The sequence below is a fragment of the Catellatospora paridis genome (assembly GCF_009720365.1).
GTDB lineage: Bacteria > Actinomycetota > Actinomycetes > Mycobacteriales > Micromonosporaceae > Catellatospora > Catellatospora paridis.
In genome coordinates, this window is the sequence record NZ_ML769316.1 from 338228 (window position 1) to 394843 (window position 56616).

General features: G+C 69.7%; 55 protein-coding genes. 29 read left to right on the forward strand and 26 right to left on the reverse strand.

The genetic code is table 11. The features are described 5' to 3' along the window. Window positions 1-89: 89 nt before the first annotated feature. Entirely contained in the window at window positions 90-887 is a 798-nt protein-coding gene (modA, locus tag F9C41_RS17090) for a molybdate ABC transporter substrate-binding protein (RefSeq protein WP_155387792.1), read from the reverse strand. 151 nt (window positions 888-1038) lie between these two features. On the opposite strand from modA, the gene F9C41_RS17095 reads away from it, so the two are divergent. After that, on the forward strand, window positions 1039-2139 hold the full coding sequence (locus tag F9C41_RS17095) for a class I SAM-dependent methyltransferase (RefSeq protein ID WP_155387793.1): 1101 nt from the start codon (window positions 1039-1041) through the stop codon (window positions 2137-2139). Between the two features lie 20 nt (window positions 2140-2159). On the opposite strand, the gene F9C41_RS41800 is transcribed toward F9C41_RS17095, so the two are convergent. Both F9C41_RS41800 and F9C41_RS17105 read right to left on the reverse strand, forming a co-directional pair. Further along, window positions 2160-2285: a hypothetical protein gene (locus tag F9C41_RS41800; RefSeq protein ID WP_269058926.1), complete on the reverse strand. Its 126-nt coding sequence runs from the start codon at window positions 2283-2285 to the stop codon at window positions 2160-2162. After that, complete coding sequence (locus F9C41_RS17105; protein ID WP_155387794.1) at window positions 2282-2530, reverse strand: hypothetical protein; 249 nt, start codon at window positions 2528-2530, stop codon at window positions 2282-2284. The genes F9C41_RS41800 and F9C41_RS17105 overlap by 4 nt, the downstream gene beginning before the upstream one ends. A gap of 72 nt (window positions 2531-2602) precedes the next feature. On the opposite strand from F9C41_RS17105, the gene F9C41_RS17110 reads away from it, so the two are divergent. Next, entirely contained in the window at window positions 2603-3235 is a 633-nt protein-coding gene (locus tag F9C41_RS17110) for a TetR/AcrR family transcriptional regulator C-terminal domain-containing protein (RefSeq protein ID WP_155387795.1), read from the forward strand. A 217-nt stretch (window positions 3236-3452) separates the two neighbouring features. After that, window positions 3453-4139 carry a DUF899 domain-containing protein gene (locus F9C41_RS17115; RefSeq protein ID WP_230689678.1) on the forward strand — a complete coding sequence of 229 codons (687 nt, stop codon included), beginning with the start codon at window positions 3453-3455 and terminating at the stop codon, window positions 4137-4139. A 96-nt stretch (window positions 4140-4235) separates the two neighbouring features. Here the strand turns inward: F9C41_RS17115 and F9C41_RS17120 are convergent, their stop codons facing one another. Then, window positions 4236-4916: a hypothetical protein gene (locus F9C41_RS17120; protein WP_196279813.1), complete on the reverse strand. Its 681-nt coding sequence runs from the start codon at window positions 4914-4916 to the stop codon at window positions 4236-4238. Window positions 4917-5060: 144 nt separating this feature from the next. On the opposite strand from F9C41_RS17120, the gene F9C41_RS17125 reads away from it, so the two are divergent. The 4 genes from F9C41_RS17125 (at window position 5061) to F9C41_RS17140 (ending at window position 9033) form a co-directional block, all read left to right on the forward strand. Next, window positions 5061-5786: an HAD family hydrolase gene (locus F9C41_RS17125; protein ID WP_155387798.1), complete on the forward strand. Its 726-nt coding sequence runs from the start codon at window positions 5061-5063 to the stop codon at window positions 5784-5786. A 459-nt stretch (window positions 5787-6245) separates the two neighbouring features. Further along, window positions 6246-6644, forward strand: a complete 399-nt coding sequence (locus F9C41_RS17130) for an organic hydroperoxide resistance protein (protein ID WP_456236816.1) — start codon at window positions 6246-6248, stop codon at window positions 6642-6644. A gap of 77 nt (window positions 6645-6721) precedes the next feature. Next, complete coding sequence (locus F9C41_RS17135; RefSeq protein ID WP_230689680.1) at window positions 6722-8401, forward strand: MFS transporter; 1680 nt, start codon at window positions 6722-6724, stop codon at window positions 8399-8401. Window positions 8402-8493: 92 nt separating this feature from the next. After that, on the forward strand, window positions 8494-9033 hold the full coding sequence (locus tag F9C41_RS17140; protein ID WP_155387801.1) for a HutD/Ves family protein: 540 nt from the start codon (window positions 8494-8496) through the stop codon (window positions 9031-9033). Window positions 9034-9143: 110 nt separating this feature from the next. Here F9C41_RS17140 and F9C41_RS17145 read toward each other — a convergent pair whose 3' ends face one another. Next, the gene (locus tag F9C41_RS17145) at window positions 9144-10310 is read right to left on the reverse strand and encodes a glycoside hydrolase family 26 protein (protein ID WP_155387802.1); all 1167 of its coding nucleotides are present in this window, start codon (window positions 10308-10310) and stop codon (window positions 9144-9146) included. Window positions 10311-10525: 215 nt separating this feature from the next. Continuing rightward, the gene (locus F9C41_RS17150; protein ID WP_155387803.1) at window positions 10526-11476 is read right to left on the reverse strand and encodes a hypothetical protein; all 951 of its coding nucleotides are present in this window, start codon (window positions 11474-11476) and stop codon (window positions 10526-10528) included. 170 nt (window positions 11477-11646) lie between these two features. On the opposite strand from F9C41_RS17150, the gene F9C41_RS17155 reads away from it, so the two are divergent. The 3 genes from F9C41_RS17155 (at window position 11647) to F9C41_RS17165 (ending at window position 15755) form a co-directional block, all read left to right on the forward strand. Beyond that, complete coding sequence (locus F9C41_RS17155; protein ID WP_155387804.1) at window positions 11647-12585, forward strand: GlxA family transcriptional regulator; 939 nt, start codon at window positions 11647-11649, stop codon at window positions 12583-12585. A 143-nt stretch (window positions 12586-12728) separates the two neighbouring features. Next, window positions 12729-15308, forward strand: coding sequence for a rhamnogalacturonan lyase (locus F9C41_RS42020; RefSeq protein ID WP_155387805.1), 2580 nt, complete (start codon window positions 12729-12731; stop codon window positions 15306-15308). Window positions 15309-15422: 114 nt separating this feature from the next. After that, the gene (locus F9C41_RS17165; RefSeq protein ID WP_155387806.1) at window positions 15423-15755 is read left to right on the forward strand and encodes an L-rhamnose mutarotase; all 333 of its coding nucleotides are present in this window, start codon (window positions 15423-15425) and stop codon (window positions 15753-15755) included. Window positions 15756-15773: 18 nt separating this feature from the next. On the opposite strand, the gene F9C41_RS17170 is transcribed toward F9C41_RS17165, so the two are convergent. From F9C41_RS17170 to F9C41_RS17195, 6 genes are all read right to left on the reverse strand, one after another. Beyond that, window positions 15774-16346: a hypothetical protein gene (locus F9C41_RS17170; RefSeq protein WP_155387807.1), complete on the reverse strand. Its 573-nt coding sequence runs from the start codon at window positions 16344-16346 to the stop codon at window positions 15774-15776. Then, window positions 16343-17266: a carbohydrate ABC transporter permease gene (locus F9C41_RS17175; protein WP_230689681.1), complete on the reverse strand. Its 924-nt coding sequence runs from the start codon at window positions 17264-17266 to the stop codon at window positions 16343-16345. Before F9C41_RS17175 ends, F9C41_RS17170 begins: the two co-directional genes overlap by 4 nt. Further along, entirely contained in the window at window positions 17263-18069 is an 807-nt protein-coding gene (locus F9C41_RS17180) for a carbohydrate ABC transporter permease (protein ID WP_230689682.1), read from the reverse strand. Before F9C41_RS17180 ends, F9C41_RS17175 begins: the two co-directional genes overlap by 4 nt. Before the next feature lie 264 nt (window positions 18070-18333). Then, entirely contained in the window at window positions 18334-19623 is a 1290-nt protein-coding gene (locus F9C41_RS17185; RefSeq protein WP_155387809.1) for an extracellular solute-binding protein, read from the reverse strand. 241 nt (window positions 19624-19864) lie between these two features. Further along, complete coding sequence (locus F9C41_RS17190) at window positions 19865-20362, reverse strand: DUF1990 family protein (protein WP_155387810.1); 498 nt, start codon at window positions 20360-20362, stop codon at window positions 19865-19867. Next, on the reverse strand, window positions 20359-21174 hold the full coding sequence (locus F9C41_RS17195) for a YndJ family protein (RefSeq protein ID WP_155387811.1): 816 nt from the start codon (window positions 21172-21174) through the stop codon (window positions 20359-20361). Before F9C41_RS17195 ends, F9C41_RS17190 begins: the two co-directional genes overlap by 4 nt. A 337-nt stretch (window positions 21175-21511) precedes the next feature. Here F9C41_RS17195 and F9C41_RS17200 point away from each other — a divergent pair, with 337 nt between their 5' ends. Both F9C41_RS17200 and F9C41_RS17205 read left to right on the forward strand, forming a co-directional pair. Continuing rightward, the gene (locus F9C41_RS17200; protein WP_155387812.1) at window positions 21512-21982 is read left to right on the forward strand and encodes a VOC family protein; all 471 of its coding nucleotides are present in this window, start codon (window positions 21512-21514) and stop codon (window positions 21980-21982) included. 62 nt (window positions 21983-22044) lie between these two features. Continuing rightward, window positions 22045-23475, forward strand: a complete 1431-nt coding sequence (locus F9C41_RS17205; protein WP_155387813.1) for a dihydrolipoyl dehydrogenase family protein — start codon at window positions 22045-22047, stop codon at window positions 23473-23475. A gap of 30 nt (window positions 23476-23505) precedes the next feature. Here the strand turns inward: F9C41_RS17205 and F9C41_RS17210 are convergent, their stop codons facing one another. Beyond that, on the reverse strand, window positions 23506-23862 hold the full coding sequence (locus F9C41_RS17210; protein ID WP_155387814.1) for a MerR family transcriptional regulator: 357 nt from the start codon (window positions 23860-23862) through the stop codon (window positions 23506-23508). 107 nt (window positions 23863-23969) lie between these two features. On the opposite strand from F9C41_RS17210, the gene F9C41_RS17215 reads away from it, so the two are divergent. After that, complete coding sequence (locus F9C41_RS17215) at window positions 23970-24656, forward strand: SDR family oxidoreductase (RefSeq protein WP_155387991.1); 687 nt, start codon at window positions 23970-23972, stop codon at window positions 24654-24656. Window positions 24657-24807: 151 nt separating this feature from the next. Further along, entirely contained in the window at window positions 24808-25269 is a 462-nt protein-coding gene (locus tag F9C41_RS17220) for an iron chaperone (RefSeq protein WP_155387815.1), read from the forward strand. A gap of 89 nt (window positions 25270-25358) precedes the next feature. On the opposite strand, the gene F9C41_RS17225 is transcribed toward F9C41_RS17220, so the two are convergent. The 3 genes from F9C41_RS17225 to F9C41_RS17235 all read right to left on the reverse strand — a co-directional run bounded on the left by F9C41_RS17225 (window position 25359) and on the right by F9C41_RS17235 (window position 28759). After that, window positions 25359-26324, reverse strand: coding sequence for an NAD(P)-dependent alcohol dehydrogenase (locus F9C41_RS17225; protein WP_155387816.1), 966 nt, complete (start codon window positions 26322-26324; stop codon window positions 25359-25361). A gap of 75 nt (window positions 26325-26399) precedes the next feature. Beyond that, window positions 26400-27266: a M15 family metallopeptidase gene (locus F9C41_RS17230; protein ID WP_230689683.1), complete on the reverse strand. Its 867-nt coding sequence runs from the start codon at window positions 27264-27266 to the stop codon at window positions 26400-26402. Between the two features lie 140 nt (window positions 27267-27406). Next, the gene (locus tag F9C41_RS17235; RefSeq protein ID WP_155387817.1) at window positions 27407-28759 is read right to left on the reverse strand and encodes an MFS transporter; all 1353 of its coding nucleotides are present in this window, start codon (window positions 28757-28759) and stop codon (window positions 27407-27409) included. A gap of 128 nt (window positions 28760-28887) precedes the next feature. Between F9C41_RS17235 and F9C41_RS17240 the strand changes: the two genes are divergently transcribed. From F9C41_RS17240 to F9C41_RS17250, 3 genes are read left to right on the forward strand one after another with little or no spacing between them, the layout of a single operon-like run. After that, window positions 28888-29217 carry a hypothetical protein gene (locus F9C41_RS17240; protein ID WP_155387818.1) on the forward strand — a complete coding sequence of 110 codons (330 nt, stop codon included), beginning with the start codon at window positions 28888-28890 and terminating at the stop codon, window positions 29215-29217. A 16-nt stretch (window positions 29218-29233) separates the two neighbouring features. Continuing rightward, window positions 29234-31045: a M91 family zinc metallopeptidase gene (locus F9C41_RS17245; protein WP_155387819.1), complete on the forward strand. Its 1812-nt coding sequence runs from the start codon at window positions 29234-29236 to the stop codon at window positions 31043-31045. After that, window positions 31042-31614 carry a hypothetical protein gene (locus tag F9C41_RS17250; protein ID WP_155387820.1) on the forward strand — a complete coding sequence of 191 codons (573 nt, stop codon included), beginning with the start codon at window positions 31042-31044 and terminating at the stop codon, window positions 31612-31614. Before F9C41_RS17245 ends, F9C41_RS17250 begins: the two co-directional genes overlap by 4 nt. Before the next feature lie 57 nt (window positions 31615-31671). On the opposite strand, the gene F9C41_RS17255 is transcribed toward F9C41_RS17250, so the two are convergent. Then, entirely contained in the window at window positions 31672-32319 is a 648-nt protein-coding gene (locus tag F9C41_RS17255) for a TetR/AcrR family transcriptional regulator (protein ID WP_230689684.1), read from the reverse strand. Window positions 32320-32417: 98 nt separating this feature from the next. Between F9C41_RS17255 and F9C41_RS17260 the strand changes: the two genes are divergently transcribed. After that, the gene (locus F9C41_RS17260) at window positions 32418-33584 is read left to right on the forward strand and encodes an FAD-dependent monooxygenase (RefSeq protein WP_155387821.1); all 1167 of its coding nucleotides are present in this window, start codon (window positions 32418-32420) and stop codon (window positions 33582-33584) included. A gap of 152 nt (window positions 33585-33736) precedes the next feature. Here the strand turns inward: F9C41_RS17260 and F9C41_RS17265 are convergent, their stop codons facing one another. From F9C41_RS17265 to F9C41_RS17280, 4 genes are all read right to left on the reverse strand, one after another. Beyond that, window positions 33737-34381, reverse strand: coding sequence for a hypothetical protein (locus F9C41_RS17265; RefSeq protein ID WP_155387822.1), 645 nt, complete (start codon window positions 34379-34381; stop codon window positions 33737-33739). A 450-nt stretch (window positions 34382-34831) separates the two neighbouring features. Continuing rightward, window positions 34832-35152, reverse strand: a complete 321-nt coding sequence (locus tag F9C41_RS17270) for a PadR family transcriptional regulator (RefSeq protein WP_155387823.1) — start codon at window positions 35150-35152, stop codon at window positions 34832-34834. A 33-nt stretch (window positions 35153-35185) separates the two neighbouring features. Next, window positions 35186-35965 (reverse strand): DUF6000 family protein, encoded by a 780-nt coding sequence (locus F9C41_RS17275; RefSeq protein WP_230689711.1) that lies wholly within the window; start codon window positions 35963-35965, stop codon window positions 35186-35188. Window positions 35966-36565: 600 nt separating this feature from the next. Then, entirely contained in the window at window positions 36566-37351 is a 786-nt protein-coding gene (locus tag F9C41_RS17280; protein ID WP_155387825.1) for a maleylpyruvate isomerase N-terminal domain-containing protein, read from the reverse strand. 234 nt (window positions 37352-37585) lie between these two features. Between F9C41_RS17280 and F9C41_RS40715 the strand changes: the two genes are divergently transcribed. Next, window positions 37586-38137 carry an EF-hand domain-containing protein gene (locus tag F9C41_RS40715; RefSeq protein ID WP_196279814.1) on the forward strand — a complete coding sequence of 184 codons (552 nt, stop codon included), beginning with the start codon at window positions 37586-37588 and terminating at the stop codon, window positions 38135-38137. A 62-nt stretch (window positions 38138-38199) separates the two neighbouring features. Here F9C41_RS40715 and F9C41_RS17290 read toward each other — a convergent pair whose 3' ends face one another. Beyond that, window positions 38200-38679, reverse strand: a complete 480-nt coding sequence (locus F9C41_RS17290; RefSeq protein ID WP_155387827.1) for an SPW repeat protein — start codon at window positions 38677-38679, stop codon at window positions 38200-38202. Between the two features lie 303 nt (window positions 38680-38982). Here F9C41_RS17290 and F9C41_RS17295 point away from each other — a divergent pair, with 303 nt between their 5' ends. After that, on the forward strand, window positions 38983-39504 hold the full coding sequence (locus tag F9C41_RS17295) for an FBP domain-containing protein (RefSeq protein ID WP_155387828.1): 522 nt from the start codon (window positions 38983-38985) through the stop codon (window positions 39502-39504). A 74-nt stretch (window positions 39505-39578) separates the two neighbouring features. Here F9C41_RS17295 and F9C41_RS17300 read toward each other — a convergent pair whose 3' ends face one another. Beyond that, the gene (locus F9C41_RS17300; RefSeq protein WP_155387829.1) at window positions 39579-43460 is read right to left on the reverse strand and encodes a ThuA domain-containing protein; all 3882 of its coding nucleotides are present in this window, start codon (window positions 43458-43460) and stop codon (window positions 39579-39581) included. A gap of 695 nt (window positions 43461-44155) precedes the next feature. Here F9C41_RS17300 and F9C41_RS17305 point away from each other — a divergent pair. The 3 genes from F9C41_RS17305 to F9C41_RS17315 are packed head-to-tail and all read left to right on the forward strand — an operon-like array spanning window position 44156 to window position 46159. Beyond that, window positions 44156-44503, forward strand: coding sequence for a PadR family transcriptional regulator (locus F9C41_RS17305; RefSeq protein WP_230689685.1), 348 nt, complete (start codon window positions 44156-44158; stop codon window positions 44501-44503). Next, window positions 44500-45504, forward strand: coding sequence for an HD domain-containing protein (locus F9C41_RS17310; RefSeq protein ID WP_155387830.1), 1005 nt, complete (start codon window positions 44500-44502; stop codon window positions 45502-45504). The genes F9C41_RS17305 and F9C41_RS17310 overlap by 4 nt, the downstream gene beginning before the upstream one ends. A 34-nt stretch (window positions 45505-45538) precedes the next feature. Continuing rightward, complete coding sequence (locus tag F9C41_RS17315) at window positions 45539-46159, forward strand: hypothetical protein (protein ID WP_230689686.1); 621 nt, start codon at window positions 45539-45541, stop codon at window positions 46157-46159. Between the two features lie 112 nt (window positions 46160-46271). Here the strand turns inward: F9C41_RS17315 and F9C41_RS17320 are convergent, their stop codons facing one another. Continuing rightward, window positions 46272-47741 carry a PepSY-associated TM helix domain-containing protein gene (locus F9C41_RS17320; protein WP_155387831.1) on the reverse strand — a complete coding sequence of 490 codons (1470 nt, stop codon included), beginning with the start codon at window positions 47739-47741 and terminating at the stop codon, window positions 46272-46274. 281 nt (window positions 47742-48022) lie between these two features. Here F9C41_RS17320 and F9C41_RS17325 point away from each other — a divergent pair, with 281 nt between their 5' ends. Further along, the gene (locus F9C41_RS17325) at window positions 48023-48913 is read left to right on the forward strand and encodes a hypothetical protein (RefSeq protein ID WP_155387832.1); all 891 of its coding nucleotides are present in this window, start codon (window positions 48023-48025) and stop codon (window positions 48911-48913) included. A gap of 269 nt (window positions 48914-49182) precedes the next feature. Beyond that, window positions 49183-49554: a hypothetical protein gene (locus F9C41_RS17330; protein ID WP_155387833.1), complete on the forward strand. Its 372-nt coding sequence runs from the start codon at window positions 49183-49185 to the stop codon at window positions 49552-49554. 66 nt (window positions 49555-49620) lie between these two features. Here F9C41_RS17330 and F9C41_RS17335 read toward each other — a convergent pair whose 3' ends face one another. Beyond that, window positions 49621-50007 (reverse strand): hypothetical protein, encoded by a 387-nt coding sequence (locus tag F9C41_RS17335; protein WP_155387834.1) that lies wholly within the window; start codon window positions 50005-50007, stop codon window positions 49621-49623. 200 nt (window positions 50008-50207) lie between these two features. Here F9C41_RS17335 and F9C41_RS17340 point away from each other — a divergent pair, with 200 nt between their 5' ends. Together F9C41_RS17340 and F9C41_RS17345 are read left to right on the forward strand one after the other, a co-directional pair. Then, window positions 50208-51206, forward strand: coding sequence for an ATP-binding cassette domain-containing protein (locus tag F9C41_RS17340; RefSeq protein ID WP_155387835.1), 999 nt, complete (start codon window positions 50208-50210; stop codon window positions 51204-51206). Beyond that, window positions 51203-52057: an ABC transporter permease gene (locus F9C41_RS17345; protein WP_155387836.1), complete on the forward strand. Its 855-nt coding sequence runs from the start codon at window positions 51203-51205 to the stop codon at window positions 52055-52057. The genes F9C41_RS17340 and F9C41_RS17345 overlap by 4 nt, the downstream gene beginning before the upstream one ends. Window positions 52058-52060: 3 nt before the next feature. Here the strand turns inward: F9C41_RS17345 and F9C41_RS17350 are convergent, their stop codons facing one another. Then, window positions 52061-55210, reverse strand: coding sequence for an ATP-binding protein (locus F9C41_RS17350; protein ID WP_155387837.1), 3150 nt, complete (start codon window positions 55208-55210; stop codon window positions 52061-52063). A 172-nt stretch (window positions 55211-55382) separates the two neighbouring features. Between F9C41_RS17350 and F9C41_RS17355 the strand changes: the two genes are divergently transcribed. Together F9C41_RS17355 and F9C41_RS17360 are read left to right on the forward strand one after the other, a co-directional pair. Then, on the forward strand, window positions 55383-55973 hold the full coding sequence (locus tag F9C41_RS17355; protein ID WP_155387838.1) for a VanZ family protein: 591 nt from the start codon (window positions 55383-55385) through the stop codon (window positions 55971-55973). An 82-nt stretch (window positions 55974-56055) separates the two neighbouring features. Continuing rightward, window positions 56056-56607: a snapalysin family zinc-dependent metalloprotease gene (locus F9C41_RS17360; protein WP_155387839.1), complete on the forward strand. Its 552-nt coding sequence runs from the start codon at window positions 56056-56058 to the stop codon at window positions 56605-56607. Window positions 56608-56616: the final 9 nt, after the last annotated feature.

Consider the following 56616-nt stretch of genomic DNA (forward strand, 5'->3'; position numbering starts at 1 on the left):
CCGCGCCCCCGCGGCGGCTCTGGCGGCGGGGGCGGCGCGGCGGGGCCCGGGGGGGGGCCCCCCCGCGACTCGGGTCGGGGCGTCACAGGTCAAGGGGCTTGGAAGCCCGCCTCGCCGAGCACGGCCTTGCCGCGGTCGGAGGTGACGAAGGTCAGGAACGCCTGTCCTGCGGTCTTGTTCGGGGCTTCCTTGAGCAGCACGATCGGGTAGTCGTTGATCACCTGGGCGGACTCGGGGAACTCGACGCCGTCGACGTCGGCGGCGGCGGCCTTGGCGTCGGTGCGGTACACCAGCGCCGCGTCGACCTCACCGAGCTTCACCTTCTGCAGCGCCGCCTTGACGTCCTGCTCCAGCGTCACCGGGGTGACCTTCACCCCAGCTGCGTCCAGGGCCTTCTTCGCCGCGGCACCGCACGGGACCTGCTCGGCGCACAGCGCGACCTTCAGGTCGGGCTTGGACAGGTTCTCCAGCGTGTTGATGCCCTTCGGGTTGCCCTTGGGCACCGCGATGACGAGCTGGTTCTTCACGAACACGGTCGGGGTGCCGTCGGCGTCGCCGGCGTCGACGACGGTCTTCATCGTCGCGGGGCTGGCCGCGGCGAAGACGTCCGCGGGCGCGCCCTGAGTGATCTGGGTGGCCAGCGCGGAGCTGCCGGCGAAGTTGAAGATCACCTTCGTGCCGGGGTTGGCCACCTCGAACTCCTTGCCGAGCTTGGTGAACGACTCGGTCAGCGACGCTGCGGCGAACACGGTCACGTCACCGCTGACGCCGTTGCCCGAGACGCCGGCCCCCGGCTGGGCGGTCCCGTCGCCACCGCACGCGGCCGTGGTCAAAGCCCCGGCCATCACCAGGCCCGCCAGCGCCGATCGGATCAATCTGCTGTACATGAATCGTTCCTCCCCTGCCCGAAGGCGTATCCGATCCGGTAGGACGTCACCGGCCAAGCCTAACCTCGCAACTGCGATCCTTATCAGTCTGCCTGATGGTTCGTTGCGGAACCGATGGCGTTCTCAACATCGCAACTGCATGATGGAGAGCATGACCGGTTCCGGCTCCCCTTCGCCGCGGCCCACCTCGGCGCAGCAGCGCCGCTGGGACGAACTGTTGACGCTGCTGGCCGACAGCGTCGCGACCGCGGGCACCGTCGTGGTCGACGGTTACTGCCACAGCGACTGGTTCGCCGACCGGCTGCACGCCACGCTGCACTCCACCGGCCGGCACGCCATCCGCCTGACCCGGCGGTCGCCGTTGCACGACGAGGACAGGTGGTACGCCCACCGCGGCCCGGCCACCCTGGCCCTGGCCGACGGGGCGGGCTGGCGCGCCCGTCCCCCTGGCGGGCGCTGGGATGTGGTGATCTGGCTGCGCACCCCCGCCGCCCACGGCCACGGCGGCGCGTACCCCGACGATGCGCAGATCGTGGTGGACCTGCACGACCCGGACTGGCCGATCGTGCGGCACATCGACCCGGCCCTGGCCGCCCACGACCGTTGGTACCTACCCGAGACCCGGGCGTTCTTCGCCGTACGCGCCGCGACCTGGGACATCAAGTTCGGTGACGACATGCCCACCTACGCCGCCGCCGTCGCAGCGGCGAACATCCCCGTCGGCACGGCGGTGGCCGACATCGGCTGCGGCACCGGCCGTGCCCTGCCCGCGCTACGGGCCGCCGTCGGCCCCGAAGGCACCGTCATCGGCGTCGACGTCACGACCGAGATGCTCACCGCCGCCCGGGACCTGGGCCGCAGCGTCGGCGCCCATCTCGTCCTCGCGGACGCGCGGCACCTGCCGCTGGCCGACGGCACGCTGAACGCGGTGTTCGCCGCCGGATTGCTCCATCACCTGCCCGACACCCGGGCCGGGCTGGCCGAACTTGCCCGCGTCACCGGTGCGGGCGGGCGGCTGGTGCTGTTCCACCCGTCCGGACGCGCCGCGTTGGCCGCCCGGCACGGCCGCACCCTGGCACCCGACGAGCCCATGGCGGAAGGGCCGCTGCGGCAGTCGACGGCCGTGACCGGCTGGCGGCTGGACAGCTACGAGGGGTTGCCGAACCCGACGAGGGTGCAGTCCGGCAGCGCGCCGATGCCGTCGAAGGCGGGGATCGCCGGCAACTGTGCGGTGTACTGCCGGCTCGCGTAGTGCGTACCGGCCGCGATGCGCTAGTCGACGTTCTCGACCGCGACCGCCTTCACGTCGATGACCACCTCGTCGTCGCCGGCCACGGGATCCGGGAAGTCCTCGTAGCGAGGGATGCCACCGATCTCGGGCAGCACCGCCGCCTTCATCGCAGCTCCCGGTCGAAGAATGCCGCGATCCGGCGCTGCCAGGTCGGCATGAACCGGGGAGGGCGGGCAGGCGAGTGGTTCCACCTGTGGTTCAGCGAAGGGTGGGCCGCGACGCCGCGACGCCGCGCGTGGCCATGGCCCGCCGTGCCCTGGTGTCCGGCGGGCCGCTCGGCGTGCGCGGGGACTCCGGGGATGCGGTGTGTCGCCCAGTGCAGCAGGCCGCCGAGCGAGCGCTTGTGCGTCATCGTCGTCTCCGTCTCTCTATCAGTGATAGAGAGACTCTAGCACTGATAGAGTGCCGACGGGAGGTACCGAAATTGGCGCTAGACCGACAGCGGATCGTCGCCGAGGCCGTCGCCCTGCTGGACGCCGAGGGTCTCGACGGCGTGACGACACGCAAACTCGCCGCGCGGCTCGGCGTGCAATCGCCGACCCTCTACTGGCATCTGCCCAACAAGGCGGCCCTGGTCACCGCGATCGCCGACGCGATCCTCGACCAGGAGTTCGGCCACATGTCACCGCCCGAGCCGGATCAACACTGGCATGACTGGTTGAGCGGCCTCGCCGAGCGGCTGCGCCGAGCGCTGCTCGCCCATCCGGACGGCGCCCGGGTCATCTCCGCGTCCCAGCTCTCCGCCACCATGGCAGCGATCTCCGAACTGGCCATGAGCACCCTGGTGGCGCGCGGTATCCCGTTGCGGCAGGCCCGCGTGATCGTCCTGACGGTCGAGCGCTTCACGGTCGGCCACGTCCTCGAAGAACAGGCCCCCCGCCCGGACACGGAGGCGCTGAAAGACTTCGACATGGCCGCATTCACCGAGCAGCACCCGACCGTCGTGGCCGCGGTCGCCGACTACTTCAGCCCCGGCCGCACGGTGGACGACCTGTTCCGCGACTGTCTGGAGGTGGTCATCGCGGGCGCCGCGGTCAAAGCCGACGCCACCTCCTGACCGATCATCCGCTCTGCAGCATCGGTGAGTTTGGGCTCCGCCGGTTCTGGGCAGATTCCTGTGTCGGCGAATTCCGGACCGCGGTGGCCAGCGCGCGCGGATACGGTCGCAAGGTGGCCCTGGATATTCCGGCCTCGATGCAGGCGGTGTCGGTGTGCATGCCGGCGGACCGGCCTGAGCTGATCGTGTGCCAAGACGAACGAGGGAGATGTTGATCATGGCTGCTCTGCCACCCGTTGTCGACTCCGCCACCTGGCGCAAGGAGCTGGACGAGCTGCGCGCACGCGAGAAGGCAGCCACCAGGGAGCTCGACGCGATCGCCGCCCAGCGACGCAGGCTCCCCATGGTGAAGATGCCCGAATACACCCTGGCCGGCGCCGAGGGGCCGGTCCGGCTCGCCGATGTCTTCGACGGCAGGTCGCAGTTGATCGTCTACAACCACATGTGGGACCCCGACCCGAACGCGCAGTGGCAGTGCGGCGGCTGCACCAGCCTCACGTCGTCGTACACCCGGCTGGACTTCCTCGACAACTACGACGCACGATTCGTGATCGTGACCCAAGGACCGATCGACGCGGCCCTCGCCTACGCCGAACGCGTCGGCAACAAGATGACCTGGTACTCCACCTCCGACAGCCCGTTCGGGGCCGACGTCGACGCACCGCCCGGGGGCGGGTTCGCGTTCAACGTCTTCCTGCGTGACGGCGACACCGTGTACCGCACGTGGCACACCACCGGTCGCGGAGCCGAACAGCTCACGTTCACCTTCGCCCTGGTCGATGTGCTGCCCCACGGGCGGCAGGAGGAGTGGCAGGACTCCCCGGAAGGATGGCCGCAGCAGCCGACGTACAGCGGCTGGCTCGACTCGCCCGACGTCGCCCGGTTGTACGGTCCCGCCGAGTGACACCCGCCGCCGGCCCGGGTGTCCGAAGGTGGGGCAAGATCATGTGCGGCGCGGCGTTCCCGCCATGTTCCCGCAGCCAGTCATAACCAGCCGGACTCAGCCAGACACACCCGGACCCCAGACGAAACGTGACTCCGACGGATCTCGCTGGTCCGAGCTGCTTTTTGCTGTTGGTGGCGGGTAGAGAATTCGAACCTCTGTAGCTTTCGCGACGGATTCACAGTGCTGGGCGAATGCCGCTTCGGCGTGCGGTGGCCGTTCTGCGCCCAGATCGGGCGTACGCGCAGGGGGCATGAGGCTGCGCAGTTGGTCGACCCGGGCCTGCGCGCCGGTCAGGGAGTAGCTGCCCAGGGTCCGCAGCGGCATCAGGGCACCACCGAGTCGCAGCACGGGGCCGTGGACTGGTAGACCCGCCCGCTCGTCGACCTGGGCGCAGAAGATGTCCTCGACCTCGCTCCACGGGGTCACCACGGTGCGGCTGTCGAAGCCGCGAACGTGCACGCCCTCGCTGTCGATGACCACACCCATCCGCAGCGCCCGCCACACGCCGACGACGCCCATGAGGGAGCACACGACGCCGAGCACCGCGCCGAACAGGTATCGCCCCGCCAGCACCTCCTCGTGGGTCAGATACAGCAGGCCGAGCAGACCAAACATGATGAAGACGGCCAGGAGGACCGCTACCTGGATGCGGGGACGGATGACGACGCGTTTCACGTCGGCAGATGCTACATGCCCCTTCACCAGGGCATCAGCGGTGCGATCGCCCGCCACCATCTGTCCGCACCTGCACGTCTGGTTCGTGACCGGCCGCCACCGACCAGCCCGCAAGTAATCCGCAGGTTCAGGGTTCGAGTCCTTGATGGCCACAATCGGACATTGCGCAGATGACCGGGCAGCGAGCGTGCGATGCTTCGTTGCATGCGGGAGCCGAACGACCGCCGGAACAGCGAGCACAGCGGGCACGTTCGCGCGGTGTTGTTGGACTTCTACGGCACGGTCGTCGCCGAGGACGACGCCATTGTCGCCGACATCTACCGGCAGCTACTGGACCAGTGCACTGATCCTCATGAAGTAACCGCGACGCAGGTGGCCTCGTATCGGTGGCGCGCGTTTTGCGAGGAGATGACGGCCGACCGGGCGGCGTTTCGATGTCAGCGGGACATCGCCGTGTCGTCACTGGCCCGCACGGTGCGTCGGTTCGGCTCGGCCGCCGACCCGGAAGCCTTGTGCGCGTCGCAGTTCGCGTTCTGGCGTGAGCCGGACCTGTTTCCCGACGCCCGCGCATTCCTCGACCTGATCGACGTGCCGGTCTGCGTGGTGTCCAACATCGACCGCGCCGATGTGCTGGCCGCGATCGCCTATCACGGGCTGCCGCTGGCGCACGTGGTCACCAGCGAGGACGTGGGCCGCTACAAGCCACACCCAGCGATGTTCCAGGCCGCGTTGGACCTGCTCGACCTGCCCGTCGGCGCGGTGCTGCACATCGGCGACTCGCTGTCGGCCGACATCACCGGCGCTCACACCTTCGGCATTCCCAGCGTGTGGGTCAACCGATCCGGCAAGCCACGGCCGGACCCGTTGCACGCGATCACCGAGGTAGACACCCTCGCCGCTGCGCTGCCGCTGGTGCCGCACCGGCGATGAACGCCACCTCCGAATGGGCCTCGCGAGTCGGTGCACGCCAGACCGTCGCCAGGCCGTCATAGGTGACGGCGAACTCGCCGGTCAGGACGACACCGGCGCCCAATAATCTCGGACTGTGTCCGAACCTCTCGATGTCCGCTGCCCGCCCAGCCCGGTCCGCTGGGTTCTTCATGCGCCTACTGACCCGTGGGGGGAGCGCTATGCGGCGGAGGTTCGCGTCGAGATCCATGACAGCGGGCTGGGTGCACATCCTCGCCGCCACCGCAGAAAGCCCCGAGGGCAGCCCCATGGCGGTGGGCGTCCGGTTCCGGCTCGGCGATGGTGACGATGCGGGCCCGCGGCCCCGCGCAGGCGCATAAGCTGCACTAAGACGGCTGCCACTCGCGGAAGGCCACGACAATGAGCACTCCAGGCCATGCCGGTGGTATCACCAAGGCCCTCTACACCGCGGAGGCTGTCGTGGAGGGTGGCCGCAACGGCCACGGTCGCACCTCCGACGGCCGGCTTGAGGTCGACCTGGCCGTCCCGGAGTCGATGGGCGGGGCGAGCGGCGACGGCACCAACCCCGAGCAGCTGTTCGCCGTCGGCTACGCCGCCTGCTTCCAGTCCGCGATGCTCAACGTGGCCCGCGGCCGCGGCCTCGATCTCGACCGATCCCGCATCCATTCGACGGTCGCCATCGGCCCGACCGGCCACGGCGGGATGGGCCTCGCCGTCACCTTGGACCTGCATGCGGACAACCTGAGCCGGGACGACGCCGTCAGCCTGCTCGGCCGGGCGGATCAGCTCTGTCCATATTCCAACGCCACCCGAGGCAACATCGACGTCACGCTGAAATTCGCAGGCGAACCGATCTAGGCAGAGCGGGGAGGGTCATGTCCTCGGCCTTCCCGCCTCCGGGCAGGCGGAGCGCGCGTATTCCGTACAAGTGGTCGGTGCTGTCCAACACCACGCTGGGCATGCTCCTGGCCACCGTGAACGCGTCCATTCTGATCATCTCGCTGCCTGCCATCTTCAACGGCATCCACCTCGATCCGCTCGCCCCCGGCAACGTGAGCTACCTCCTCTGGCTGCTGATGGGGTACCTGCTGGTCACGGCGGTGCTGGTGGTCAGCCTCGGCAGGCTGGGCGACATCTACGGGCGGGTGCGTATCTACCGCGCCGGCTTCGTCGTGTTCGCCGCCGCCTCGGTCGCGCTGGCGTTGACCCCGACCGGTGGCACCGCTGGGGCGCTGTGGCTGATCGGCTGGCGCCTGGTGCAGGGTGTGGGCGGCGCGATGCTGATGGCCAACTCGACCGCGATCATCACCGACGCCTTCCCTGCCCGGCAACGCGGCACCGCCCTGGGCGTCAACCAGGTCGCCGGACTGGCCGGCGGCTTCATCGGCCTGATCCTGGGCGGGGTGCTCTCGGCGTGGAACTGGCGGGCGATCTTCTGGGTCAGTGTCGTGGTCGGCCTCGCGGGCGCCTGGTGGGCCTACCGCAACCTGCGCGAGACGGCACAGCCCCGGCCCGGTGTGCGCATCGACTGGTGGGGCAACCTGACGTTCGCCGCGGGTCTGACCGTCCTGCTCGCGGCGATCACGTACGGCATCCAGCCCTATGGCGGGCACACCGAGGGCTGGACCAACCCGTGGGTCCTCGGCGGAATCCTCGGCGGCGTGGCCCTGCTGATCGTCTTCTGCATCGTCGAGACCCGGGTGCCCCAGCCGATGTTCCATCTCGGCCTGTTCCGGATCCAGGCGTTCTGGGCAGGCAACGCGGCCGCGCTGCTCAACGCGATCGGCCGCGGCGGGCTGCAGTTCATGCTGATCATCTGGCTGCAGGGCATCTGGCTGCCGCTGCACGGCTACGACTTCGCGCAGACCCCGCTCTGGGCGGGCATCTACCTGCTGCCGCTCACGGTGGGGTTCATCGCCGCCGGCCCGGTCTCCGGCTTCCTGTCCGACCGGTATGGCGCGAAGCTCTTCGCCACCGGTGGGCTGCTTCTCACGGCGCTGAGCTTCCTCGGCCTGCTGGTGATCTCGGTCGACTTCAGCTACCCGATGTTCGCCGCGCTGCTGCTGCTCAACGGGATCGGCGGGGGCCTGTTCTCGGCGCCGAACACGACGGCGGTGATGAACGCGGTGCCGCCCGCCGAGCGTGGCGTCGCGTCCGGTATCCGGGCGACCTTTCAGAACACCGGCATGGTGCTGTCCATCGGCGTGTTCTTCTCGCTGCTCGTCGCCGGGCTGTCGCGGTCGCTGCCGGGCACGCTGCACAGCGGGCTGGCCACCGACGGCGTACCCGGACCCGCGATCGCCGCGATCACCGCGGTGCCGCCGGTGGGGCTCATGTTCGCCGCGTTCCTCGGCGCCAACCCGATCGCCTCGCTGCTGAGTGCTGCCGGTGTCCTGCACGAGCTGCCCGCGTCGACGGTGTCGACGCTGACCGCCCGGACCTACCTGCCGCACCTGCTGTCCGGCCCGTTCCACCGCGGCCTCGTCGTGGTGTTCGTCCTGGCCGCCGCGCTGAATGTGGTCGCGGCGGTGGTGTCGCTGTTCCGCGGCGGTGTCTACATCTACGACGAGCACGTCCACGACGAGGAAATCCGCGTGGAGTCCGACTGCGGATAGTCGCGACGCGCCCTCAGCTCTGTTCCGGAGGGCGCCGACGTGATGGCGGCTTCGGCCCGTCGTGCTCACCGGACGGGCGTAGCCTGGCCGTCATGGGTGTAACGGTGCTGCCGGCTGCCGACCGCATCGCCGTTGCGTGGCGCAACGGTGGCGGGGTCACCCGTGAGATCGCCGCCTTCCCTGCAGGCGTCGATGACTTCCGGTGGCGGCTGAGCATCGCCGATGTCGGCGCGGACGGCCCGTTCTCGGCCTTCGTCGGCTACCGGCGCGTGATCACCGTGCTCACGGGTGCGGGCATGCGGCTGACCGTCGGCGACGCCGTACACGACATCAGGCCGCTGGAGCCGTTCGAGTTCGACGGCGGAGCCCCGACGACCTGCACACTGCCGGGCGGACCGATCACCGACCTCAACCTCATCGTGCAGGCCGGTGCCCACGGTGCGGTACGCATCGTCGAGACCAGCGGCCCCCTGACCGTGACCGGGCCGGCCGCGATCGTCATGGTGCGCGGGGCGGCGACCCTGGAAGGGCGCAGTGTGGGCGTGCCGGACGCGGCACTCGTGGACCGCGCCACGGTCACCGCGCTGCGGCCCGTGGGCACGGCGACCGCGGCACTGATCGACCTGCCCTGACCTGCCCGCACGGTTGTCGAGGTCCATTACGAGGTACACCGGCGCACAGGCAAGACCCCCGATCAGAGGTCATCTGACCGGGGGTCTAGGTACCCTGTGCAGCGGGTCGGTCAGGCGGCCGTGGTGAAGGCCACCGAGGCAGGCTTCAGCACGAGCACACCGTTGGCGTCATAGATCTTGCAGCGGAACGTGTAGCCGGTGTCCGGCGCCAGCCCGGTGCGGACCGAGGTGACCGTCTGCGGGCCGTCGGCGACGGTGACCCCGGCGGTCTCGTGGAACTCCGTCCCGCCGACCGTACGCCAGGACGCCACGGCGACCCGGTAGCTCAGATTGTGCGGGTCGACGCCGCACGACAGCGCCGCCGAGGTCGAGGTGACGTCGGCCGCCGGGTTGTTGGTCGCGGTGACCGGCCCCGCGAACAGCGAGCCGTCGATCGCGCTCTTCCACGCCTGCTGCGACGCGGTGTCGTGCAGGCGGTTGTCGTAGTTGAGCTCGTAGTCGTAGTAGGCGACGAAGACCACGTCGTTGTCGCGCGCCCAGTACGCCATGTCGGTGAGGAACGCGGCGCGGTCGGCGGCGTCGAGGTAGCCGAGCTCGCTGATGGCGAACGGCTTGCCACGGGCCACCGTCGTGGCGAGGCTGGGGCGGCGCAGCTGGTGCTCGGCCATCGTCTCGTTGTCGCCGACGCTGGCGTTGTTGTCCTTGAACTGGTAGATGTCCCAGGACATCACGTCGACGTAGGCGTCGCCGGGGTAGTAGTCCAGCCAGTTGCGGCCACTCGCCGGGTCCAGGCTCCAGTCCATCAGCACCAGCGTCGCCTTGACATTGGACTTGGCCACGGCGGGCTCGTGCGCGATGGTCCAGATGTGCTGCCAGGCCGCGATGAACTCGGGCGCGGTGAACTCGCCGTCGGCGATGTTGTCCTCCGGCTCGTGGTAGAACGTCCACCAGACGGTGCGGTCGGTCGGCGCCTGCGTGAAGAAGGTGCGCAGCGCCGTGTCATGAGTGCCCGCGACGACGTCCGCCGGCGTGTACTTGAACGAGACGTTGACCGGTGCCGTGCCGGTCAGCTTCGGCGACGTGGACCAGGAGCCCGGTGCGCCGGTGAAGAACGCGCGGAGCATGTCGGCCGGCCCGTATTCGGCCAGGTAGGCGCCGTTGGTCGGCGCTCCGAACAGCGTCGACGGTGCGGCCTGTGCGGGTGTGGCCGCGGTCGTCGCGGCCGCAGCAGCGGAGAGCAGCACCGCGAAAGCGGCGCGCAGCAGCTTGGTGCGCAAGGTGTTTCCCCCGTTTCGAGCCCAGGAGTTGGGCGACTGCGATTATGCATCCCATCTCGACCTCGGTGGGGGCTGCGGCATGCACCGCCGTCGACCCACCCCCACCGACCGACCGCTTTCGATTAGAGTCCTTCGGCCGCGCCCTCGTGCGGATCCGAAAACCCAGAGGTTCTTCAATTCCGTATGCCGCGGCGCCGGGCCGCTCCCCTGTCCGGTCAGTCGGTTTCCGGACGCGGAAACATGGCCACGAGGACAGCGCACACCACGGCACCGGCAGCCACCACACCGAGCGCCAGTAGCGTGGCGGCGTCAGGACGGATCAATGACTGTCCGCGGCCCGCTTGCCAGATCAGCACGCCCAGCAGGGCCGCGTACGCGAGGCCGCCGATCGTGACGAGCCGGGCCTGCACCGTCTCGTCGCGAAGTGCCGGCACCTTGCGGGCCAGCATGGCCAGCGCGGCGGCGGTGAGCAGGAGCACATGGATGCCGTGCAGGCCGACGAAGTGCGGGACCCGGAAGTCGCCGCCGGTGACGCTCCAGTTGGTCAGGAACATGCCGTGCCCGTCGAGGTCGCCGATGCCGTGTCCCTGGTACATCCGGACCGCGGTGCCGTTGGCGTCGGTGACCGTACGCTCGCGGATGTTGGTCGTCATCCACCAGACCGGCACGACCATGCCGACGGTGGCCAGGACCAGGCCGTGCCGGACGGCCCTGGTCACCGGCTTGCTGAAGGCGCCCTGGGCGAGCGCGGTCGCGGCGATGGCCAGCTGCGCGACGAGAATCCCGGCCACGCCGTAGGTGAACAGCTGGGTCATGGCGACGGTCACGGGGTCGTCGACGTTGCTGTTGAAGTGGCTGAACGTGCCTCTTGCGGCCTGTACGGCGATCCCCGCGACCTCGACGGTCGCGGCGACGGCGAAGGCCGTGCCCGCCCACCATCCGAACCTGCGGGCCTTCTTGAGCTTGGTCACCAGCCAGGCCAGCAGGCCGGAGTAGAGCGTGAAGGCGATGGCGAACTTCAGTGGCTTGACCCAGACCGACTCCCCGAGCATCGCGCGGTCGTCGACGGCGACGCCGACTGCGGCGACGAGGGCAAGGGCGATCATCAGGGTCACGTTCAGCATGAGCGGCCGGTGCCACTCGCGCCAGGGGCGTAGCGGGTTCATCTGTTCTCCGGTCTGAGGGTGTATCGCGATCGCCGGTGTGCGCCCAGCTGGTCTTTTGCTGCATGGCGGATCGGCCGGCGATCGTTCGTGCGGTAATCGTGCGGCGTCGGGCCGATGAGGACGACCGGCACGGTTGCCACTGATCGCAAGGAACGTGCCATCATCGCGGCATGGCATTCCGATCCGTGACGGCGTACGCCCCCGAAGGTGTGGCTGCCTTCGGCCTGGGGCTGGTCGGTGAGATCTTCAGCGGCCGCTTCGCCTTCGACGTCTGCGCCGAGCGGCCCGGCCCGGTGCGCACCGATCTCGGGCTCACGGTGCAGGTGGACGCCGGACTCGACCGGCTCGCCGCGGCTGACCTGGTCATCGCACTGCCGGGCAGCCGGTTCCGGGAGCCGTCACCGGCCGTCGCGCAAGCCTTCCGTGCGGCCGCGGCCCGCGGCGCGACCGTGGCCAGCCACTGCGTCGGTGCGTACGTGCTGGCCGAGGCGGGCCTGCTGGACGGGCGCCGGGCGACCACGCATTGGCGCTTCGCCGCCGAGTTCGCCGAGCGCTACCCCACGGTGCGGCTGGCCACCGATGTGCTCTACGTCGACGAGGGCCCGGTCGTCACCGGCGCCGGCGCGGCGGCGGGCCTGGACATGTGCCTGCACCTGATCCGCCGCGAGTTCGGCGCCGCGGTCGCCAACGACGTCGCCCGCGAGCTGGTCGTCCCGCCGCACCGCGACGGCGGGCAGGCGCAATTCGTGACCGCGCCGGTGCCTGACGGCTTCGAGGATCAGCGGCTGGGCGCGGTGCTGGCGTGGGCTCGGGCCAACACGCACCGGCGGCTGACCGTCGACGAGCTGGCGGCTCGTGCGCTCACCAGCCGCCGCACGTTCCTGCGCCGGTTCGCCGACGCGACCGGCACCACCCCGCACGCCTGGCTGCTGGCTCAGCGGCTCAACCGCGCCGAGGAGCTGCTGGAGGCCAGCGACCTGCCCGTCGAGGAGGTCGCCCGGCAGGTGGGGTTCGGATCCGCCGCGGCGTTGCGCGAGCAGTTCGTGCGCCGCCGGGGTGTGCCGCCGCGGACCTACCGCAAGACCTTCGGCAGTCGGCCGGCCGTCTGAGGGCCGGAGTCGGCGTGGGCGCTTGACAGCGCACTCAAGGTGATCGATAGTTGTAACGTTTCAGGCCCCTGAAAGCGCTTTCCGTGGCATCGCTCCCCCGATCACGCGGCGACGGAGGCGCCCCTTCGACGAGGAGATCACGCATGAGTCCTCGGCTCCGACACCGCCGCCTCCCGTCCGCAGTCATCGCCACCGCCTGCGCGGTGACGCTGATCCTCACCGGGCCGGCCGCGTCCGCCGGCGAACGGCAACCTCATCACGGCATCCCCGCCGTCCAACTCGAACGCCTCGACCGCGGCCTGGTCGCCGCGGCCACCACCGAGGGGACGTTTCTGAGCTGGCGCCTGCGCGGACACGAGGTCACCGGCCACACCGACACCGGCCTGTCCGGCCCGGCCTTCCACGTGTACCGGGACGGGCAGCGCATCGCGACGGTCGCCGACAGCACCAACTACCTCGACCGCGACGGCACGGCCGCATCGGCCTACCGGGTCGCCGCCGTCGTCGGCGATGCGGAAGTCGACCTCAGCGATGAGGTCTCGCCCTGGTCGGGCGGCTACCACGACCTGCCGCTGCGCAAGCCGCCCGACGGCGTCACCCCGAGCGGCGAGGCGTACACCTACTCGGCCAACGACGTGAGCGTCGGCGACGTCGACGGCGACGGGCAGTACGAGTACGTCGTCAAGTGGGACCCGTCGAACTCCAAGGACGTCTCGCAGGTGGGCTACACCGGCCCCGTCTACGTCGACACGTACGAACTCGACGGCACCCCGCTCCATCGGATCGACCTCGGCGTCAACATCCGCGCCGGAGCCCACTATGCGCAGGTCCTGGTCTACGACTTCGACGGCGACGGCCGGTCCGAGATGATGGTCAAGACCGCGCCGGGCACGAAGATCATCAGGTATCGGCCGGACGGCGGCGTCGCCTCCGAGCGGTACATCACGATGCCGCGCCAGGACCGGGCAGCCGGCTACTCGCACAACGACGACTACCGCCTCAGCGCAGCCGGTTACTACGACCACGTGGTCGAGATGTTCCTCGGCTGGCACCGGCATCCCGAGGTGCTGGCGGGCCGGTGGCCGGCGACGCTGGAGGATGCGTTCGGCATCCCGCGGGCGTACTCCTATCCACTGTCCGCGGCCGACGCGCGGGCGCTGGCCGACTACTTCGTCGACGTGTACGCCCCCGGCCGGAGCACCCGCAACAACCTGCGGGCGTTCGCGGGCTTCATCGTGGACGGGCCGGAATATCTGACCGTCTTCGAGGGCGCCACCGGCCGCGAACTGGAGACGATCCGGTACAAGCCCGGCCGGGACGACGACGGCCTGCGCTGGGGTGACTACGCGATGGCGCGCATCGAGCCCGCCAACCGCGTCGACCGGTTCCTCGCCACGGTGGCGTACCTGGACGGCAAACGCCCCTCCGCCGTGTTCGCCCGTGGTTACTACACCCGCACCACCTTGGTCGCCTACCGCTGGAACGGCCAGCACCTGACCGAGGACTGGTACGTCGACAGCGGCTGGGTGCCGATGAGCAACCCGTTCAACGACTCCCCGCACGGCCGGGACGGCACCGATCCCGAGTTCGCCACCCTGACCACGCAGGGCGCGCATTCGCTCAGCGTCGCCGACGTGGACGCCGACGGCCGGCAGGAGATCGTCTACGGCGGGGCGACCATCGACGACGACGGCAGCCTGCTCTACAGCTCGTTCGCGCCGCTGCCGCCGGGCAGCGCCGACCCGGGCGCGGTGGTCCGCCTCGGCCACGGCGACGCGCTGCACGTGACCGACATCGACCCGAACCGGCCGGGACTCGAGATCTACATGGTGCACGAGGGCGCGACCTTCGCCCCGTACGGGCACGCGCTGCGCGACGCCCGCACCGGCGAAGTGATCTTCGGGGACTACACCGGCCGGGACACCGGACGGGGCATGGTCGGCGACGTCGACCCCGCGGTGCCCGGCCTGGAGGTGTGGCCGGCCATGCCCCCGAACGCTGCCGAGCTGGGCATCGGCCTGTTCTCGGCGCGCGGCGACCTGCTCGGCCCCACCACGCCCGGCACGAACATGAGCATCCGCTGGGCGGCCGACGGGACCACCCAGGTCGTGAACGGCACGGCCACCACGGTGCTGCAGACCCCGACGATCGACGACTGGCGACGCGGCCGGCTGCTCAGCGCCGAGGGCACCCTGGCCAACAACGGCACGAAGGGCAACCCGGCGCTGGTCGCGGACGTCTTCGGCGACTGGCGGGAGGAGCTGCTGCTGCGCACGGCGGACAGCACCGCGCTCCGGATCTACCTGAGCACCGAGGTGACCCACCGCAAGCTGTTCACTTTGATGCACGATCCGCAGTACCGGGCCGACGTGGCTCGGCAGCAGACGTCCTACAACCAGCCCGCGTACCCGAGTTTCTACCTGGGCTCGGACGTCGACTGGGCGCGCGTGCCGGTGCCCGACCACTGGGCGCCGGGCAGCGTGGACGCCCTGCGCGACGCCCTGGACGGATACGTGGCGAGCGGGGACGTGGCCGCGCGGGAGGCTCACGGGCTACGCGCGTTCCTGGCCCAGGCGGACCACCACGCGACGGGCGGCCGCGCCGATGCGGCAGCCCGCGCGCTACGGCGCTTCGTGCAGCACCTGGCTGGGCGAGGAGTCTCGGCGGCAGCACGGACGGCGCTGGCGTACCAGGCCGGCACTGTCCTTCGCATGCTGTCCTGACCAGGGTGACGTCGTCCGGGGCCGGTCTCGGGAAACCGAGGCCGGCCCCGGACGACGCGTTAAAACGTTCCAAGTCGTCACGTCGGCCGCCAGGCCCCGACCGCGAGGTATGCCATGCATCGGATCTGTTTCACGCTTCAGGTCAAGCCCGATCGACTTCAGGAGTACCGGCGTCGCCACGACCCCGTGTGGCGGGAGATGCTCGAAGCGCTGCACGACGCGGGCTGGCACGACTACTCACTGTTCCTGCGCGACGATGGTCTGCTCGTGGGCATACTCCTGACCGGCGACTTCGCCGCGGCACAGGCCGCGATGGAGGCGACCGAGGTGAACGCCCGCTGGCAGGCCGAGATGGCGGAGTTCTTCGAGTCCGGTCGCCCCGACCACGCCATGCAGGTCCTCACCGAGGTGTTCAACCTGGACCGGCAACTGGGCCAGACGCCGTGACGGGTCGGCCGTCGCCGGTCACGGCACGCGTACGCGTGAGCGGTGCTGCACGGCGACGACCGCGAACGCGACCACACCGAGCGACGGGACGAGCAGCAGCGCGAACTGCCAGGTCAGCACCGCGGTGAGGGCTACTGCGACGAACACGTGCAGGGCCGCCGCCGGGTCGGCGTCCCACTGGTCGCGCAGCCCGCGGACCGCGGACCGCCACCCGCCGTCCCTGGTCCACGCCCCGGCCGCCAGCACGACGGCGGTCGCGACGATGCCGAGGGCGAGCCGGCCGACGAACGCCATCACAGCGCCCGCCGGTGTCGGGTCGGCAGCCGCGAGTCCGATCGCGAGGATCGCTGCGCCGGCGCCGAGCAGCGCGACCACCGCGACCACCGCACCGCCCGCGGCGGCCGCCCGGGCGTCGCGCCAGAACGCGGCGAAGGGAGATCCCTCGTCTGCGACGTATCGCCGCAGGTGGCCGACGCCCGCGGCGAGCGCGGCCGGCAGCGTCAGCACGGGCAGGGCGAACAGCGCGATGGCGACGCCGGTCAGCAGCACCTCGGCGAAAAGTGCGAAGCCGGCCGAGAGCCTGGCCCTCATCCCTTCAGGCCCTGGGTGGCGACGCCCCGGATCAGCATCCGCTGGAAGATCAGGAAGAACAGCAGCACCGGGATCAGCGACAGCAGCGAGGCTGCGACGGTGGCGCCGTAGTCGGAGGTGCTGGTCGTGTCGTTGTAGAGCCGCAGCGCGATCGGCAGGGTGTAGTTCTCCGGTGAGGTGAGGTAGATCAGCGGCCCGAGGAAGTCGTTCCAGGTCCAGATGAAGCTGAAGATCCCGCCGGTGACCAGCGCCGGTCGCAGCAGCGGCACGACGATCGACCAGAAGATGCGCGGGTGTCCGGCGCCGTCGATGCGGGCCGCCTCGTCCAGCTCCCGCGGGATGTTCCGGATGAACTGCACCATGAGGAACACGAAGAACGCCTCGGTGCCGAGGAACTTGCCGATCAGCAACGGGACATAGGTGTCCAGCAGGTCCAGCTGGTTGAAGATGATGTACTGCGGAATGATGATCACGTGGAACGGCAGGAGCAGAGTTCCGATCATCGCGGCGAACAGGATCCCCGAGCCCTTGAAACTGACGCGGGCGAACGCATACCCGGCCAGCGCGCTGGAGGCCAGCGTGCCGACCACCGCCAGCGACGCGACGATCAGCGAGTTGAGCCCGTAACGCCACAGCGGGATGCCCGCGATGCCGTCCCACACCCGGGCGTAGTTGTCCAGCGTCGGCTCCCACGGCAGCAGGCCGCTGTTGCGGCCGAACTCGCTCGACGGCTTGAGCGTGGCGAAGAACAGCCAGACCAGCGGGTAGAGCACGATCGCGGCCAGCACGAGCAGCATCAGATACCACACGATCGTGGTCGCCAGGCCGCGGCGACGCCCGCGCCGCCGGGCCGGAGGGGCGTCACGGGCCGTGATCTCGGCGGTCCCGTGTCCGGGCTGGACGTGCTCGACGGTGGTCACCGATTGTCTCCCGCGTAGTACACCCACGACCGGGCGGTCCGGAACATGATCGCTGCGATGATCGCGACGACGACCAGGACGACCCAGGCGATCGCCGCCGCGTAGCCCATCTGCATGTCGGCGAAGCCGCGCTTGTACATGTAGAGCGTGATGAAGTTGAGCCGGCCGCCCGGGGCGCCCGAACCGTTGGAGATGATGAACGCCGACCCGAACACCTGGAAGGCGTGGATGGTCTCCAGCAGCAGGTTGAAGAAGATGACCGGCGACAGCATCGGCACGGTCACCTTCCAGAACCGGTGGACCGGCCCGGCGCCGTCCACCTGCGCCGCCTCGTACAGCTCGGTGGGGACCTGCTTGAGCCCGGCCAGGAAGATGACCATCGGGGCGCCGAACTGCCACACCACCAGAATGATCATCATTGGTATGGCGAGGTCGACGTCGCCGACCCAGCCGCCCAGATCGATGCCCAGAATCTGCAGTGAACTGTCCACCGCGCCGTCGCCGGCGAACATCGCCCGCCACACGATCGCGACCGAGACGCTGGCCCCGATGAGGCTGGGGGTGTAGAACGCCGACCGGAAGAACCCCGAACCGCGGGTGATCGAGTTGAGCAGCAACGCGATCGCCAAGGCCGCAGCGAGCTTGACCGGCGTGCCGATGAGCACGTACTCGAGGGTCACCTGGGCCGAGCGCAGGAAGACCGGGTCGTCGGTGAACATCCGCACGAAGTTGCCGAACCCGACCCACTCCGGCGGGGTGAAGATGTCGTACCGGGTGAACGCCAGGTACAGCGAGACCGCCATCGGCCCGACGGTGAGGCCGAAGAACCCGACGAGCCACGGCGCCAGGAATCCGTACCCGGCGATCGTCTCTCGCCGTGCCGCCGCCGCGCCCCCGGAGGCGCGCCCCGGCCTGCGCGGCTCCCCCGCCGGGGACGCTGCGGCCGTACGACGTTCTGCCGTGCGGCCGGAGCCGCGCGCCGTCGGCGTCCCCGTTGGAGTAGGGACTGTCACCATGGTTCTCCGCTCGTTCAGGTCCGACGGGGGCGCGCGATCAGAGCCACCTGCCTACTTCTTGAGGATCGTGTCCATCTCGCTGAAGAACTGGTCCACCGCCTGCTCGACGGTGACCGTCCCCAGGCCGAGTTCCTCGCCCAGCTGCCGGAACTTCTCCTCGATGGAGCCGTAGCCCACCACCGGAACCGGCGGCGCCGCGCCCAGACGATCTTTGATCGACGTCTCGTAGTCGAGGATCTTCTGCGACAGCGGGTCGAGCTTCACCCCGGCCAGGTGCGTCGAGGACGCCGGCAGCCCGCGGTTGGTGCCGAACACCGCGCCCGCCTCCTGGCTGTTGAGCAGGAAGTCGACCAGCAGCGCCGACGCCTCCGGGTGCTCGCTGTTGGCCGCGATGGCGTGCAGCATCGACGGCTTGAGGTACAGGTCCTTCGCGCCGGCCTTGGTCACGGGCGGGGCGGACAGGGCCAGGCCGCTCGCGTCGGCGCCGAGATCACCGGCATAGCCGGCGCCGAAGTTGTCCCAGGTCAACTCGCTGGTCGTCAGACCGGCGCCGAAGCCGGACTTGGGCGCGACCTCGAGCAGGCGTTTGGTCGGGATCGTCGCACCGGTGCCCCGCACCTGCGCGCCCTTGCCCCAGAACTCGGCCAGCTCCGCCTTGGTGAACTGCGCCGCACCGGCGTCGTCGAACAGGTTCTTGCCGTTGGCCCGCAAGGAGATCTCGAAGTTCTGGATACGTCCGGTCGGATCGGTGCCGCCCCAGACTGAACCGCCGCCGGCCTTGCTCACGGAGCCCATCCACGTCGCGTACTCGTCCCACGACGTGGCGCCCGTGTACGCACCAGCCCCGGACTTGGTGAGCAGAGCGGTGTTGGTGAACATCGCCCACGCGTTGGTGCCGATCGGCAGCGCGGTCGTCACGCCGTTCACGACGCCGATGCCCAGGGTCGACTCGGTGAACCCGTCGGTCTTGATGTACTTGCCCAGGTAGGGCTTCAGGTCGAGCAAGAGTTTGTTCTGCGAGTACTGGCGCAGGTATGCGTAGTCGAACTGCATCACGTCGGGCAGGTCACGGCCCGCCGCCTCGATCTGGCGCTTCTCCCAGAACTCCGGGAAGGGCAGGAAGGTGGAGTTGACGGTGATCTTCGGGTACTTCTCGTTGAACTTCGCGATCGCGTTCTTGTAGAAGCCGGCCCGGGTGTCGTTGCCCCAGAACGCCAGATCCAGAGTGACCGGTGCGTTCGGGTCGAAGTCGGAACTCGGCCCCGCTGGTTCGCCGCCGCAGCCGGCGAGCAGCAGAGCCGCGCTCGCCACAGCCGCTATCGCGATCTTGAATCGTTTCATAAAAAGTGTCCCTTCTGGACGTGCGGTCACCGGAGGGCAGCCCCCGAGCCGAACCCCTGCCACGCCGCCCGGAAAGCGCTTGCTGGCCCACACTAATGAAGGCCTATGTGTTACACAAGAGCATCTCGTAAGGACATAAACGCTCTGACTAGCGTCAAGGTGTGATGTATCCCGAACTTCTCGACGGCGGCAGGGCACGCCACACCCGGGCCCGAGCCGGGCGGGGCGCGATCCTCATCGGTCAGCTGACGAGGCGGCGCAGCGCACGACCCAGCATCCGGGCGTACGCCTGCTGGAAAGCGACCACCAGCGGCCCGGCGGCCCTGGTGTACCAGCGGGCGGGGCCGCTGAACGCGGTCATCGTGAACCAGACCGCCCCGTCGACCAGCTCGACCACGAACGACTCCTCGCCCCGCTCGGGGTGTCCGGCCAGCGTTCCGTACCCGAAACCGGCCCGCTGCGGCCCGTGCTCCACCCACACCACCAGGCACGGCGCGGCGATGCGCAGCGGCCCGATGCCGAGCCTCGACGTCACCATGAGCCCCTCGACCGCACGCGGGCCGGCGGCGTCGACAAGCACCCCGGCGGCACGCTGCGGAGCGAAGGTCAGCACCGCGTCGGTCGCGGCGGCCATCGCCGAGGCGTTCCCGATACGGGTGCGATAGCGCAGATGGTGGTAGCCGCGCGGCAGCACGTCGTCGCGGGTGGCGCCGACCTCTGCATAGCTGAGTCCGGTCATGCCCGCACCCCCATCCGCCGCCACGCCACCAGCGCGCACAGCACGAAGGCGAGCGCATTGGCCAGCCCGTGCGTGGCCGCCATCCAGGCCAACGTCGGGTGTGGCAGCCCGGTGGCCTCGCCCAGCGCCCAGCTCAGCGCCAGCAGCATGGTGACCGCGAGGGTCGCGGCCGCGACGGCGAGCAGCGTCCGGGTCGCCCGGTCTGCACTGCGGGCACGAACGTCGCGCCAGGTGAGCCAGGCGATGAGCCACATGCCGGTGGTGAGCACGACCGCACCGGCGAGCTCGGCGATGTCATCGACGAAGTAACCGGCGAGCACCAGCAGCGTTCCGACGGGTACGCACCAGGCGGCGGCTCGGGCGGCGCCACTGTCCACGCTCCGGCAGACCAGACCCGCGATGAGGGCGGACCCGAAGCCTGCGAAATGAAGGTGCGGCACGGTCAACGCGAGGATGCCGAGGCTGAAGCCGAACAGCTCGTGCCCGGCGCGCTCGGCGACCAGCGCGCTCGCTGCGACGGTCGGCGCAGCCAGTGCGGTCAGCACCGCCACCTCTGCGGAAGCCGGGCTGCGCCGCTGCGCCAGGCGCGTGACCGCCAGACCCGCGAGCAGCAGGGTCATCAGGGCGTACGGCACGCACAGGCTGGTGGCGAGCGCTCCCCGCGGCAGCCACAGCGCGACCGCCGACGGCACGGCGACGACCGGCCACCACCTGGCCAGCCGCGCGATGCCGGGGCCGTCGACGAGCCGTAGTCCGAGCGGCATCAACACGAGCATGCCCAGCATGATGATCGAATTTACCAGCAGGGCCATGTGGCCGCTCCTCCCCGGAAGCGGTACTTGAACACGTTCAAGTACCGCCCTCGGAGGCTAGCGCATGGACTTGAACACGTTCAAGTCCACTGGCCACATCCCGGTGGGCTCACCAATGCGCATTCGCGGCTCCCTCCGTGAACCGGGTCACCTACCTTGCCCCTGACGCCGACGTCAGGTTCTAGCGTGGCTTTCGAACAGCGCGCAACCCCTTCGGCGGTGCCGCTGTCCGCCCAGCAGCCGGGGGCAACGAGACGCCCCGGCTGACGGCCGCCACCTGTTGAGCCGGTGACGCATGAGGCGCAATCCCACCGACGTCAAGAAGCAAGGACATCCCATGGATTTGAAGCTAGAAGTGATCGTGTTGCCCGTCTCCGACATCGACCGGGCCAAGGCCTTCTACGAGAGGGTCGGATTCCGCCTGGACGTCGACTACAAGGCCAGCGAGGACGTCCGGGTCGTGCACTTCACGCCGCCCGGCTCCGCGTGCTCGATCATGTTCGGCGAGGGGGTGACCCCCATCGCTCCCGGCTCGTTCCAGGGCCTGTACCTCATCGTCTCCGACATCGAGGCGGCCCGCGCGGAGCTCACCGGCCGTGGCATCGACGTCAGCGAGATCTTCCACGACGCCGACGGCCTGTTCCACGGCCACGCGGGCGGGGACGTCACCCACCGCGCCCCCGGCCAGCAGCGGCGGGCCGGCCTACATCCCGAGCGTGCCTCCTACGGCTCCTACCTGACCTTCCGCGACCCGGACGGCAACGGCTGGGTGCTCCAGGAGGTCTCGCAGCGGCTGCCCGGCCGCTGACAACCCGACAAGCCGCAGCCGAGCAAGCAATGAGGAACGAAACATTGAGGAAAGCAGCAGTGATGACTGAGACGACCCGCACCTACGACGTGATCGTCATCGGCGGGGGGCCGGTCGGCGAGAACGTGGCCGAACGCGCCCGCTCCGCAGGGCTCAGCGCCGTGATCGTGGAGCGCGAACTCCTCGGCGGCGAGTGCTCGTTCTGGGCCTGCGACCCGAGCAAGGCGCTGCTGCGACCGGTCGTGGCACGTGCCGACGCGAGCCGCATCCCCGGACTCGACCCGGCGGTGGCCGGCCCGCTGGACGTCGAGGCGGTCCTCGCCCACCGCGACCGGATGTCCTCGTACTGGAAGGACGAAGACCAGGTCGACTGGCTGAACTCGGTCTCCGTCGACCTCGTCCGTGGCCACGGCCGCCTCACCGGCCCCAAGCAGGTCGTCGTGCAGACCCCCGAGGGCGACGACATCGCCCTGACGGCCCGGCACGCCGTCGCGGTCTCCACCGGTAGCCGCGCCGCCCTGCCGCCAATCCCCGGACTCGACACCGTCCGCCCGTGGACCAGCCGGGAGGCCACGAGCGCCGACAAGGTGCCCGGCCGCCTCGCCGTTGTCGGCGGCGGGGTGGTCGCCGTGGAGATGGCCACCGCCTGGCAGGCCCTCGGCTCCCAGGTCACCATGCTCGTCCGCGAGCACGGACTCCTCGAACGGATGGAACCGTTCGCCGGCGCACTGGTCACCGACGGACTGCGCGAAGCGGGCGTCGACATCCGCTTCGACACCACCGTCACCGCCCTGGCCCGCGAAGACGGCGAGGTGCGGATCACGCTCGCCGACGGCGGGCGGCTGGCCGCGGACGAGGTTCTGCTGGCCACCGGCCGCGCCCCGCAGACCCGCGACGTCGGCCTGGAAACCCTCGGTCTCACCCCCGGCGACTGGCTGACCGTCGACGACACCTTCCGGGTCACCGGCGTCGACGGCGGCTGGCTCTACGCCGTCGGCGACGTCAACGGCCGCGCGCTGATGACGCATCAGGGCAAGTACCAAGCCCGGATCGCCGGGGCCGTCATCGGCGCCCGCGCCAAGGGCGAGCCCGTCGACGACGCCCCGTGGGGCACGCATGCCGCCACCGCCGACCACGCGGCTGTCCCCCAGGTCGTGTTCACCACTCCCGAGGTCGCCTCCGTCGGCCTGACCAGCCGGGAGGCCGAGCGGAGCGGACGCCGCATCGAAGTCGTCGACTACGACCTCGCCCAAGTCGCCGGCGCCCACCAGTACGGCGCGGACTACCGCGGCCGGGCCCGCATGCTCGTCGACACCGAGCGCAACATCGTAGTCGGCGTCACCTTCGCCGGTCCCGGCGTCGGAGAGCTGGTGCACTCGGCCACCATCGCGGTCGCCGGCGAGGTGCCCCTCGACCGGCTCTGGCACGCCGTCCCCGCCTTTCCCACCCTCGGCGAAGTCTGGCTGCGACTGCTGGAGACCCACCGCGGCTGAGCATGACCGGGCGCGGTGTCCAGCTGCGACTCACGTCGAGCGGGGCGCTGTCTGTTGTGCCACGGCGATGAGGGTGTCGAGCTTGTCGCGCATCTTCACCAGGCCGGTGATCTGGGTATGGATGCGCTCCCGTTCGGCTGTCAGCAGGGCGAGCGTGGCCGACGTGCTGACGCCCGTGTCCAGGCACGGCAGCAGCTCCACGATCTTCTTGCTGGGCAGTCCTGCGGCATACAGCTGCTGGATCCATTGGACACGGTCGAGCGCCGCGTCCGGGTACCGGCGCTGCCCGCTGGGACTGCGCTCCGGGGCAAGAAGGTGCTGCTCTTCGTAGTACCGCAGCGCCCGCACGCTCACGCCCGCTTTGACTGCCAGCTCACCGATGCGCATCGCGCCCCCTTCGTGAACCGGGTCACTCGGCTTGCCTCTGACGTCAACGTCAGGTTCTAGCTTAGCCCAATAACACCTTGTAAATGTCGATCGACCAGGAGATCACTATGGATATCAATGGTTCTGTCGCCCTCGTCACCGGGGCCAACCGCGGCATCGGCCGACACTTCGCCCAGCAGCTGCTGGAGCGGGGAGCGACCAAGGTCTACGCGACGGCTCGCAACGCCGCGCTCGTCGACCTGCCGGGCGTACAGGTGCTGCGGCTGGACATCACCGATCCGGCGTCCGTCGCCGCCGCGGCCGCAGCCGCCTCGGACGTCACGCTTCTGATCAACAACGCCGGCGTCCTCACCGGCCAGAACCTGGTCACCGGAGAGCTCGACAAGATCCGGCTGGAGATGGACACGCACTTCTACGGCACGCTCGCGATGGTCCGGGCGTTCGCTCCCGTGCTGGCCGCCAACCGCGGCGGGGCGATCCTCAACGTCCTGTCGGCGATGTCGTGGCTGGCCTACGACGGCGCCAACGCCTACGGCGCCGCGAAAGCGGCACAGTGGAGCCTCACCAACGGCATCCGGATGGAACTCGCAGGCCAGGGCACGACGGTGACGGGCCTGCACATGGGCTCCACCGACACGGACATGATGGCCGGCCTGGACGTCGCCAAGAACGACCCCGCCGACGTCGTGCGCGCGGCACTCGACGGCGTCGAGGCCGGCCGGCACGAGGTGCTCGTCGACGACGCCAGCATCCAGGCCAAGGCCGCCCTCACCGCGGACCTCGCCTCCCGCTGAACCCGCGCCCGGGGCGGTAGATGCCGCCGCTCCGTGGCCGGTTCCGTGGTGAGCACGGATGCCCTGCGGGATGTTCTGGCGAAGACTGGGAAGCACGAAAGCACCCCGCCAGGGACTTTCACCCGCAGCTGAGACAGGCAGGAGACCTGAGATGGCCACCACGAAGACCGCCGCCAAGACCACCAAGTCCGACGAGAAGTACGACGGTTTCACCGACGACGAGCGCGCCGCCATGAAGGAGCGCGCCAAGGAACTGAAGTCGGCGCGGCGCGGCGCCAAGGCCGACGAGGAGCCCACCGTGCTGGCGAAGATCGCCGAGATGCAGGAGCCGGACCGCACTCGCGCCGAGCGCATCCACGCCATCGTCCGGGCCAACGCGCCGCAGCTGGCGCCCAAGCTCTGGTACGGCATGCCCGCCTACGCCCGCGACGGCAAGGTGCTCTGCTTCTACCAGGCCGCGCAGAAGTTCAACACGCGCTACGCGACGTTCGGCTTCAACGACGTGGCCGACCTCGACGACGGCACGATGTGGCCGACCGCGTTCGCGGTAACCGAGCTGTCCCCCGCCGACGAGGCGTTGATCGGCGAGCTGGTGAAGAAGGCGGTCAGCTGAGCAGAACACCGCTCGGCACACCGCCGGGCCGGGACGCCGTCACGCGTCCCGGCCCGGCTCGGCGCCATCGCCGGTCCGGATTTGCGATGTCAGTCGATGTTGATGACGACCTTGCCCTTGGCGTGGCCCTCACCGAGGTAGCGCAGCGCCTGCGGTACCTCCTCCAACCGGTACCGACGGTCGATGACCGTGACGATCTTCCCCTGGCGGCACAGCTCCACGATCGGCGCCAGGTGCGCGACGCCCAGCCGCACCGCCAGCACCCGGACCTTCTTGTCCGCCAGGCGGCCGGTCACCGCCCCGCCCACCAGCACCCGCAGCAGCGTGCCCGCCGAACCGCCGACACAGAAGTAGCGGCCCCCGGGCGCCAACGAGCGGTGGTACGCGCGCGCCGAACGGTAGGCGGCCATGTCGAGGATCAGGTCGTAGGTGCGACCGTTGCGGGTGAAGTCCTCCGCGGTGTAGTCGATGGTGTGATCGGCGCCCAGCGCTCGCATCGACTCCTGCTTCTCGCTGTTGTCGACGCCGGTCACCTCAGCACCGTGCAGCTTGGCGAGCTGGATCGCGTACATGCCCGAGCCACCGCCGGCACCGTTGATCAGCACACGCTGTCCGGCCCGGACCTGCCCCTTCTCCACGATGCCCTGCAGCGCGATGGCCCCGGCCTGTGGCAGCGCGGCCGCCTGCTCGTAGGTCATCGCCTCGGGCATCCGGGCCAGCACTTTCTGCGGCACGCAGACGTACTCCGCGAACCCGCCGAGGTAGGTGAGGATGTCGGCGAAGACGTCGTCACCCGGCTGGAACAGTGTCGCGTCGGGGCCCGTCGCCACCACCTGCCCGGCGATGTCCGACCCGAGCACGTGGCGTCGCGGTTTGCGCAGCCCGCCGAAGCGCGAATACAGCGGCTTGCCGCGCAGCCCCTCCCAATCGGACAGGTTCAGCGACACCGAGCGCACCTTGACCAGCACCTCGCTGCCCCGCGGCACCGGCGTCGGCACCTCGGTCAACCGCAGTTCCTCAGGGGTTCCGTATCGGGTGTAGACAACGGCCTTCATGGACACTCCCGCGCCGATGGTGAGGATGAAGCTGCGCGGTCACAGTAGCCGCCGACGCGAAACCGGCCCCGGAGTTCAGCCGCCGGTGGCGGAGAAGTGCATGTAGTCCTTCAGGGACCGGTAGTCCCCGCCCCACTCCCACCCGATCGCCGCGAAGGCCTGGACAGCCTGCTCGCGGGGCTGCGCCATGCCGGGACGCGCATCGGCTCGGTCAAGGTAGGCGGTGGCGAGCTCCGGCAGGACGACCTTGCCTTTCTGGTACGGGTTCTGGAACGGATTGAGATCCACGGCGAGCCCGTAGGCGTGCTGGGACCACCCTTTTCGGCCGCGTACCGGTCGGCAGGCGAACACCTCGGTGGTGTTGGCGTCGCCGGTCGACGGCGCGTTCAGTTCCACGGCGCTGGAGATCCGCATCCGCTCGATCGGGAAGTCTGCGGCGAAGAGTCGCCCGAACACCGTGACCAGGTCGTCGGCCACCCGGGCGTTGGCCAGCAGCTCGCCGGTGTGGGCTCGGCCGTCGAAGCCGCGGAAGGTAACCGTGAGGTAGCGCAGGTCCGCCGCGGCGATCGGACAGTTCTTGGTCCAGCTGGATCGCGCCAGCACGCCGGCCGGGACCGCCTGGACGGTCGCGTGGAAGCGACCGTCGGCCGGTGGCGGCAGCTCGTCGACGGTGATGATCGACCGGTTACGCAGTTCGGGCGGCGTCGGCTGGGCTGCGGTGAATCCCTGCGGGCCTACCGGGAGCACTCGCGTTCCCAGCCAGGACGGTGCGGGGGTGGCGTTCCCGATGCGGGTGGGCGCGGGGCTCGGGGACTCGGTGCGCACTGCCGGCAATGCCGACACAGTTTGTGTCGACATGTCTGCTTTCGGCCCGGTCGGGGCGCCCGAACAACCGGACAGGGCGCAGCCCATGAGCACAGCCACGGCCATCAGGCCCGCCACCCGACCACCGCGCCGCCGAAGAGCACCGCCCAGGCGGGCCGTGTGACGGGTGGACGAGAGGTCTTCGGGGGCGCACATTTCGCCAATAATAGCCTTTGCCCTGGTCAGCGGCACCGTTGACGCGTTGACGGGTGGTGTGCCTAACGGCTGCCGGCCGACTCCGGCTGCGACACGTCGGGCTGGCGCGGCGACGGTGCACCGACCTCTTCTTCGGCATCGCTGCTGGAGGCGCGGGCGTCGGCCAGCACATCCGCGGGGACGTGCCGCTCGAGGAATCGCCGCGCCAGCCGGACCGACGGATGGATGGCGATGGTGGCGGCCACGATGATGCCGGCGATCACCAGCCAGCCGGCAGCGCCCCAGCTCAACGCGAGGAAGGTGTACACCGCCGGCGCCCAGACCTTGCCCAGCGTGCCGCTCAGCTCGGCCGCGCCCTGGTAGGCGCCACGCTGGCGCGGGTCCATCAGCTCGGCTTCGAACGACCAGCTCGCCGCCGACAGGTAGAGCTCAGCCCCCGTCACCGCGACGTGGCCCAGCCAGACCAGGAAGATCGTCAACCAGCCCACGGTGTCGTGCGTCGCGAGCGTGATCAGGCAGGAGAGCACGAAGAAGGTGGAGGACAGCCGAATCGCCTTGAGCGCTGTCGGCACGTCCTTGACGCTGCGGGAGGTGACCATCGGCAGGAAGATGCACATCACCGTGTTGGTGGCGAACAGGAAGGCCAGCACCACTCGCGGGGCGTCGGTCTGCTCGACCAGCCAGAGCGGGATGACGACGTTCAGCAGCACCTGGTTGGTCCAGAACACCCCGCTGAAGAAGGTGGTGAGCAGCCAACCGGGGTTACGCAGCGGACCCGGCCCGGGAATGCGGACCTTGCGTTCCTCCGGGGTGCGCTCGTCGTGCGAAGCCCGCGGCAGCCGCGTGACGGCGACCGCGTTGACCAGGAAGCTCGCGGCGGTGAACCAGGGCAGTGCGTGCAGCACGTCGTTGGAGTGGAACGCGAGCGCGATGCCACCCATCACGGAGCCGAGAGTGAAGCCGAGGTTGAGCGCGGAGTACATGTAGGCGCGTGACTGGACCCGCTCGTCCGGTGGCAGCACATCGATCGTGTATGCCCCGTATGCGGCGGCGCCGAGCGCAGCGATGACCTCCATGCCGACGGCCATGGTGACGTAGCCCGTGAAATCAGTGATGAACGGCCAGACCGTGAACATCGCCGCCTGCCCGGCGCAGCTGACCGCCCACATCTTCTTCGGCCCGAAGCGGTCGACGAGCTTGCCCATCGGCACGGCGGCAATGAAGGCGGCGATGCCGGCGAGTGTCAGGCCGAGACCGACCTGGGCAGCCGACAACCCGACGATCTGAGTGAAGAACACCGCCGATCCGGTCAAGAACGTGCCCTGCCCGAGCGCGAACAGCAGCGACTGCGCGGACAGACGCCCGGCCAGCCGCGACGGCGGGCGGGCACGGTCAAGGATGGCGGAGAACGTCACCTCGGGATTCTCTAGGGACGGTATGCCGGTTGTCACGCCTTTTCTCCACTGGAATTCCTTGGCATACCGGCCGGAATGACGGCACACGCCGAGTGGAGCACGGTGCGCCGGCGTTGTAGGGTGCCTGCATGAGCGGGGAGGTACGGGCTGATCCGGTCGAGCTGGCGCGGGTAGCGCAGTCCTGTCTGGACGGCTCGCAGGATCTCGCGACGGCGCTGCGCACCGTCAGGGCCGATGCGGTGCTGTCCACGTCCGACTTCGGCAACGTGGCGAACGCGAGCAGGCAGAGCGACGCCTACCACGGCGTGGAGGGCAGCGCGGGCACGGCGACGGAGCGGCTGACCACGGTGCTCGAGGTCGACAACGAGAGCCTGCTCCGGGTGGCGTTCGCCTACCAGCAGGCAGACGAGGAAGCCGAGCGCAAGCTGCGCCAGAAGCACCGCAATATTCCGATCTGACCACGGGAGGTCGCCGATGGGAATTCCACCGGAAGACCAGGAGCACTTCCCGCCGATCACGGCGGCCGAATCGACCTGGCAGCTGCACGCGAACCCGGGGCGGATCACCAGCGCCGCGTCGGCGTGGCGACGGTTCGGCAAGTCGGCCACGTCGCTGGGCGACGACCTCGACGCGGACGCCAAGAAGCTGGTGGGCTCCCAGTGGGCGGGCCCGGCCCGCGACAGCTACGTGAACCACCGGACCAAGCTGATCTCCAGCGTCGACGCGCTGCAGGACAACGCGGGCAAGTTGGCCGGTCAGCTCGAGGGCATAGCCGATCTGCTGCAGCGCTACCAGGGACTGCTCGACGCCGAGTACGACAAGGTGAAGTTCCGCGACGTCGGCGGCACGTTCCATCCCCGCAGCGAGGAAGAGCAGAAGCTGATCAGCGGCGCCATCGCCGAGGCGCGAACCCTGCGCAAGGAGCTGGAGCAGGCGCTCGCCCAGAACCTCAGCGGTTTCGACAGGTCGGGCTGGGACGCCATCGCCGCCGAGTGGGGCGCGGTCGCCACCGGCACCGCCGACCCGTTCACGCTGCCCGCGGAGGCCACCGACGGCGTTTCGGTGATCATGGTGGACGGCCGGGCGGTCGTGAACACCGGCACCGGAGACGACGACGTCAAGGTCACGATCGACCCGAAGACCGGCGACGTCATCGTCACCGTCAACGGCTCGGACTACCACTACCCGCCGGGCACCCCGGTCACCATCCGCGGCGGCGAGGGCAACGACACCATCGAGGTCCCGAAGGGCTCCAACATCCGCGTGACACTGCTCGGCGGAGCGGGAAACGACACCATCCGCGGCGGTGACGGCGCCGAACAGATCTTCGGAGGGCGCGGCACGGACGACCTCTACGGCGGCCGCGCCGACGACTACATCTCCGGCGGCGCCGGCATCGACTACCTCGACGGCCAGGACGGCAACGACGTGCTGTCCGGCGGTTCCGGCCAGGACACCCTGTACGGCCTGGGCGGTGACGACCAGCTGTCCGGCGGCGAGGACGACGACTACCTCGAAGGCGCGAAGGGCAACGACTCGCTGTACGGCGGCGCCGGCAAGGATGTGCTGTCCGGTGGCCACGGAGACGACAAGCTGGCCGGGGGCACCGGCGACGACGTCTACTACGGCGGACACGGCAAGGACAGCATCACCGCGGGCGGCGGCAGCGACACCGCCTACCGGCAGGACGAGGACACCGTCGACGGCGTGACCTCGGACGTCAAGGTCGAGATCAGCGACAAGGCGCAGTTCATCAAGATCGAGGGCTCCGACGAGTTCAAGGAACGGGTGCTCGCCGACCTCGACATGTACCGCGCCTCACCGACCGGCCAGCAGATGCTGGACAACCTCCAGGACAAGCGCGACCCGAACTTCCTGTTCGGCGAGAACACGCTGACCATCAAGGAGCTCGACGAGGAGAACGGCTACGCCAGCAAGGGCCACAAGCTCGCCAACTCCGACTCCGTCATCCAGTACAACCCCGCCTTCACCTTCGATGCCGAGCGCGGCCGACCGTCGGTGGTGCTCTACCACGAACTCGGGCACGTGTACGACTACTGGAACGACACCTTCCAGGAGGAGGAGATCGTCGGCGGGCCTGACGACGGCATCAAGAAGGGCGAGCGGCAGGCGGCGGGGCTGCCCTTCGACCACGATGACGACTCCTCGACGCCGGACCAGCTCGACCCCGACCACCCGATCCAGTACACCGAGAACGGGCTGCGCCGGGAGATGGGCATGCGCGATCGCGACACCTACCGCACGTATTCGGGCGACGGCTGGTGACGGGACTGCGCCGCGCCGCCGGCCTGCTGCTCGTCGCGGCAGCGCTGGCCGCCTGCTCGGGCGACCCGGACCTGGATCTGACGGTGCGGACCGCCGTCGCAGGCGGCGACGTCACGGTCGAGTACACATTGGCCAACCGGTCCGAGGCGCCGGTGGTGCTCTACGACGGCGGATGGACCGATCCACAACAGCCCGGCTGGTCGCGAGGGCCGGTGGAGGTCAGCGTCCGCGACGACGGGGTGATCGAGTTCTCCCGACGCCTCATCCACCCCTGCCAGACCCCGGACACCAGCGACTGCGGCGGCGCACGCGAACCCACCGTGCGGATCCGCGGCTCCGTGCTCGAACCGGATGCCGTCAGGTTGGAAAGTTTCCGGGTGCCGCTCCAGGTGGAGCCCGACCATCCGGCGTCCGCCCAGCACACACCGATCTCGCTGGCCGGGCGGGAGGTGGTCTTCTGCATCGGGTTCACCGAGGTGACCGACGACAACCCGCCCGCAGCCGACGGGCTCTACCCGCCCGACAGCCCGCAGACCGTCCTCTGCGGCGAGCCGTTCCAGGTGCCGTGAGACCGCGGTGGCGCGCGGCCGGCTGACAGCGGGCCGGCCCGCTGAACCGCGGCCTCGCTAGCGCTCCGATGCCCGGTGCGGTCCGGTCAGCCCGGAGAGCAGCAGGTCGGTGAGGGCGTCGACGATCCGGTCGTCGTCCTCGGGCTGCCCGGTCGCCGGTGCCGCGTATCCGAGCATGCCGAGCATCGCACCCATGGCCGCGGCGATCAGCTGCGGCTCGCCGGGCAGCGAATGCCCCTGCCCGCTCAGGTATTCCAGGTGTTCGCGCAGCGTGGTGGTCTGTTCGAGCAGGCCCTGCCAGGCCCGGCCGGAACCGGGATCGGCGGCGATCATCGATTGGAACTGGGCGACGGTGACCGGACGGTGTTCGCGCATCACCGTCCAGGCGATGGCGATGTGCTCGCGCAGCTGCGCCCGGTCGGTCAGGTCGTGATCGTTGGGATGCTCGTGCTGGGCCAGGTGCGCGTCGGCCGATGCTTCCATCTCGGCGATCATGGCCTGCAGCAGCTGTTCCTTGTCAGCGAAGTGCTCGTAGAACGAGCCGGTGGAGCGGCCCGCCGCGGCCGTGACATCGGTGATCTTGGTATTGAGGTAACCCCGCTCGCTGAACACGTCGCGAGCGGCTGCCAGCAGCGCCGCACGCGTCTCGGCGGCCCGCGCCTTGCGGGTGCCCGCCTTCGCGGTGGCGGCTGTGGTTCGGGCCACTGGATATCCCTCCGCAATCTGGTTGACAGCGACCATCATATCGAACATGCTTTCACCGAATCTATGTTCAGTGAATTCATGTTCAGGGAGTGGTCTCCGTGCGAACGATCATCATTGGCGGCGGTGTCGCCGGGGCGGCGGCCGCCCTGGCACTGCGGCGCGTCGGCGTCGACGCGACCGTCTACGAGGAGTACGACGATCCGGCCGGCGACGTCGGCTCGTTCGTCAGCCTGGCCAGCAACGGCCTGCGCTGCCTGGACGTGCTCGGCTGCCTGGAACAGGTCCAGGCGGCGGGCGTCGCCCTGCCGCGGCAGCGGATGTGGTCTGCCGGTGGCCACCTGCTCGGCGACGTGCCGCGCGGCAGGCGCCGCGCGGACACGCTGCACAGCGTCACCCTCATGCGCGGGCGCCTGGTGGCGACCCTGCGAGACGCGGCCGTTGCCGCCGGGGCGCGGATCATCGTCGGCGAGCGTGCCGTCAGAGTGACCCGGACGGCCGACGGCGTGGCCGCCGAGTTCGTCAGCGGCCTACGCGACGACGCCGACCTGCTCGTCGCGGCCGACGGCATCTGGTCGACGGTGCGCGGTCAGCTCCACCCGGCCGCGCCCGAGCCCGAGTACGCCGGGCTCTATGCGATATCCGGCGTGTCCCACCTGGACGGAGTCGAGCCCGGGGTGTTCAACATGACCTTTGCCCGCAGCGGCGCCTTCATCCACCTGGCCGTCGGCGACGGCGAGATCTGGTGGCAGGCACAGATCGCCGAGCCGATCGAGCCGGACCGCCACGGCGTGCCGGACGCGGCATGGCTGCAGCGCACAAAGCAGCTCTACCAGGACGAGAAGGTGCCGTCGGCGGTGATCGCGGCGACCACCCGCCTGCATTCCCCGGTCATCTTCCACGCACTCGATCCGGTGGCAACCTGGCACAGCGACCGGACCGTGCTGATCGGAGACGCCGCCCACCCGGTCGGAGCGGGCCAGGGCGCGTCGATGGCGCTCGAAGACTCGCTCGCCCTGGCCGCCGCGTTGCAGGCGGAACCGACGGTTGCCACCGCGCTGAAGGCGTACGACACCGAGCGCCGTCCGCGGATCGTCAAGCTGCTGAACACGGCCGAGGACAACCGCCGCGCCAAGAAGGCAGGCCCGCTCAAGCGGCAGCTTCAGGCCGCCGTGATGCGCCTGTTCCTCCCGCTGTTCTACGAGAAGGCCACCGCATGGCTGTACAGCCACGAACCCTCACGGCTCCAAGTCCCAGGGCGGCACTGACCTTCCCGATCACGTGCTGCGGTCCACCGGCGCGAAATCGGCACTCGCACCCGAGCCGCGCACGCCGCACGCCAGGTCACGCCGCTGTGCGACGACCAGGTCGCGGTAGGCCACATGCACGCCTACCGCGACCCCCCGAAATGGCCGGCAGCCTAGACCGCCACCCCGTCACTCGACTCGGCGGCGGCGGCGCGCACCCGCGGCGCCACCGCGGCGAGTGTCGCGGAAAGGAACAGGCTGATGCCGCCCGCGACGGCTACCGCCCGGTCGTACGTGAGCACCAGGTACGGAAAGCGGGAGTCCTGGTGCGACCAGCCGAGCGCCGTGGCGTAGTAGTACGCCAGGACCAGCGCCGCCACCCCCGCCAGCGCGCCTATGCACAACACGGGCGCGCCCGCGACCAGCATCGCGACCCTACCTGCGGTGGTGTGCCGCTGGAACGCGCGTAGCGCCCACCCGGCGAACGCCCAGCCGACTGCGATGCCGAACAGCAGCCCCGCCCCGGCCGCGACCGTCACCATGGGGGGTGCCTGCTGGTGCACGCCGATGATGACGTTCGGGATTCCCGAGCTCCCGTACTTCTCGGTCGGGTCGCCCATGATACGGACCACCAGGTCGCCCTTGGCCGCCCAGAAGATCGTCTGCTCGGGGTACTTGGCGATGGCCTGATCGGACTGGCTGTAGACGGTCCGCCCGAGCTGCCAGCCGTCGGCCGTGAACCGGTCTCTGGCCTGGTCGACCCATGCGTTGACCTCGGCGCCGGGCACCCGGTACGCCAGCCAGGTATGGGTGACCACAGGATCGGCACCCGCCGGGACGAGGGACTCGCAAGCCTCGTTGGTATCCGCTTGGTCGCACCCGGCGTAGGACGCCGACGGGTTCGGCCCCTGGACGGGCGTCAACGCGGTGACGGACCTACCGATGGCTTCCACCGCGGCGTCTGTCGGCATGGTCGTAGATGTCCGCCAGACCGCCTCACTCGCGGCCGCCGCTGCGGCAAGGCCGATGAACAGGGCGACCACGACGGCGGCCATCCGGTACGCGGGTCCGCCGGGGAGCCTGAATCGCCACCTGAGCCCGCTCAGGATCAAGTTGACGGCCTCCGTTCTCGTCGGCTTTGTCCGCCCCGGTTCGGCAGCGTCCATCAGCGTCGTGACGACCTCCAGGCCGCGTTCACGGCGGAAGCTCCGGGGATAGCACAGCAACAGCCTGCGGTACGCGACTTCCAGTTGTGTCATCGTCAGCCCCTACACTGCCGGAATCACGCGCAGCCGGGCCGCGGCCAGGGACGCGTTCTTGCGAAGCAACTCCACCTCGGCGGTGAGCAGTGCTCTGCCGCCCTCGGTGAGCCGGTAGTACCGGCGGAGGCGGCCGTCGACGGCCTCCTCGCGGTCGAGGGATACGCGCCCCTCACCGGCCAGCCGGTCCAGGGCGGCGTAGAGCGTGCCCGCCTGCAGCTTTATCCGACCCTCGGAGAGTTCGTCGACGGTCCGGATGATGCCGTAGCCGTGCAGCGGCTCCTTGGCCAACGCGGTCAGAATGAAGAACGTGGGTTCACGGATCGACATGCGGTCCAATATAAAGACTATCTCTATATACAGTCAATCGATCGCTGCCGTGCCTGCTGATCGGCTGGCAGGCAGATCCCCGGCGAACGATGTGGACCCACTCCGGGCAAGGCGGGCGCGGACACCCGGGTCGGCGCCACGGGCGAACGCCACCAGGCTGGCCGCGTCACGCCTCTGCTCCTCCAAAGACACACTGGACGCACCCGGCCACCGCACCCACGGCCCGCCTGCGACGAGGATCGCTTCGGCATAGTGGGTGCCGAGACTGCCATCGAGATACAGCAGCGCTCCCATCGCCTCGGGCTGACAGTGCCTCTCGTCCTCCTCTGCCGACGCGAGGCTCATGATCAGATAGTCGCTCAAAATCCGGGCGTCCCGCTCCGTACCCAGGCAAGCCAGGGCGACGCAATACGGGTACAGGTATCCGTGTGGCCTTGGGTCGCTCATGTCCTGGGCGATGCGCGGACGGAGCTCGCCGCGGCTCCCGCACGCGATCAGCCAGCCCGCCACCAGACGCTCCCGCCAGCCGTAGTCGAGCAACTCCGCCAGATCCGCCACCGTGGCCCGCCGGGCACAGCGCCGCAGCCGCCACTGGAACATCCGCTGGCGCGCCCTCGGCATCACCAGCGCGTGTCCCGTCAACTCCCCGTACCGCCACACCCCGCAGCGCCGCCGTACCCGCAGCTCATGCCGCCCGGCCGTGTGGAGCAGAACCACCCCGAGGACACCGTGGAGGCGATACCGCATCCGATCCGCGATGCTGCGCGACATCCGCATGACGACGAGCCTTCCCCGTACGTCCGCCTGTTCCATCACCCGGGTGCACCGCGCTGGACCAAGACGCCACCGGCACCCGCCTCCGGCCACGCCGCCAATGTCGCTCACCGGGCCTGCTCGCGCAAGGTTCCCACTCTCGGGGGTACGGCAGTGGGATCGCTGCCCGGCGGCAGCTCGCCGATTATGAGCTGTCACGGCCTGATGATTGATTCTGGACGGCTTACGGTGGCCCCGCTCGGTCTGTGGTGGCCCATTGTGGTGAAGGCGTGCGATGGTGTGACGGCCCGATTCGGCCCCACCCCGGCCTGCCGCAGGAACTCAGATCAGTGACTGTGCGTTAGGTATGTAGGCGCTCGGCTTCAAGCCGAAGCTGCCACCCGACCTTTTCGATGACTTCGCGAGCTGCCTCCGCAACAGACCTTGCGTGGGTCGACACTTGAAAGTCTCGTTCCTTCAAGACCCTCTCAGGGGCGGTCAGCTCGCAGACGACGAACCGTGAGCCGGCACGGCAGCGCGAAGCTGCACCCGTTCGTCCTCGTCCGCGATAACGCTGGGAATGACGAGCCGCAAACCCGCAAACCTGCGACTTCGCTGCGGCCTCGGCCCCGGATGCACGAGATCGCATGTCGTCGGTTGTCACACGGAAGGGTCCCAGGCTACGAGCTGATCGAAGATACGACGGTCGCCTTCGAACTTGAGCGAATCCAGCGGTAAGCGGCCGTAGAAGAACAGGACCAGGTCGCTGGCCGTGCCCCGGGCGGAGGCGTCGGCCGTGTCCAGGTCCTCGCCGGCAGCGGGCGTGAGGTGGGCGACCTGTGCGCCGTCGTGGGACAGCCGAAGGCGCCAGGAGTGGCCCTCGGTGGCGTGGTAATCGACGACGGCGGGTTCGTGTGGCCAGGCGACCGTCGTCGCGCAGAGGGTGAACTGGCAGTCGTCGAAACCGTCGAGGGCGATCTCCACCGGTATCGGCTGCGGGGCACCCCCGGTGAGCTGGACGTCGTAGGTGTGCACCGCGATCTCGTGGAGCTGGCGCCGCGCCCAGGCCCCGGAGGTCTGCGGTGACGGCGAGTCCCCCCACCATGTCCAGCAACCGCGATCCGGGCCCGACTCGCGCAGCACGCTCGCCAGGTGCTCGACGGACTCGACCCACCAGGCCAGGAGAGCCTCGCGCTCCCGAGGTGCACCCGTGCCGCCTCCCCATGCGGACTCCTCCGGCGGAGCGTCCGCGGGCCCGGCGGTGACGATGGCGGCTGCCTTGCGGCGACCCATGCCCACGTGTTGCACGTGATCGAACAGCGTCCGCTCGGGATGGGTCGGCATCTGAACGTCGAGGCTGGGTGCCGCGGCGACCGCAGCGCGGAAGGCGACCGACCGTTCGTTGATCAGCCGCAGCTGATCACGGAACGTGAGAATTCTGTGCACCCCGGCTTTCTATCACTGTGCTCCGGCGACCGGACAGCGAGTTTCGCAGCCCAGGCGGCGGCCACCCCGGCACTGATACGTGCCCTGCAGCTTCTGGTGAGGCGCGGCGCGGAGGCGCAGCTGCGACGGGAGTCAGCGGCACTCACCTTGACCGTCAGACCGGCCGGGTCAAGGTGCCGTCAGGCTGTCGTGTTAGGTGGGACCTGTCGCACGGTGTCACGAGAGGACAGTCCCATGAACGAGAAGACGCTGCTATCCCGCAAGCATGACCGCTCGTTCGGTCATCTCGACCGCAACGGGACGGGGTTCATCGAGCGCGATGACATCATCGGCCTCGGCGAGCGGGTGCTCTCGGCTGTTGGAGAGTCGACCGAGTCCCCGCGCGGCCGGGAGTTGCTCGACGCCTTCGGCGAGGTCTGGACGGTTCTGGTCACCGCCTGCGATCACGACACCGACGACAAGCTCGACGCCCGCGAGTACCACATCGGCATGACCTGGGCATTCGTGCAGGACACCGAGGGATACGACCGGATCTTCCACCCCGCCGTGAAAGCGCTCATTCAACTCGCCGACACCGATGGCGACGGGTCCTTGCAGCCTGTCGAGTTCCGTGCGCTGCAGGCGGCCTTCGGCACCCCGGCAGACGAGGTCGATGAGGCCTTCGCCGGCCTGGACCGTGACGGCAGCGGGTCACTGACCGTGGACGAACTGCTCCGGGCCGCTCGCCAGTTCTACACCGCGCCCGACGACCGTGAGCCGGGCAACGGGCTCTTCGGCCGGATCTGACCTGCCGGTTCTGCGCCGACAGCGTCCTTTGTCCCTGCCTGCCCGGCCAACGGATGTCGGATCTACGGTCGGGGCGCCTCGCGGAACGACTGCGCCGATGCGCTCAGGCCCGCCGTTTCGGCGACCCGCCGCCTGCCCACGGACATCATGGCGATGGTGCACACCAGACCCACCAGGCCGACGATGACGTTGCTGACGATGGCGCCCACACTCGGTGCGGGTCCACTGACCAGCCATGGTGAGACGATCGCCCATGCGCTGATGATCGGGGCGACCCAGGCGATCCGGTGCGAACGTCCGTACATGGTCGCGAAGCACAACGCCAGCACGGCCAGTCCGACACCGGAGATCACGTTGCTCGCCGTCAGGCTGGTATGGCTGGTGAAGCCCACCACCCAGGGCGAGATGGCGAGGTAGAGACCCGACAGGAAGGTCAGGCCCTCCACCACCTGTGCCGTCGGGGTTTCGGCGGCTTCCTCGTACCGCAGCCGAAGCTCGGCAAGGTCTGGATGATCTTCGATGCGAGGAGTTCGAACAGTCATGCTAACCACCTCCGCACAGCAACATCAAACAACCGTTCCTATAACCGATCTCTGTCGACTTTACGCTGGTGAGGGTCGCCGGCCACCCCATTGGCACGAACGCGGACACGCGACCGCCCGGCCAGGCGCCAGGAAGGCGACCGTCGACCTGACCGGCAGCGTCGGGGGTGAAATCGAGTTGCCGGGTGTCATGCGGCGGACGATTCTGGGCCCCGACGTCGACGCCCCACCGAAACTCGGTGCCCGAGCGTCATGACAAACGGCAGACCACACCGGTCCGGCCCACCGACGGACAGGATGATCATGCAACCGCTGACCGCTGCCGAGATCCGAAACTGCATGGCGAACACGTCGAAAGGCGAGGCGCAGCGGCTGACGCTACCGGCGGCGCCCGAGCACATCGCCTGGACGGACCTGGACTTCCTCGGCTGGCGCGACGCCAAGGCACCAGGTCGGGCATACCTGGTGACACCGCTGGGCTCCACCGTCGTCGGGCTGGCCCTGAGCGCGACCGTCCCGCCCCGGTCCCTGATGCGGTCGAACATGTGCGGGTTCTGCCACACCCTTCACGACGCCGCCTCCATCGCCCTGTTCTCAGCACGCCTGGCCGGCGCCGCCGGGCGCGCGGGCAACACGGCCGGGACGTACGCGTGCACCGACCTGGCGTGCTCGCTGTACATCCGCAACCTGCGCAAGCCGTTCCTGCCGCAACCGCAGGAGACCATCAGCGAGCAGGAGCGCATCGCCCGCCTACTGCTGAAGGTGACCGCGTTCGTCACCCGAGTGCTCGACACCGACTCGTCGGGCTCGCGTCAGGCAGCTTGATCGGAACCGCAGACGGCAGGGCGCGGAGGACCTGAAACGGTCCTCCGCGCCTGGCGACGTGCTGGTCTACACGGTCAGCTGTAGACCTCGAATTCAAACAGCGAGTAGCCGTACGCGGTGCCGCGGGCCGTCCCGTTGATCCGCACGTAGCGGCCGGTGGCCCCGAGCGCGGTGTTGTCGTCGACCCCGCCGTTGCCGCCGGTGACCGAACGTACCGTCGTCCAGGTCGTGCCGTTGGCCGAGGTCTGGATCTGGTACGCCGACCCGTACGCGGCCTCCCAGGTCAACTTCACCCGGTTGATCGCATACGACTGGCCCAGGTCCACCTGGATCCACTGCGGGTCGGCGAACGCGCTGCCCCATCGGGTGGTCAGCGAACCGTCCACCGCCGCCGACGCCACGAACGCGCCTTCCACGCTGGATGCGGTGGCCGGACGGTTCAGCGCGAGGTTGTTCGTCGGCGGAGGCGGGGTGCCGTCACCGTAGACCTCGAACTCGAACAGCGAGTAGCCCCACGCGGTGCCCCGGGCCGTGCCGTTGATCCGCACGTACCGGCCGGTGGCCGTCAGCCCCGTGTTGTCGTCGACCCCGCCGTCGCCGCCGGTGACCGAACGTACCGTCGTCCAGGTCGTGCCGTCGGTCGACGTCTGGATCTGGTACGCCGACCCGAACGCGGCCTCCCAGGTCAACTTCACCCGATTGATCGCATACGACTGGCCCAGGTCCACCTGGATCCACTGCGGGTCAGCGAAAGCACTGCCCCACCGGGTGGTCAGCGAACCGTCCACCGCCGCCGACGCCACGTAGGCTCCCTCGGCACTTGACGCCGTCGCCGGACGGTGTAACGCGAGGTTGCCCCCGGTGGGCGGCTGGGTGCCGCCGGCCGTGAACGTGAAGTCGTCGATGTCGAACAGCGAGCCGGTGGCGGCCCCGGTGAACACGAGGTACAGCTGTTGCGTTCCCGCCGGCACGGTCACCGTGCCGGTCACGTCGGCCCAGGTTTCCCAACTGCCGGTCGGCGCGACCGGCACCGTGGACACGACCGTGCCGGTGGGCGAGCCGACCCGTACGGTCAGCGTGCCACCGACACCGGCTGAGGCGACGCGCGCCTTGAATCCGGTGACGCCGGTCAGGTTGTACGGCGTGAAGGAGATCCAGTCGCCGTTCTCGATGTAGCCGACGGCGTTGCCGCCGTGTGCGCTGGCCTTGGCGGCGATCTGGACGCCGTTCATCGTGCTGAAGTGCTCAGCCTGCCGGGTGCGTGGCTGCAGCACGTGCTGGGCCTGGACCGCGGTCCCGGTCGGCGGGGTGTAGACCGCGGCGAGCACCCCAAAGATGTTCGCGGCCGCGTCATGCTCGCCGTCGACCGTGGTCTGGATCGACCCGGTGCAGCCGGTCTTGCTGGTGATGGGGTGTCCGTGGCTGTCGTGGCCCAGGACGTAGTTGAGCACGACCCGGTTGCAGTCGATCGTGCCCGCGTTCGGGTCGGTCACCCGGATCTCGTAGGGCACGAGGTCGCCGAACTGGAACACCGTGCCGTTGCCCGGGATGATGATCTGGATCCCCGCCCGCCCGACGCCGACGACGACGCTCGCCGTCGAGATCCGGCCGCCGGTGTCGCGGACCGTCAGCGTCGCGGTGTACTCGCCGTTGGCCGAGTAGGTGAACGTCGGGTTGGCCGCTGTCGAGTCGGTGCTGCCGTTGCTGGTGAAATCCCAGGCGTACGTGATGGCGTCGCCATCAGGGTCGTTGCTGCCGGCCGAACTGAACTGCACGGTCAGCGGCGCCGCGCCCGTCGACGGATTCGCTGCGGCCTGGGCGATCGGCGCCCGGTTGCCGCCACTGTTGTACTCGATGCGGTAGACGGCCGAGTTGGCGTCGCCACCGAACCAGGTCGTGCCGTAGTCGAGCACGTACAGGGCGCCGTCCGGTCCGAACTCCAGGTCCATGATCGCGGTCCCGGACCACGGAATGGGCTCGATCGCGCCGGCGGTGCCGTTGGCGTTGATCGTGGCCGCCTTGATCCAGCGGCTGGTGAACTCGCCGAGGATGGCCTTGCCGTTGTAGGAGGCCGGGAACTTCACGTCGGAGACCAGCGCCGGGTTGAAGTTGTAGACCGGGCCGCCCATCGGGCCGCCGCCGCCCAGCTCGGGCCGCCAGGGTCCCGCGCCGCCGTACGGCAGCCAGGCGGCCTGCGACGGCCGGAGGGTGGTGAGGCCCGTGTTGTTCCGCGAGTTGTTCGTCGGCCCGCCGGCGCAGTTGTAGAGGCCGGCCGAGGGACCGCTGGGGAACGTGTACTCGTGGTAGGGGGTGTTGTAGTTCGAGCAGTACGGCCAGCCGAAGTTGCCCGGCTGGGTGATCCGCTCGAACGCCACTGTGCCCGCGGGTCCGCGGTTCGGGTCGGCACCGCCGTCGGGGCCGTAGTCACCGAGGTAGACGACCCCGGTGGCCTTGTCGACGCTCATCCGGAACGGGTTGCGGAAGCCCATGGCGTACACCTCGGGCTTGGTGTTGGCCGTGCCGACCGGGAACATGTTGCCGGCCGGGATGGTGTAGCCGCCGGTCGCGCCGGGCTTGATCCGCAGCACCTTGCCCCGCAGGTCGTTGGTGTTGCCCGCGGTGCGCTGCGCGTCGAAGGCCGGGTTGCGGTCGGCCCGCTCGTCGATCGGCGCGGAGCCGCCCGAGTCGAACGGGTTGGTGTCGTCACCGGTGGACAGGTACAGGTTGCCTGCCGCGTCGAAGTCGATGTCACCGCCGACGTGGCAGCACTGGCCCCGGCTGGTCGGCACGTCCAGGATCGTGACCTGCGTCGCCGGGTCGATCGTGTTGTCGTCGCGCACCGTGAACCGGGCCAGCTTGTTGGACCCGTTGAACGGGGCGAACTGTGCCGCGGTGCCGGTCGCCGGAGAGTCGCCGCCGGGGGTGCTCAGCGGGGGCGCGTAGTAGAGGTACACCCACCGGTTGCTGGCGAAGTTCGGGTCGGCCTTGATGCTCTGCAGACCCTCCTCGTCGTGGGTGTACACCTGAAGGGTCATCGCGACCTTGGTGTTGCCGTTGACGTCGGTGTACCGGACGACGCCGTCGCGTGAGGTGTGCAGCACACCCCGGTTCGGCAGCACGGTCAGGCCCATCGGCTCGCCCGTCTCGGCCACGCCCTTGGCCAGCGTCACCTGGTTGAACGTGCCGACCGGCGGGGGGCCGCCGACCGTGCAGTTCCCGGTGCCCTGGGCCGCGTACCGGATGCCGCCGAGCAGGTGGGTGCGGAAGTTGGCCTCGCTGAAGCTCTCCTGGGTGTGTCCGAGGCCGGTGTACCACGTGCGTCCGCCGTCGTAGGCACGGCACCACGAGATCGGGTGGTCGGCGCCCATGCTGCCACCGGTGTACGTGGACTCGTCCAGGTTGGCCAGCACGTGCACCGACGAGCGCGGGTTGGTGCGGTAGTTGTACAGCTCGTCGGTCCGGTTCCAGTTCGCCGGCAGGCCGGCGGTGGACGGGTGGGCCGTGTCCTCGATGCGCACCGTGACCGGCTGGATCGCCGGGTGGCTGGCGAAGTACGCGCCCACCAGGCTGCCGTACCAGGGCCAGTCGTACTCGGTGTCGGACGCGGCATGCACGCCGACGTAGCCGCCGCCGGCGCGGACGTAGCGCTCGAACGCGGCCTGCTGGGTGGCATCGAGCACGTCGCCGGTGGTGGACAGCCAGATCACGGCTTTGAATCTGGCCAGGTTGGCGTCGTTGAACTGGGTGGCGTCCTCGGTCGCCTCGACGGCGAAGTTGTTCTGCGTGCCGAGCTGCTGGATCGCGGTGATGCCCACCGGGATCGAGTCATGCCGGAACCCCGCGGTCTTGCTGAAGATCAGCACCGAGAAGTCGGGAGCGGCCTGCGCAGGGGCGGCGTTGAAGCCCACCCCGGCCAGCACGACGGTGACACAGAGCAGCACTCTGCGAAGGAACATGATCGGTTGGCACCTCTTCCGTAGAGGAACAGTGAAGACGTGCGCCGATCACGTCTGGACCGTGAGCTGACGGCCGCACCAGGCACGGCGGGCGTCAGGCGGGGATACGAATTCGATGGGTAGTGCCGGGGGTGCCCCACGCCTCGTCTACGTCGAGAGGTCTTGCAAACCTGTGGCCGCAACCAGACTGGCTGCAGTGAGCGGCCTCAAGCGAGCCACGAACGAAGGGCGGGCTTGCCTCCACCTCCTCACCTCAACGCGCCGGGAGAGCGCTCTCCCGTCTGGTGTAGACAGTTAAACAGACTCGCTCGCCGTTGTGAAGGCTCATCACATGCCGACCGGCCGGGTCTCCAGGTAGGCGAGCCGGAAGGGACCGAGGTCGTCGCGGAGGGTCTTCGCCCGTTCGGTCCACGCGCCGATCGTGAAGATATCGGCCTGCAGGAACTGGGCGGGGAAACGCTCGCCGGTGGACAGTTCGATCGGCGGGGTGCGGGTGCTGGTCGAGGCTGACCCACCTGGTGCAGGCGAAGGTCTGCGTGCCGAGGGGCAGGGCCAAGGCCGTCACCGGGGTACGGCTCTCCGGGGCCCAGCCTTCGTCCGGCAGGTGGCCGCCGTGTTCGGCCTCCAACAGCAACTCATTGATCATCGTAACTTGACACTAGACGTATCGTTCTCTAGCTATGTAGAGTACGACTATGTCTGACCCCCGGATGACACTGCAAACCCAGTTGGTACTGAAGGCGTTCACATCGGACCCGACCCAGCAGCGGTACGGGTTGGAGATCTGCGATCTGGTGGGCTTGGCCTCCGGCACCGTCTACCCGATCCTTGCCCGGCTGGAGCAGGCCGGATGGCTCGAAAGCGGCTGGGAGGACAGCACGTCGGTGACCGACGGCCGTCCCCGTCGGAGGTTCTACTCCCTGTCTGCCGACGGCGCCCAGCAGGCACGCGATGCGCTGGCCCGCTCACATCGTTCCGGCCGCCCGCAGCGCGCAGGCTGGACCGTCAGCGGCCAGACCGATCCCGGCGTGGTGCCGTCATGAGCCCCTCTCCCCTGAATGAGCCGGGCGCGGCGTCGGTCGCGGCGATCGAGGCCCGATACCCGGAGGACGACCGAGCGGCTATCCGCGCGGCGTACGAAACGGCCGCGCGTTGGCATGCCGGACAACTACGTCGCAGCGGCGACCCGTATGTGACACACCCGGTGGAGGTGGCGGCGATCGTCGCCGACCTCGGCCTGAGCCCTGCCGCGGTATGTGCCGCGATCCTGCATGACACGGTTGACGACACGCCCTACACGTTCGCCCAGATGCGAGCGGAGTTCGGCGACGACGTGACCGCGATGGTCGAGGCGCTGCCGACCAGCACGGAGCTGCACAGGGCGGCCCTTGACGTGGACGCGAGTCACGCCGGCTCACCAGACGTCGAAGTGCTGGTGATCAAGCTAGCCGATCGGCTGCACAATTTGCGCACGCTGCAGCACACAAGCATCGCCAGGCAGGTCCGGGTGGCCCGCGACACGCTGGAGACCGTCGCACCGATCGCGCAGCGCCTCGGGCTGACGGGAGTGCGGCGGGAGCTGGAGGAGATCTCGCTGGCCTACCTGCGCTCGACGGTCGTCACCGACCGGCCCACCCGGGCGACGCTGCGACTGCTGGAGTTGACCACATTGCTCCTGCCGAGAAATGCGCGCAGCCGCTGGCGGGAGGAGTGGGCTGCCGAGGTCGGTGCGCTGCCGACCCGGCGGGCCAGGGTCATGTTCACGTTGCAGACCCTGTGCGGCGTGCCGAGGCTGGCCTGGGTGCTTTCCGGGCCGCGCCGTGCGGTCGTGCCGACGTGGGTCGCCGGCCTGACCCAGCTCGCCCAGGCACTCGGTGTCGGCGGCGCCATCGTGGTCGTGACCGCCACAGATTCGGTCTTCGCCTGGATCGCGGGCGGAATCGTGCTGGTGTCGTTGGCGCTGCTGGGAATGCTGCTATTCGTTCGTAGTGACGGTCCGGCCCGCCGGCTCATCGCGCTGATTCGGGCGTGGCGGCGCCAGTGAGAACCGCTGAACACCGCCCCCACAAGGAGACCGCGTGCTGGTGACGATGAATCTTCCGACGCCCGCTCAGATGCGCGGCCGGCTCGCCGCGTTTGCTGCCATCTGCGGTGCGCAAAGCCGCGATCGTCGCGGATGCTTCGCCGACGGCCCGCTGTGGCACTTCGACGACTGGGGCGGCAACTGGGCCGAGCTGCATCATGACGGCGGCGGCCGGGTGGTCATGGTCGGCAACGACCACGAATACTCCGAGACCTACTTCGGACCGTTCGCCCAGATGTTCTCCGAGCCGGAGACCGACCTGCTCGCCGGGGCGCCGCAGTGGTGGGCTCCGTATGCGCAGCAGGTCATCGCCGGCGGCGAACGGCTGGGCTTCGTCTACGGCTTCGACGGAGCGTGGTGGCGCGCGGACTACGACCTCTACGACGGCTTCGAATCCGTCGGCATCCCGGCCACCGACGACGCACACTGTGTCGACCTGATCTCGGAGTTCGTCAAGGACGCCGCCGGCAAACCCGACCCGACCGCGATCGAGGCCCTGATCGCAGCGGACGCCGACGTGACGGTCGAGCATGTCGTGGCGGTCATCGGCGACAAGTGGAACGCGGCCGCGGGTGCCGCCGCCGCCCGCGCCTTTCTCGCCGTGGAAGTCGCCTGAGTGCACCGACGCACGCGATCCGGCGTGGCTCCGGCCGGTGGCAGATGCCGCCCTGCTCGCCCACCCGCGGAGTGCCGAGCCGTGGCACTCCGCGGATGTTCGGCGATGCTGTTCAGGAAGACTCGGTGACCTGCTGCGGCACCGCACCGTTCCGGCGACCGGCCCTTCTGCGGACAAGTCCGGCGACCGCGTCGAGCACGATGAACGCGAGCAGGGTCAAGCCCAGCAGCGGCAGCGCCCAGCCGATGGCCACCACCACCAGCACGGTGATCACCAAGGCGGGGACAGGGACGTGCCGCCAGGTACCGCGGGGCGGTGGTGTGCCGAGCCGGTGGCGCCGGGGGTCGCGGGTGGGCCGGCGGCGCCACCACATGCGGTAGCCCCAGACGATCACGGTGATCAGACCGAGGGCGATGAGGGCCAGGGCGATCTGGTTGGGCAAACCGAACAGCACGCCCATGTGGACCATGATGCCGGCGGTGGTGAGTTTGGACAGCAGCGGCTGGTCGGCCCACGCGACGAAGTCGACGATCTGCCCGGTGTGCGGGTGTACGGCGATCTTGTCTTTGTGCACCGGCCAGGTGTTGTCGACCTGCTCGACGGTCCAGGCTTGGCCAGGTTCGCCGGGGGTGATGGTGGTCGGCCCGGTCAGGTGGGACTTGGCTGCCGCGGCCGCGATGGCGTCGAGGTCGGCGCCGACGGTGCCACCGGTGGTGCCGCTGCCGTGATGCGCACCCTCCCCGGACGCCGTGATGCCGTCGAGACTGGTGTTCAGCGGGACGGCGTCGGAGTTGAGGACCGAGCGCACGGCGTCGAAGTTCGCGCCGGCGTACGTGGACCAGGTCAGGCCGGTGGCAGACAGGATCAGCAGGAACACCGCGAGCCAGAGGCCGGTGACGGCGTGCAGGGAGCGGGTGCGGCGTACACCACTGGCACCGGGGTCGGCCAGCAGCAGGCGGCGGGCGGTACGGCGGCCGCGCTGGTGGCGCCACCACAGCACCACCCCGCCGAGCACGAGGACCCACAGCCAGGATGCGGCGAGTTCGGAGTAGATGCTGCCCGCCTCGCCGAGGTTGAGGTTGGCGTGCATCTTGTCCAGCCAGGTGGCGATGGGTGTCGAGCCGAACCAGGTGGCGAGCACGCCGCGCACGTGTCCGGTGTACGGGTCGATGTAGACGCTGCGCACGTTCTCCCCGAGTTCCGGCAGCGCGAAGTCGACCTTGGTGGTGGCGTCGGGGGCGCCCGCGGGGTGAACCGCGACGAGGGTGCCGCCGGGGACGGTCTGCTGGGCGGTCGCGACCTGCTGGGACAGTGCCACGGTGCTGGTGCCGACGGCGTCGACGTGCAGCTGGTCGTGGTAGGCGATCTGGTCGAACTGCGGGGTGAAGGCGTACAGCAGCCCGGTGAGAGCGGAGACGAGCAGGAACGGTGCGACGAGGACTCCGGCGTAGAAGTGCAGGCGGCGTAGCAGGGGTCCGAACCCGCTGTAGAGCGCGGACCGGGCGGCGGGTTCAGCAGGGGCGTGTTCGGCGGGCACCTCGGCGGGTGCGGCTGGTGCGGTCGGGCGGGTCGCGGTCGTCATGCGGGCTCCATCTGGGGGAGGTCCCTGGACTGCGCCGGCCAGGGCTGGGTAGCCCACTTGTCGCGCGATATGTGCCTCAGGTTCCCTTAAGTTCAGATTTAAGATGCCGGCAGGTTCCTGCTGGTGGGAGCCGGTCCGACAGCCGCTCCTGATGGAAAGAGATGCCCAGTTTCGCGACGACCGCCATTCGCGGACCGTCCTATTGCATATAGATGCAATAGGATAGGGTTGACAAAAGTTGATATGCTGCCCTCTCCCCGACCCCCAAGGAGAGACACCGGGTGAAGAAACTATTGAGCGTCGCGTCCGTGGTCGCGCTCGCCGCCGGAATCGCTATCGCCTCGACGACGTCTGCCTACGCCGCCACAGACAGGAGCGGGGCGGAACGACTGAACATCCCGGACAGCAGCGCATGCAAGGCGGGTCGCACGGTCCTGCAAGGCATGGTGGCGGGGCCAGGAGGCCAGCTCTACATCGTCTTCACCAAGGCAGCCGGCGCGGAGCCGGTCCTGTCCCGATGGTTGCGCGACGGCTCAACCTGGGACGGCGCCAGCTGGATCTGCGCAGGGGCGCCGACCTCCATACCCACGCTCGGCCACGGTAACGATCTCGCCTACAATGCCAACTATCTGGGCCAGGGCCCGGCCTTGATTGCCACCCAGGGAAGTCAATCCGCATTCCTGAGCGACAAGGTGACAATCGTACGCCTCAACGCCGACGGCTCTATTGGCACAACCAGTGAAGTGCGTCTGCCGATAGGCAACATCAGCGGCCTCTGCTACAGCGCGACGGCGGCCGGCGGAGCCGGCAAATATGCTGCCCGTCGGCTGGGCAGCCTGTGGACCCACCCCGGTGCCGGTGCGCTTACCAGTGGATGGACGCTGGTGAAGAGCAACCTGACGAGTCACGACAATCGTTCCGACCAAGGCATTGACTGCTCCGAGAACTATGTCTGGAACAGCAAGTCAATCAACACCTCGACGCCCGCCACCGGATGGAACTGGGTGTACCAGTACAACTGGTCTGGCGGCGACGTGGAGAGCGACATCGGAGTTCCGGGGAACAACCTGACCGACGAGATCGAAGACATCACCCACGTGGGGAGCGAGTTCTTCGTCGCCATCAACCGGAACGGCGGGAGCGCCGACTCCGTCAAGGTCTTCATCGAATAGGCTTCACGCGGAGGTCGGATCCGGCCTCCCCGATGCCCTGGCGGCCGGGTGCGAACCTCGCACCCGGCCGTTCGTGTTGTGGTCATCCCGGACACGGTGGGCGAATCGCGCCAGGTGACTCCTGCGCATACGGCGATTGGCCGCATAGCAGATAACCACCTTCCAGGCATTATTCATTCATGTCACTTCCCTACCAATGTCGGTAGCAGCGGGCCTACCGTGAAGTTACCGAAGGTGATCTGACCTGACCTGTCGCGCTGGAGGTCGCCATGCGACGCCTGCTCACCACCGCCACACTCACCGCGGGGCTGCTGCTCGTCGCCTCCCCCGCCTACGCGTTCGCCCACAACCGGGTCACCAGTCCCTGGGCGCACACCATCCTCGACGTGCTCACCCTGGCCGTCGTGCTGTCTCCGATCGTGACCGCGTTCACCTGGGGCGCGCAGCACCGCGGCCGGATGCTCGCCCTGATCGCGCTCGTGCAGCTGCCCGTCGCGATCATCGCGTTCGTCCCGATCATCGACCCGGTCCTGCACGCGGTCCTGTTCGTCGCCGCGCTCGCGCTGACCGGCACGTCGCTGTGGCTGGTCCGCCGCACAGCCGCCGCGCCGGCCGTCGAAGCGGTTACCGACAGCAGGTAACCAGGCTCGATCACTACCGCGCGCTGTGGTTCTTCCCCCGGACAGCGCCCGGCGGCCCGCTGGTCTTCACGACCGGCGGGCCGCTGTCATGTGGCCCGCCCAGGACCCGGCGGTGGTCTGCACCCGCACCCCGACGACCCGCTCGCCGTCGCGTACGACGTCCACGCGGGGACAGCCGTCGTCGACCGGACCCCAGCCGCCGTCGCCGCGCACGGTGTGGAACCGGCAGTGTTCCTCGTCGACGTAACCCCAGGCCATCAGCAGGTCCCTGCCGGCGAGCGTGTAGTGGCCGACGCTGGCCAGCCGCCCGCCGGGCAGCTCCCGGCGGTAGAAGCGGGCCGCCAGCCCCGGCACGGCGACACCTTCCAGCGCGGCTTCGTCGGCCGTGCGGTGCAGCTGGTACTCGGCGAGGTCGGGAAGCCGCTGGGCGGCGATGAAGGCCGTGGTGGTCATGCCCTGCTCAACGATGTAGCCGCCAGGACGCAGCCCCCGCAGACGCCGTATTCGTGCAGGTAGGGGCGGCGCGGGGTCCGCCGGTCGCGGTGCATTGCACGGGCCCGTGCAATGCGGTGAAACCGCGCTGTAGGCGTGGTGGAACCGGCTCGGTGCAGGCTGCTTCCTGACCGGTTGACGCCGGTCGCGAGGGAGCGAACATGAAGCACATTCCCGCGGTCCACGCGGAGGGCCTGGTGAAGTCGTTCGGCGACTTCCGCGCCGTTGACGGGGTCGACCTGCACGTCGACCAGGGTGAGATCTACGGTGTGCTCGGCCCCAACGGCGCCGGCAAGACCACCATGCTCAAGATGCTGGCCACGTTGCTGCCCATCGACGGGGGCCGGGCGGAGATCTTCGGCGTGGACGTGCGCCGCGACCCGCACCGCACCAGGCAGCTGCTCGGTGTCACCGGGCAGTACGCGTCCGTGGACGAGAACCTGACCGCGAACGAGAACCTGTGGCTGTTCGGCCGCCTGCAGGGGGTGTCCAGCCGGACGTCGCGCGCCACGGCCGCGCAGCTGCTGGAGCAGTTCGGCCTCCAGGAGGCGGCGAACAAGCCGATCTCGCAGTTCAGCGGGGGCATGCGGCGACGTCTCGACCTGGCCGCCAGCTTGATCACCCGACCGCCGCTGATCTTCCTGGACGAGCCGACCACCGGGCTGGACCCGCGTACCCGCGGGCAGATGTGGGACACCATCCGCGAGCTGGTCGCGGGCGGCTGCACGGTCCTGCTGACCACGCAGTACCTGGACGAGGCCGACCAGCTCGCCGACCGGATCGCGGTCATCGACCGGGGCCGCAAGGTCGCCGAGGGGACGCCCGACGAGCTGAAGGCCTCCGTAGGCAACTCGACGCTGCGGCTGCGGCTGACCGACGCCGCCGACCAGTCGGAAGCGGCTGAGGTGGTACGGCGCCTGCTGGGTGAGGACCCGGTGCTCAGCCCGGAGTCGGGGCGGATGAACGTGGCCCTCGACGCCGCGGACCGGGCCGCCGACGTGCTCATCAGCCTGCGCGAGGCCGGTATCGGCATCACCTCGGTGAGTGTCGACGCGCCGACCCTCGACGAGGTGTTCCTGGCTCTCACCGGGCACGACACCGGCGAGGGCTCCGATCCGTCCGCGACCGCGGACAAGCTCCAGCTCGAGGTGGCCCGATGACCATGCAGATGACCCAGCCGGCACCGGTGGCCACGACACCGCGGCGGCTCACGCCCGGTGACGTCGCCGCGCGCACCACCTCGCACAACAGTCTGCGGGAGACGCTCAGCCAGACGATGTCGATGGCGTGGCGGGCGACGAAGAAGATGCGCCGCAATCCGGAGCAGTTCTTCGATGTCACCATTCAGCCGCTGCTGTTCACGGCGATGTTCGCGTACCTGCTCGGTGGCGGCCTGTCCGGCAGCGTGGAGGCGTACCTGCCGCTGGTGATCCCCGGCATCCTGGCCCAGACCGCGCTGACGGCGTGCATGGCCACCGGCGTGCAGTTGCGGGAGGACATGGAGAAGGGGGTGTTCGACCGGTTCAAGTCGCTGCCGATGGCCCGGATCGCGCCCCTGGCCGGTCCGATGATCGCCGACCTGCTGCGGTACGCGATCGCCTCGACGCTGACCTTCGTCACCGGTATCGCGATGGGCTACCGCCCCGGCGGCGGTGTGGCCGGCGTGGCGATGGCGATCGTGCTCACGATGATCGCCGGGTGGTCGCTGGCGTGGGTGTTCACCTGGGTCGGCACGCTGGCCCGCAGCGCCCAGAGTGTCCAGGGCATCTCCATGATGATCATGTTCCCGCTGACGTTCATGTCCAACGCGCTGGTCCCGGTCGAGACCCTGCCCGGCTGGCTCGCCGCGTTCGTGAAGGTCAACCCGGTGTCCTACGTGGTCACCGCCACCCGCGACCTGGCCAACGACGGGCAGCTCACCGGGCACGTCGGCTGGGCGCTGGTGGCCTGCGCGGCCGTCATCGCCGTCTTCGCACCGCTGTCGGTACGCAGCTACAAGCGGCACCTGTAGCCGTCAGCCGGCCCCGATCCGCTCGACCAGGCTCCGCGCCTCGTCGAGCAGGTCGGGGCCGCGCCGGTCGCCGTACTCGGCGGCCATCGCGGCCAGCAGCCCAGGTGCGCGGTGCGCGGCATGGCCGGCGATCCGCTCCCAGGCCAGCGTGGGCATGCTCCGGTTGTATGCGAACCGGTCCGCCAGCGCGATCAGCCGCACCGCGTCCTGGACGGGCAGCGCGCCGCGCAACAACCCCCAGGCGCCGAGCGCGAACAGCACCAGCCCGCAGACCGGATAGTCCAGGTAGGGATGGTCGGGGTCGAGCACCTTCAGCGCCTGGTCACCGGCCCGCGCGAACAACGCCGCGCCGATCGGGTCATCGGCCGGCGCGTAGTAGGCGTGTGCGGCCAGGCTGGTCGCCTCGGCCACCAGCACCCACGGCTCCAGACCCGTCGGCGCGATGGCCGGAATCTGCAGCTCGCGTACCCGTAGGCCCGCCGCGCGATAGCCGGCCAGCCCAGCCTCGACGTCACCGCGGGCCAAGGCCAGCTCGGCCCGGCCCAGATCGAAGGCGAGCCGGCCGGCCAGGACTTCGCCCTCGGACTCCGTCGTGTCGCCCAGGTCGGAGAGCTGGTCGGCGGCGGCGTCGACGTCACCTTGGGAAATCATCACGAGGGCGAGCAGCGAACGCAGCTGAATGGCGTCGTCGCGGGCACCGAGCCGGTCCAGCACCGGCAGCGCGGCATGCGCATGGACTGCTGCTTCGCCCATCCGGCCGAGCTGCATCGCGAGCTGCGCGGCCATGGTGTGCATGATCGCCTGTGACCACGGGCCGACCGTCTCGTCGGCGAGCAGCAGCCCACGCTCGGCGGCGTCCATGGCCGCATCCGGATCGCCCATGTTCTCCAGGGCCTGGCTCAGCCACGGCAACGCCAGCGCGGCGATCTCGCGATCCGGGGAAGCGGCATGGGCACGTAGCTGCTGGAGAAAGCCGTCGGCCGAGCGCGGGTCGATATCGGTCAACATGGTGACCATCGCGGAGAGCCACGGATCGTGTTCGCCCGGCCCGATCTTGCGCAGCGCGGCCCGCAGCAGGTCGGAGTGTGGGGAGTTGGCGACCAGGGAGCCGTTGAGGGTCATCCCGATCGCCATCCGGGTGGCGTCGGCGAGGTCCGGCGGGGGCGTCCAGCCGTCCACCGCGTTCGCGGCCGCCTCGATGAGGACCAGCAGCCGGGGGTGTTCACCCAGGATTATCCAGTATCCGGCCAGCGCGGCGAGGATCTGCATCGTCGCCGCCGGGTCCGACGTGGCCAAGGTTCGGCGCAGCACGTCGGAAAGGTTGGTCTCCTCGGGGCGGACGGCGTCGACGATGTCGAACTGCCTCGGGCTGAACAGGGCGCGGGCGTGGCGTGCGGAGAAGTCGACCGCCCAGGCGCGCTGGGCCTGCTCGGCCGCGTCGTCCTCGCCGGCGTCGACCAGCTGCATCCGGCCGAACTCCCGCACGGTCTCCAGCATCCGGTAGCGCACGCCGCCGGGGCCGGTCTCCACGACGGTCAGCAACGACTGGTCCGCCAGATCCTGCACCGCGGCGAGCGCGTCGTCGCCGAGCATGGCCTCCGCCGCGGTGAGGGTGAACCCGTCGTGGAACACCGACAGCCAGCGCAGCGCCCGGCGCTCCCGTTCGGCGAGCAGGTTCCAGGACCAGTCGATGACGGCCAGCAGCGTCTGGTGCCGGTCGGGTGCGCTGCGGTCGCCGCCGCGCAGCAACGCGAACCGGTTCTCCAGGCGGCGGGCGATGTCCGCGACCGCCATCACGCGTACCTTCGCCGCCGCCAGTTCGATGGCGAGCGGGAGCCCGTCGAGCCGCTCGACGATCTCAGCCACCACCTCGTCCGTGCCGGCAAGGTGCGCGTCCGGGCGGGCAGCCCTGGCCCGCTGGCGGAACAGCTCGGCCGCGTTCTCGGTGTCCAGCTCTGCCAGCAGGTAGACCTGTTCGGCGGCGATCGCCAGCGGCGCTCTCGTGGTGGTGAGCACGCGCAGCTCGCGGGTGGTGGCGGCGAGGTAGGCGACTAGGTCGGCGACAGCGGAGACGATGTGCTCGCAGTTGTCCAGGATCAGCAGGCTAGGCGCCTGGTCGAGGTAGCGCGCGATCCGGGCGCGCACGTCGGCTCGCTGCTCGGGAGTGAGGGTGCGCCGGCCGCTGACCGAGTCCCGTACGCCGAGCGCCGACCCGATCTCGCCGACGAGGTCGTCGGGTGCGGTGACGCCGACGAGCTCGACGAAATGCACCACCGGGGCCGGGTGTTCGCGGCCGAGCACATGGGCCAGCCGGGTCTTGCCCAGTCCTCCCGGTCCGACGATGGACACCACCCGGGAGGCGGCCAGCAACGCGTGCAGCCGGCGGATGTCGCCGGCGCGGCCGAGCAGCGTGGTCGCCTCGTAGCGCACGCCCGCCCGGACCGGGCTGTCCTGGACGAGCAGCTCGCGGTGGACCCGGCGCAGGTCCGGGCCGGGGTCGGCGCCGATACGCTCACGCAGATCCGCCCGGTAGGCCTCGTATCGGCCCAACGCAGCGCCGGCGCCGCGGACCGCTGCCTCGCTGCGCAGCAGGTCCGACAGCAGCGCCTCGTCCGCGGGGTTCGCCGCCCAGGCCTTGGCCAGGACGGGCAGCGCCTCGGCGTACGCGCCGAGTCTGACCTTGGCCCTGGCCAGCAGCAGCCGCGCCTGCCCGAGATCACGTTCGGCCTGGCGGCGCAACGACCCGAGCGGACCGGGCCCGCCACCGGCGGCGACCGTGCCCAGCGCGACGGCTTCAGCGGCCAGCTCGGCGGCACGAGCCGGGTCGGACTCGAACACGGACCGGGCCGCGGCCAGCCGGTCCACGAGGACCTGCGTGTCCACTCGCGCCCGGTCGACGCCCAGGCGGTAGCCGTCTCCGTCGCGCACCACTGAGTCCGGCCCGTGCGCCGCCCTGGTCCGGGAGACCAGCACCTGCAGCGCCTTGAGCGGATTGGCGGGGACGTCGGAGTCCCAGATGAGGTCGACCAGCCGTGCCGAACTGACCGTCCGTCCGGCGGCGGCGAGCGCGGCAAGAAGCGCCTGCGGCCGCTCGCCCAGCACCGGCTCGCCGTCCCAGCGCACCGTTTCCAGCAGCGACAGGGTGATCGGCACCCGCCAAGTCTAAGCGCTGGCCGGCCGGGTGCTCCGCACGTGTGCCGGGGCCGCATTCCAGGCCAGCCGGACCACCGCGGAACTGGCAAGAGCCGCCCCTGCGCCGGAGCCCGCATGACTACCACGACGTGCGCCCGGGTAGATTGCGCGGCCTGACGGAAGCGGAGGGCCCATGCTCCAGGGGTGGCACGGCTGGCTCGGCACGTTCACCGGCGTGGTAGTGCTCACGGTGGCCGTATTGCCGTTGGCCGCGCTGACGGTTTGGGTCCTGGCACGCCGTCGCAGTGCCACCGGCACCCGGCCGGCATGGCGGATGGCACTGGCCGAGGTCGGCATCGTTTACGGGACGCTGCCGTGGGTCTGGATGATCATGCTGCCGGGTTCTGGGGCCGGCGCCGTCTCCGGCCGGGTGAGCCTGGTGCCGATGCTGGATCTGCTCACGATCATCGCTGACGGGCCGCTGCGGGCGACGGGCCAGATCGTCGGCAACCTGCTCGTGTTCGCGGCGCTGGGGTTCTTCGCCCCGGTGCGGTTCGCGGCGCTGGCGTCGGTGCCCCGGATACTGGCGCTCGCGGCGGGCTGCTCGGTGCTGGTCGAGGTCGCGCAGTACGTCCTGCGACTGGACCGGGTGTCCTCCGTCGACGACGTGCTGCTCAACGCCGCCGGCGCCGGCCTCGCCGCGCTGGCGTCGCACCGCTGGTGGCGCGCTACGACCAGAGCGTCGTCAGAGCGGCCGGTTCCGGTTCCGGTTCCGGAAGGCTGAGCCGCCGCGGCGCGCGGGCCGCCGCATGCCAAATGCCATGCACACATTGAAATGTTTGATGGTATAGGTGATGGTGGGTGGCATGAGATCTCACCTCGCGCGGATCGCGGCGGCCACCCTTGCCGCCATCGCGATGACCCTGTCCAGCCAGCTCGTCGGCAGCGCCGCCACCGCGGCGCCCGCACCCGCAGCCGTAAAGGTGCTCTACTACGACGCCGGCCAGGCCGCCGAATTCGTCAACGTCGTACACCAGGGCGCGGCCAACTGGAACGCCCGAGTCGGCAACGTGCGCCTGGAACGGTGGACCTCCGGCCGCCCGCTCAACATCCGCGTCTACGCCGACAACGGCTGGCCGCGCGCCTACGTCAACTCCCTGGGCAACGGCACCGTGTACATGGGCCGCCAGGCGACCGCCGAGGGCCACAACCCCACTCGCATCGCGGCGCACGAACTCGGTCACATCCTCGGCCTGCCCGACCGGCGCACCGGCATCTGCTCCGAGCTGATGTCCGGCAGCAGCGCCGGCACCTCCTGCACCAGCGCCTTCCCCAACTCGCAGGAGATAGCCAAGGTCAACAACCTGTTCGCGAGCGGCGCGCTGGTCACCGCCGGCTGGCGTCAGGAGGTCTCCTGACAGCGCGAT

Coding starts and splice junctions, on each gene's coding strand:
- F9C41_RS17305 (WP_230689685.1), top strand. CDS start 44,156: ATGTCTGACCCCCGGATGACACTGCAAACCCAGTTGGTACTGAAGGCG.
- F9C41_RS17200 (WP_155387812.1), top strand. CDS start 21,512: ATGGATTTGAAGCTAGAAGTGATCGTGTTGCCCGTCTCCGACATCGAC.
- F9C41_RS17150 (WP_155387803.1), bottom strand. CDS start 11,476: ATGAACCCGCTACGCCCCTGGCGCGAGTGGCACCGGCCGCTCATGCTG.
- F9C41_RS17335 (WP_155387834.1), bottom strand. CDS start 50,007: ATGACCACCACGGCCTTCATCGCCGCCCAGCGGCTTCCCGACCTCGCC.
- F9C41_RS17345 (WP_155387836.1), top strand. CDS start 51,203: ATGACCATGCAGATGACCCAGCCGGCACCGGTGGCCACGACACCGCGG.
- F9C41_RS17215 (WP_155387991.1), top strand. CDS start 23,970: ATGGATATCAATGGTTCTGTCGCCCTCGTCACCGGGGCCAACCGCGGC.
- F9C41_RS17320 (WP_155387831.1), bottom strand. CDS start 47,741: ATGACGACCGCGACCCGCCCGACCGCACCAGCCGCACCCGCCGAGGTG.
- F9C41_RS17180 (WP_230689682.1), bottom strand. CDS start 18,069: ATGGCGGTCTCGCTGTACCTGGCGTTCACCCGGTACGACATCTTCACC.
- F9C41_RS17355 (WP_155387838.1), top strand. CDS start 55,383: ATGCTCCAGGGGTGGCACGGCTGGCTCGGCACGTTCACCGGCGTGGTA.
- F9C41_RS17295 (WP_155387828.1), top strand. CDS start 38,983: ATGCAACCGCTGACCGCTGCCGAGATCCGAAACTGCATGGCGAACACG.
- F9C41_RS40715 (WP_196279814.1), top strand. CDS start 37,586: ATGAACGAGAAGACGCTGCTATCCCGCAAGCATGACCGCTCGTTCGGT.
- F9C41_RS17125 (WP_155387798.1), top strand. CDS start 5,061: ATGCGGGAGCCGAACGACCGCCGGAACAGCGAGCACAGCGGGCACGTT.
- F9C41_RS17220 (WP_155387815.1), top strand. CDS start 24,808: ATGGCCACCACGAAGACCGCCGCCAAGACCACCAAGTCCGACGAGAAG.
- F9C41_RS17155 (WP_155387804.1), top strand. CDS start 11,647: ATGGCATTCCGATCCGTGACGGCGTACGCCCCCGAAGGTGTGGCTGCC.
- F9C41_RS17140 (WP_155387801.1), top strand. CDS start 8,494: ATGGGTGTAACGGTGCTGCCGGCTGCCGACCGCATCGCCGTTGCGTGG.
- F9C41_RS41800 (WP_269058926.1), bottom strand. CDS start 2,285: ATGAAGGCGGCGGTGCTGCCCGAGATCGGTGGCATCCCTCGCTACGAG.
- F9C41_RS17185 (WP_155387809.1), bottom strand. CDS start 19,623: ATGAAACGATTCAAGATCGCGATAGCGGCTGTGGCGAGCGCGGCTCTG.
- F9C41_RS17225 (WP_155387816.1), bottom strand. CDS start 26,324: ATGAAGGCCGTTGTCTACACCCGATACGGAACCCCTGAGGAACTGCGG.
- F9C41_RS42020 (WP_155387805.1), top strand. CDS start 12,729: ATGAGTCCTCGGCTCCGACACCGCCGCCTCCCGTCCGCAGTCATCGCC.
- F9C41_RS17195 (WP_155387811.1), bottom strand. CDS start 21,174: ATGGCCCTGCTGGTAAATTCGATCATCATGCTGGGCATGCTCGTGTTG.
- F9C41_RS17210 (WP_155387814.1), bottom strand. CDS start 23,862: ATGCGCATCGGTGAGCTGGCAGTCAAAGCGGGCGTGAGCGTGCGGGCG.
- F9C41_RS17245 (WP_155387819.1), top strand. CDS start 29,234: ATGGGAATTCCACCGGAAGACCAGGAGCACTTCCCGCCGATCACGGCG.
- F9C41_RS17290 (WP_155387827.1), bottom strand. CDS start 38,679: ATGACTGTTCGAACTCCTCGCATCGAAGATCATCCAGACCTTGCCGAG.
- F9C41_RS17360 (WP_155387839.1), top strand. CDS start 56,056: ATGAGATCTCACCTCGCGCGGATCGCGGCGGCCACCCTTGCCGCCATC.
- F9C41_RS17275 (WP_230689711.1), bottom strand. CDS start 35,965: ATGGAACAGGCGGACGTACGGGGAAGGCTCGTCGTCATGCGGATGTCG.
- F9C41_RS17190 (WP_155387810.1), bottom strand. CDS start 20,362: ATGACCGGACTCAGCTATGCAGAGGTCGGCGCCACCCGCGACGACGTG.
- F9C41_RS17165 (WP_155387806.1), top strand. CDS start 15,423: ATGCATCGGATCTGTTTCACGCTTCAGGTCAAGCCCGATCGACTTCAG.
- F9C41_RS17310 (WP_155387830.1), top strand. CDS start 44,500: ATGAGCCCCTCTCCCCTGAATGAGCCGGGCGCGGCGTCGGTCGCGGCG.
- F9C41_RS17205 (WP_155387813.1), top strand. CDS start 22,045: ATGACTGAGACGACCCGCACCTACGACGTGATCGTCATCGGCGGGGGG.
- F9C41_RS17240 (WP_155387818.1), top strand. CDS start 28,888: ATGAGCGGGGAGGTACGGGCTGATCCGGTCGAGCTGGCGCGGGTAGCG.
- F9C41_RS17105 (WP_155387794.1), bottom strand. CDS start 2,530: ATGACGCACAAGCGCTCGCTCGGCGGCCTGCTGCACTGGGCGACACAC.
- F9C41_RS17120 (WP_196279813.1), bottom strand. CDS start 4,916: ATGGTGGCGGGCGATCGCACCGCTGATGCCCTGGTGAAGGGGCATGTA.
- F9C41_RS17095 (WP_155387793.1), top strand. CDS start 1,039: ATGACCGGTTCCGGCTCCCCTTCGCCGCGGCCCACCTCGGCGCAGCAG.
- F9C41_RS17340 (WP_155387835.1), top strand. CDS start 50,208: ATGAAGCACATTCCCGCGGTCCACGCGGAGGGCCTGGTGAAGTCGTTC.
- F9C41_RS17170 (WP_155387807.1), bottom strand. CDS start 16,346: ATGAGGGCCAGGCTCTCGGCCGGCTTCGCACTTTTCGCCGAGGTGCTG.
- F9C41_RS17330 (WP_155387833.1), top strand. CDS start 49,183: ATGCGACGCCTGCTCACCACCGCCACACTCACCGCGGGGCTGCTGCTC.
- F9C41_RS17115 (WP_230689678.1), top strand. CDS start 3,453: ATGGCTGCTCTGCCACCCGTTGTCGACTCCGCCACCTGGCGCAAGGAG.
- F9C41_RS17300 (WP_155387829.1), bottom strand. CDS start 43,460: ATGTTCCTTCGCAGAGTGCTGCTCTGTGTCACCGTCGTGCTGGCCGGG.
- modA (WP_155387792.1), bottom strand. CDS start 887: ATGTACAGCAGATTGATCCGATCGGCGCTGGCGGGCCTGGTGATGGCC.
- F9C41_RS17270 (WP_155387823.1), bottom strand. CDS start 35,152: ATGTCGATCCGTGAACCCACGTTCTTCATTCTGACCGCGTTGGCCAAG.